The organism is Bacteroides sp. Marseille-P3684, from assembly GCF_900291465.1.
Taxonomy (GTDB): Bacteria; Bacteroidota; Bacteroidia; order Bacteroidales; family Bacteroidaceae; genus Phocaeicola_A.
On record NZ_LT985808.1, the window covers coordinates 1,684,853 to 1,742,523 of the forward strand.

General features: G+C 54.9%; 36 protein-coding genes (2 of these 36 running past the window's edge). 19 read left to right on the top strand and 17 right to left on the bottom strand.

What is annotated here, in order from left to right; translation table 11 throughout:
- Positions 1–154, top strand: partial view of a putative transporter gene (locus tag C8275_RS06510; RefSeq protein WP_106484542.1) — the 3' portion only. The gene continues 1,517 nt to the left of window position 1, outside the view; 154 of the gene's 1,671 nt are visible here — the last part of the coding sequence; the start codon falls outside the window, past its left edge; its stop codon occupies positions 152–154.
- Positions 155–256: 102 nt separating this feature from the next.
- Here the strand turns inward: C8275_RS06510 and C8275_RS06515 are convergent, their stop codons facing one another.
- The 3 genes from C8275_RS06515 to C8275_RS06525 all read right to left on the bottom strand — a co-directional run bounded on the left by C8275_RS06515 (position 257) and on the right by C8275_RS06525 (position 3,822).
- The gene (locus C8275_RS06515) at positions 257–2,878 is read right to left on the bottom strand and encodes a glycoside hydrolase family 2 TIM barrel-domain containing protein (protein ID WP_106484543.1); all 2,622 of its coding nucleotides are present in this window, start codon (positions 2,876–2,878) and stop codon (positions 257–259) included.
- A 280-nt stretch (positions 2,879–3,158) separates the two neighbouring features.
- Entirely contained in the window at positions 3,159–3,524 is a 366-nt protein-coding gene (locus tag C8275_RS06520) for a type II toxin-antitoxin system HigA family antitoxin (RefSeq protein WP_022384681.1), read from the bottom strand.
- 4 nt (positions 3,525–3,528) lie between these two features.
- Positions 3,529–3,822 carry a type II toxin-antitoxin system HigB family toxin gene (locus C8275_RS06525; protein ID WP_106484544.1) on the bottom strand — a complete coding sequence of 98 codons (294 nt, stop codon included), beginning with the start codon at positions 3,820–3,822 and terminating at the stop codon, positions 3,529–3,531.
- A 1,549-nt stretch (positions 3,823–5,371) separates the two neighbouring features.
- On the opposite strand from C8275_RS06525, the gene C8275_RS06530 reads away from it, so the two are divergent.
- The 7 genes from C8275_RS06530 (at position 5,372) to C8275_RS06560 (ending at position 17,991) form a co-directional block, all read left to right on the top strand.
- Positions 5,372–8,527, top strand: coding sequence for a SusC/RagA family TonB-linked outer membrane protein (locus C8275_RS06530; protein WP_106484545.1), 3,156 nt, complete (start codon positions 5,372–5,374; stop codon positions 8,525–8,527).
- 42 nt (positions 8,528–8,569) lie between these two features.
- On the top strand, positions 8,570–10,141 hold the full coding sequence (locus tag C8275_RS06535; protein ID WP_157948196.1) for a RagB/SusD family nutrient uptake outer membrane protein: 1,572 nt from the start codon (positions 8,570–8,572) through the stop codon (positions 10,139–10,141).
- Between the two features lie 40 nt (positions 10,142–10,181).
- Entirely contained in the window at positions 10,182–11,024 is an 843-nt protein-coding gene (locus C8275_RS06540) for a DUF4843 domain-containing protein (protein WP_106484547.1), read from the top strand.
- 39 nt (positions 11,025–11,063) lie between these two features.
- Entirely contained in the window at positions 11,064–12,653 is a 1,590-nt protein-coding gene (locus C8275_RS06545; RefSeq protein WP_157948197.1) for a PKD-like family lipoprotein, read from the top strand.
- Between the two features lie 77 nt (positions 12,654–12,730).
- Complete coding sequence (locus C8275_RS06550; RefSeq protein ID WP_106484549.1) at positions 12,731–14,176, top strand: BACON domain-containing protein; 1,446 nt, start codon at positions 12,731–12,733, stop codon at positions 14,174–14,176.
- A gap of 15 nt (positions 14,177–14,191) precedes the next feature.
- The gene (locus C8275_RS06555; RefSeq protein ID WP_106484550.1) at positions 14,192–17,002 is read left to right on the top strand and encodes a S8 family serine peptidase; all 2,811 of its coding nucleotides are present in this window, start codon (positions 14,192–14,194) and stop codon (positions 17,000–17,002) included.
- 2 nt (positions 17,003–17,004) lie between these two features.
- The gene (locus C8275_RS06560; protein ID WP_022384672.1) at positions 17,005–17,991 is read left to right on the top strand and encodes a PorV/PorQ family protein; all 987 of its coding nucleotides are present in this window, start codon (positions 17,005–17,007) and stop codon (positions 17,989–17,991) included.
- Between the two features lie 186 nt (positions 17,992–18,177).
- Here the strand turns inward: C8275_RS06560 and C8275_RS06565 are convergent, their stop codons facing one another.
- The 7 genes from C8275_RS06565 to C8275_RS06595 all read right to left on the bottom strand — a co-directional run bounded on the left by C8275_RS06565 (position 18,178) and on the right by C8275_RS06595 (position 30,621).
- On the bottom strand, positions 18,178–19,833 hold the full coding sequence (locus tag C8275_RS06565; protein WP_106484551.1) for an IS1182 family transposase: 1,656 nt from the start codon (positions 19,831–19,833) through the stop codon (positions 18,178–18,180).
- A gap of 178 nt (positions 19,834–20,011) precedes the next feature.
- A complete protein-coding gene (gene ltrA / locus C8275_RS06570; protein ID WP_106484112.1) occupies positions 20,012–21,418 on the bottom strand; it encodes a group II intron reverse transcriptase/maturase in 1,407 nt (468 codons plus the stop codon).
- Between the two features lie 626 nt (positions 21,419–22,044).
- On the bottom strand, positions 22,045–23,313 hold the full coding sequence (locus C8275_RS06575; RefSeq protein WP_106484552.1) for a Calx-beta domain-containing protein: 1,269 nt from the start codon (positions 23,311–23,313) through the stop codon (positions 22,045–22,047).
- A gap of 7 nt (positions 23,314–23,320) precedes the next feature.
- The gene (locus tag C8275_RS06580; RefSeq protein WP_106484553.1) at positions 23,321–23,539 is read right to left on the bottom strand and encodes a hypothetical protein; all 219 of its coding nucleotides are present in this window, start codon (positions 23,537–23,539) and stop codon (positions 23,321–23,323) included.
- Positions 23,540–23,580: 41 nt separating this feature from the next.
- Complete coding sequence (locus C8275_RS06585) at positions 23,581–24,990, bottom strand: RagB/SusD family nutrient uptake outer membrane protein (RefSeq protein ID WP_106484554.1); 1,410 nt, start codon at positions 24,988–24,990, stop codon at positions 23,581–23,583.
- Between the two features lie 12 nt (positions 24,991–25,002).
- Positions 25,003–28,323: a SusC/RagA family TonB-linked outer membrane protein gene (locus C8275_RS06590; protein ID WP_106484555.1), complete on the bottom strand. Its 3,321-nt coding sequence runs from the start codon at positions 28,321–28,323 to the stop codon at positions 25,003–25,005.
- Between the two features lie 15 nt (positions 28,324–28,338).
- A complete protein-coding gene (locus C8275_RS06595) occupies positions 28,339–30,621 on the bottom strand; it encodes a prolyl oligopeptidase family serine peptidase (RefSeq protein ID WP_106484556.1) in 2,283 nt (760 codons plus the stop codon).
- A 1,399-nt stretch (positions 30,622–32,020) separates the two neighbouring features.
- Here C8275_RS06595 and C8275_RS06600 point away from each other — a divergent pair.
- From C8275_RS06600 to queF, 10 genes are all read left to right on the top strand, one after another.
- Positions 32,021–34,102, top strand: a complete 2,082-nt coding sequence (locus C8275_RS06600; RefSeq protein WP_106484557.1) for a thioredoxin family protein — start codon at positions 32,021–32,023, stop codon at positions 34,100–34,102.
- Between the two features lie 4 nt (positions 34,103–34,106).
- Positions 34,107–35,270, top strand: a complete 1,164-nt coding sequence (locus tag C8275_RS06605; RefSeq protein ID WP_106484558.1) for a retropepsin-like aspartic protease — start codon at positions 34,107–34,109, stop codon at positions 35,268–35,270.
- A 125-nt stretch (positions 35,271–35,395) separates the two neighbouring features.
- Positions 35,396–36,394, top strand: coding sequence for an aminodeoxychorismate synthase component I (locus C8275_RS06610; RefSeq protein WP_199881881.1), 999 nt, complete (start codon positions 35,396–35,398; stop codon positions 36,392–36,394).
- Positions 36,378–36,983: an aminotransferase class IV gene (locus tag C8275_RS06615; protein ID WP_022385411.1), complete on the top strand. Its 606-nt coding sequence runs from the start codon at positions 36,378–36,380 to the stop codon at positions 36,981–36,983. Before C8275_RS06610 ends, C8275_RS06615 begins: the two co-directional genes overlap by 17 nt.
- Before the next feature lie 56 nt (positions 36,984–37,039).
- A complete protein-coding gene (locus tag C8275_RS06620; RefSeq protein WP_106484559.1) occupies positions 37,040–39,184 on the top strand; it encodes a Tex family protein in 2,145 nt (714 codons plus the stop codon).
- A gap of 74 nt (positions 39,185–39,258) precedes the next feature.
- On the top strand, positions 39,259–40,299 hold the full coding sequence (locus tag C8275_RS06625; protein WP_157948198.1) for a hypothetical protein: 1,041 nt from the start codon (positions 39,259–39,261) through the stop codon (positions 40,297–40,299).
- Positions 40,300–40,314: 15 nt separating this feature from the next.
- Positions 40,315–41,349: a LuxR family transcriptional regulator gene (locus C8275_RS06630; protein ID WP_022385408.1), complete on the top strand. Its 1,035-nt coding sequence runs from the start codon at positions 40,315–40,317 to the stop codon at positions 41,347–41,349.
- A gap of 168 nt (positions 41,350–41,517) precedes the next feature.
- Positions 41,518–42,201 carry a queuosine precursor transporter gene (locus C8275_RS06635; RefSeq protein ID WP_022385407.1) on the top strand — a complete coding sequence of 228 codons (684 nt, stop codon included), beginning with the start codon at positions 41,518–41,520 and terminating at the stop codon, positions 42,199–42,201.
- Between the two features lie 200 nt (positions 42,202–42,401).
- The gene (gene queC, locus C8275_RS06640; RefSeq protein ID WP_022385406.1) at positions 42,402–43,067 is read left to right on the top strand and encodes a 7-cyano-7-deazaguanine synthase QueC; all 666 of its coding nucleotides are present in this window, start codon (positions 42,402–42,404) and stop codon (positions 43,065–43,067) included.
- A 69-nt stretch (positions 43,068–43,136) separates the two neighbouring features.
- Complete coding sequence (queF, locus tag C8275_RS06645) at positions 43,137–43,604, top strand: preQ(1) synthase (RefSeq protein WP_022385405.1); 468 nt, start codon at positions 43,137–43,139, stop codon at positions 43,602–43,604.
- Positions 43,605–43,723: 119 nt separating this feature from the next.
- On the opposite strand, the gene C8275_RS06650 is transcribed toward queF, so the two are convergent.
- Positions 43,724–45,013, bottom strand: coding sequence for a M64 family metallopeptidase (locus C8275_RS06650; protein WP_106484561.1), 1,290 nt, complete (start codon positions 45,011–45,013; stop codon positions 43,724–43,726).
- Positions 45,014–45,205: 192 nt separating this feature from the next.
- On the opposite strand from C8275_RS06650, the gene C8275_RS06655 reads away from it, so the two are divergent.
- The gene (locus C8275_RS06655) at positions 45,206–45,685 is read left to right on the top strand and encodes an Lrp/AsnC family transcriptional regulator (RefSeq protein WP_022385403.1); all 480 of its coding nucleotides are present in this window, start codon (positions 45,206–45,208) and stop codon (positions 45,683–45,685) included.
- Between the two features lie 124 nt (positions 45,686–45,809).
- On the opposite strand, the gene C8275_RS06660 is transcribed toward C8275_RS06655, so the two are convergent.
- From C8275_RS06660 to C8275_RS06685, 6 genes are all read right to left on the bottom strand, one after another.
- Positions 45,810–47,222 (bottom strand): polysaccharide lyase family 1 protein, encoded by a 1,413-nt coding sequence (locus tag C8275_RS06660; protein ID WP_234395718.1) that lies wholly within the window; start codon positions 47,220–47,222, stop codon positions 45,810–45,812.
- 70 nt (positions 47,223–47,292) lie between these two features.
- Positions 47,293–49,023 (bottom strand): DUF5123 domain-containing protein, encoded by a 1,731-nt coding sequence (locus C8275_RS06665; RefSeq protein ID WP_234395719.1) that lies wholly within the window; start codon positions 49,021–49,023, stop codon positions 47,293–47,295.
- Between the two features lie 13 nt (positions 49,024–49,036).
- Positions 49,037–51,031 (bottom strand): RagB/SusD family nutrient uptake outer membrane protein, encoded by a 1,995-nt coding sequence (locus C8275_RS06670; protein WP_234395720.1) that lies wholly within the window; start codon positions 51,029–51,031, stop codon positions 49,037–49,039.
- Between the two features lie 20 nt (positions 51,032–51,051).
- On the bottom strand, positions 51,052–54,552 hold the full coding sequence (locus C8275_RS06675; RefSeq protein ID WP_199881883.1) for a TonB-dependent receptor: 3,501 nt from the start codon (positions 54,550–54,552) through the stop codon (positions 51,052–51,054).
- 131 nt (positions 54,553–54,683) lie between these two features.
- Entirely contained in the window at positions 54,684–55,676 is a 993-nt protein-coding gene (locus C8275_RS06680; protein ID WP_106484564.1) for a FecR family protein, read from the bottom strand.
- Between the two features lie 976 nt (positions 55,677–56,652).
- Positions 56,653–57,671, bottom strand: partial view of an MFS transporter gene (locus tag C8275_RS06685; protein WP_106484565.1) — the 3' portion only. Its footprint extends 340 nt past the window's final position; the window shows 1,019 of its 1,359 coding nt (coding positions 341–1,359); the start codon falls outside the window, past its right edge; the stop codon is at positions 56,653–56,655.

Sequence of the window (57,671 nt, forward strand, 5' to 3'; positions counted from 1 at the left end):
TGCCGGTAGTAACACCGACCCCCCTGCATTGGCTTATGCCAACCAGTCATGCAGCTATGACGCCCCTTCAGTAGGCTATTCCACGGTTTATCCGTTGGCGATGTTCCTGCGTATTCTGACTGCTCAGTTGCTCATTCTGCTGATGGCTGCATAGTTCAAAGCACTATCAGGATATAAATAAAATAAAGCGAGGTCTCTGCCCGAAAGCAGATGCCTCGCTTTATTGTTTGCAGGAGAGATTGGGGATATGCCCCGCTTATTTCTGAATACCGAATTCAGACTGCTGACGGTCTACCTCCTCCAGCATCTTGCGCTTTTCTTCTTCAGTGAACTGCTGTTTGCGGGTTCCGGTTGTGGGTTGTGAAGTCTGGACCTTTGCCGCAGCCTCCTCTTCGCTGTAGCAGAAAGGCATGCGTGCAGGAATGCTCTCAAACTCCAGTTCGGTAGGGGTAGGAGCCTGTGTACCTTCAAACTGTACATGCGCATATACCTTGATTTTCCCGGCTTTACGGGTCGAACGTACCAACAGGGGAGCCGAACCCCATTCCACGGCACGTGGATTGGCATTGATGGAGGCATCGCCCACAATCTCGCCTTCCCCTTCTACACGGAAGACAATGTTGTCCTTGGCAAGGCGGCGTACATGTCCCAGGTCGTCGGTTACTTCGGCAATGACAACCACGAAATCCGAACCGTCGGCTATCAGGTCATGCTGCTTCTCGGCCAGACGCAGACGCAACTTGGTAGAACGGCGTGAAGGCATCTTCTTGGTGCTGCATACCACTCGTCCGTTGATGATTCCCTCGGCATACATGTTCACCATCTGCCAGTTGCGCTCGGTGTAGCTGTGGCTGCGGGCTTCCCAGAAATCCCATACGTTTTTGAATACCACGGGGGCATTGGGCAGGTGTCCCTTCTCGTGTTTGACGGGGAGTATCCATTCCTTCGTCCCGTCGTACATTGACAGGCGGACGGAGTCGCAGTTGCTGAACACCACCACGTCCGGGTCGGAGAAGGGGCCCATCTCATGCATGATGTAGACCATCGGTCCGCTCTCTGCCGTCGGGTGTTTCAGGTCGGCAGGCGACTGGCTGCGGAACATGTAGTAGGCATACTTGGGCTGGCGGAAGCAGTCGAAGATACCTCCCCAGTATGGGTCGGGGTGATAACCGCGCTGGTGGTCGAAGGGATGCCACTGTGCTCCGCCGATGAACTTGCCCGTCGTGCGGAACAGCCCGTCGTAGGTCTGTGCCAGCGACAGTGCCTGTACCTTCTGCGGACGTTCTCCCCAGCTGCGGGAAGCGCGGTTGTTGTTGTTGTGTGCATACCAGTCGTCTACATTCTCGCCCCATTCGCGGGTGAAGATGCATTGCTTGGGTGCATTCGCCTTTTCGTCATCGCCGGGCCAGCCATAGACCACGTCATAGTTGTCTTTCACACCGGCAGAGTGCACGTCGGCAGCAGCCACCGGACGTCCCGGATAGGGATATTCATCCTTGGTAATCTGCAGGGCCTGAAGAGCGAAGTCGAGCGGATAGGAGGTTTCGTTCAGGATGGGTTCCCACATCAGTACCGAGGGATGGTTGCGGTCCCGACGGATGATGTTGCGCGTGTTTTCGTGCACACGTGCAGCAAATTCAGGATTCTTGTTCCAATATTGCCATCCCGGCGTAGCCACGATGACAAACAGTCCCAGCTCATCGCACGCATCCATGAACGAGGGGTCCTGCGGATAGTGTGCCACGCGGATGATGGTGCATCCTGCATCACGCAGCAGACGGGCATCGCGCCATTGCTGGGAGTTCGGCAGGGCATTTCCCACATAGGCAAAGTCCTGATGACGGTTGGCGCCCACCAGTTGTCCGTAAGGTTTCCCGTTGAGGAAGAACCCTTTTTCGCCGTTGAACTCAAACCAGCGGATGCCGATGCGGGTCATGCCGCCGTCGATGGTCCGGCTGCCGTTCTTGATGCGTGACTCCACCCTATATAAATAAGGTGAGTCGGGCGACCACAGACGGGGGTGCTTCACTACGAGCTTCTGCATGGCAGTCTCGTCCTTTCCGGCAGCGAGGGTCAGTTTCTGGCTGACGCGACGTACCAGGCGTCCGTCTGCATCGGTCAGTGTCGTTTCGACGGTCACCCGACGCGAGGTGGCAGCACTGTTCTTCACATGGGTGTTGACGTAGACCTCCGCACTTTCCTCCGACAGGTTGTCAAAGTGGACGAACACTCCGCCTCCTGCCACCTTGCCTGCCTCGATGGCGTCCGTGATGGCTACAGGTGCCTTGCCGATCATCCACACATCCCGGTAGATGCCGCCGTGATAGGCGAAGTCGAGCGTATACTGCGTCTTGCCGGGAGGGTAGGTCTTGTCATTGCTGTTGTCAGCCATCACGGCAATGACACACGAGTCACCCGCCTGCACACCTGCTTCGGTCAGTGAAACGTTGACAGGCAGATAGCCGCCCAGGTGCTCCTTGACCAGCCGGCCGTTGACATAGAACTTCTGCTTGCCCATGATGGCCTCGAAGTGGATGGTCACGTTCATTCCCTTCAGCGAGGCAGGCACGGTGAAGTGCTTGCGGTACCACGCGATGCCCTGATAGTTGCGGCATCCGCTGGCCTCAGCCGGCATCAGCTGGACGGAGTGAGGAGTGGAAACCACCTCCCAGTCGCGGTCGTTGAAATCGGCAGCTTCGGCTCCTTTCACATCTCCACGGTAGAAACGCCATCCGGGATTGAAGTTATACACTTGCCGTCCGCTTCCCTCCAGGGGGAAGAAGCCGGCGACAGAAATCTCTTGGGGAGAAGACACACTCTGTGCCAGTCCCGGCAAAGAGAGTAACAGTAAGATTAAAGTTAACGCAATGTTTTTCATAATGTTCTGCTTAATTCCCGCAGCTGCCCAGCTTATCAGTCCATAGTCTGCCGATTGCGACTGGAGCTTGCGGAAGTTGAGTCATTCTGTAATGGATTGCTTTGTATTTGTCGCAAAAATAGGCATTTTCGTGAGTGATTACAAATCCTGTGTCCGTAAATCAGGGAATGTGTTGAAGTTGGCTTTTTGGGGGGCTGATTGATAGCTTATAATGTTTGCTGCTGAACGAAAAGGCGCGACTACCGGGGTAATCACGCCTGAAAAAGAGTTCGGCAGGAGTTCATACCCCCAGCACGATATTGGCATCAATATTCAGCTTCCGGCTTATCTCTCGGGCAACCTTCAAGGTCGGTTCGCATTTGCCGGACATGTAGTCGCTCAGTCGCGATGGACTGACGCCGACCAGCTTAGCAAGCGATTTTTGATTAAGCCCCATTTCATACATCCGGAGTTTAAGGACATCTACGAGGGTCGGTTCTCCCAGTGCAAAATGTTCTTCCGAATAGTCAGCGACAAGGTTGGAGAGCAACTCCAGCTCGATGCTGTTCGGGTCATTCAGAGGAGTGTCATCCTTCACCAACGGAAGGAGTTCCTCCACTCTTTTCACAGCCCATTCGTACTGAGCTTGATTTTCTATCTTTGTCATAGTACTAAATATTAGCGCAATCTATTTTGTCATATTCCTTATGAGTCCCAATAAATCGAATGTACACAAACTGAATGGTAAGCTTTATCACTGCCACCAGGCGGTAGTTATTACCTTTGATGTTGAATACATAGTGTTGGTTGCCGACATTGTCGACGCTGTTGAACGTTTTCCTGACGTCGGCAAAGCAAGTCCACTTGCTCCTCTTCACAATGGTAGCCCACTCTTGCAGGGCAACCTTTGAATCCGGGTGGTTCTCTACGTATTCCTTCAATGTTTGTTCGGTGAATATTCTCATGGGTCACGCGATTATCATGTGACAAAGATAGGTACATAATTCTATTATTCAAAATTGTATTCCAATATTTGTAACCATGTGTGAGAAAATTGCGATTTGTCAATTTGTCAAATTGTCAAATGAACCGCCCGGAAAATCCCTTCCTCGCACCAAAATACGAGTTGGTGAGTAGAAAGGGCCTTCTCGGGCGATTTACAAAATACAGATTGCTGCGTTTTGTTTCTCAGAATGTGATTCTGTCTGCCGTATACCGCTTCCCGACGGACGGATGAACAGCATATACCCGAAGATGTGTTCAAAATAATAGCTTCCAAAAGTACGCGCTGTCGTACAAACTAGAGGTGAATGAACGCAAAATAACGATTCATAATCCTAAATGAAGTCTTTGAACGTGCTAACAAAATTGTTCGGCGGACGAAACAATATTGTTTGGGTCGTCAAACAATATTGTTTCACGCACCAAACACAAGTGTTTGACATCTCAAACAATATTGTTTGAGTGCATAAACATGCGAACTTGAGGTCCTAAAGGAATATGTATGCACTTAATCCTGCATGAATATTCTTAAAATAGCCTACTTTGGCTGATTTTTCAAAAGTACGAGTTAGCCGGAAAGTTCATTTGGAGAGATTCTGTCAAGGAGAAGAGCCTAAATTGTGGCATTCTGACAGGTCGTGCAGGGTGGGGCGGTTGGGCTTCGTGCCACTCCTCCCCGAAAAAGGACACGGCTTTCTATCCGTTTTTTCAGACGCTGACGAGGCATTTGCCTTTACGTATCCGGGAAGGCAGAATCAACGCGAACCGGTCTGTCGGTCCGCTACAATCGCGGTTTAGACGTAATGGTAATAAATCTGTATAGATAGAGCTGTGTTTATCGAAGTTTGGCCATTTTTAAAGCCTTTTGTTGATTAGCGGTAGTCGTGTAAAATCTCCTTTTACGGAAAATCGGGCAAAGGCAAATGAAATATTTCTTCATGAGAAATTCGTTTTTAACATAAAAACAGATTGATAAACGCTCTTTTCCTTTTAGAACCCCTGAAATGTTGATTATTCAGCTTTGATGCCCCAAAGTTTTCCGGTTTTCTCCTGTTTCGTATTTTTTGTACATGGATATGCACGAGGACTTACGCCCCTTTCTGGCTCGGAAGCTCTTTATATACGGAAGGAATCCCGACTCTTCTTGTCGGAAAAGGAATGGCTGTGTAACTAAATTTATGATACTTTTTTTATTGTCATCCTTGTTCCATGAGGATTCCTTCTTGTATGTATTATTGGAAGAATATACAGAAAATCAAATTGCTGCGATTTGTCATTATGATAAGTTGTGGGGGGAGGTAAATGTTTGTTAATTCGATTACAGCTTACTTTTTGTTATTGTATCCTTGAATATAAGGCACAAATGTCAGTTCAAAAAGCTTTGTTGCCTCGTAGAATTGTGCTAGCTTTCCATTAGAAGATTCTTATGCCGGTCGATGTGTCAGCATTGCGAGCACTCATTTGACTAAGAAAAAAATGAATATACTAATATTAAAATACCTATAAAAGGTTATGAAGAACAAAAACAATTTCATCCCCACTGCCAAGCAGCTGGCCGAACGAAGCCGGCTGTTGGTGAGCCTGTCTTTATGTCTGGCTACACCGTTTTCTGCACTGGTCGCTGCGAATGCCGTAGAGCATGCTTCCTCTATAGAAAAGGTATGGCAAGACGGGCGGAAACAAATCAAGGGTGTCGTAACGGATGAGAATGGCGATCCATTGCCCGGCATCAACGTTTATGTGAAAGGGACAACAATCGGCGTCCGTACTGATCTGGACGGTTCTTATGTACTGAATGTACCATCTAATGCCAAGATTCTGGTGTTCTCCTGTATCGGTATCAAGACCGAGGAAATTCAGATTGGTAAACGGTCAGAGATCAGCGTCGTCATGAAAGAAGACATCAACCAGTTGGGCGATGTGGTGGTAACCGGTATCTTTACCCGTTCCAAAGAGACTTACACCGGTGCCGTGACTTCGGTGACACAGGAACAATTGCAGAATTATCGCGGTCAGAACTTGATTCAGACCTTGAAGAATATCGATGCTTCCCTGAATATCCCGGTGAACAACCTGGCGGGTAGTGACCCGAACCATATCCCGACGATGAACATCCGTGGAGCCTCCACGCTGCCGACCGATATCCGTCGTGTGGCAACGGAGAGTTCCGTGAATAACCCGGTGGTGATGCTCGATGGTTTCGAAGTGCCGTTCTCACGCCTCATGGATATGAACGACAGCGAAATTGAATCCATCAATATCCTGAAGGATGCTTCGGCAACTGCCATCTATGGTTCACGTGGTGCCAACGGTGTCATCGTCATTGTCACCAAGAAACCTGCACCCGGACGCTTGAAGGTACAAGGTACGGCACGCATCAATTTGGAGTTCCCGGATTTGTCTTCCTACCACATGCTGAATGCGAGAGAAAAACTGGAGCTTGAAAAAATTGTCGGCGTCTACAAGTCGTCAAAGGACATGGACCAGCAGAGTCTCTATGACAGCTATTACAATGAACGCCTGAAAGCGGTGCTCGAAGGTACCGATACCGACTGGCTCAGCAAGCCGCTCCGCAACGGTATTGGTCAAGGCTACAATTTGCGTTTGGAAGGCGGTAGCGATGAGTTCCGCTGGAGTATGGACGGCAACTATAACCTTGTGAACGGTGTCATGAAAGGTTCCAAACGTCAGACCATCTCCAATAGCCTTACCTTAATCTATACGGTCAAGAACTTCCGTTTCCAGAACTATTCATACATCACCAACACAAGTTCTGCTGAGAGTAAATATGGAGGATTCAGCACCTTTGTCAGCATGCAGCCGTACAATGCCCCGTATGATAAGGACGGCAAGCTGGTGCGTTATTTCCCCACCACGCTGCACAGTTCTTCGTCGGTAGTGACCAACCCGCTCTATGAAGGCACGCTGAACAACAAGGATACCAGCAACTCGTTTACCTTCACCAACAACTTCTCTGTGGACTGGACCATCCTGCCGGAGCTGATTTTGCGCGGACAGTTGAGCATCTCGAAAGGCTATAACCGGACCGATGTTTTCCTTTCGGCAGAATCGGGTGCTTTTACCGGAACGAATTACCGTTCGGTGGAAGGCATGCGCAAGAAAGGTACCTACGACAATACCCGTCGGGAGAACTATTCGTTTGATGCCAACTTTACGCTCAACTATAACAAGATTCTGGCAGAAAAGCACATGGTTTACGTAGGTTTGAACTACATGGTACGGGATGCCTATGCGGACATCATGGGTGTGAAGGCGGAAGGCTTCAGCAACGAGAACCTGCGTCACATCTCAAACGCTACCCAGTGGTCTTCCTCCGATTATTACAAGAAGCCGACGGGTGGTGAAAGCACGAGCCGTCAGGTGGGCTTTGCCGCCAACTTGAACTACACGTATGACAACCGTTACTATGTGGATGGTTCCTATCGTCTGGATGGTTCGTCCGAGTTTGGTGCCGATAAACGCTTTGCTCCGTTCTGGAGTGTCGGTCTGGGATGGAATATGCACAATGAAAAATTCCTGCGTTCCAATTTCCTCAATACGTTGCGCCTGAGATTTTCTGTAGGAGAGACCGGTACGATGAACTTCTCTACGGCCAGTGTCATCACGACGTATGCCTACAACTCCAGCCGGCAATATCTGAACTGGAACACTGCCAGCCTGATGGGATGGGGTAACCCCTCGCTCACCTGGCAAAAGACCCGGGAATATAACGTCGGGACAGAGTTCGCCTTCTTCCAGAACCTCATCAACGGACGTTTTGATGTCTACAAGAAGACCACGACAAACCTGCTCTCCAAGATGGAATTGCCCAATGCCATGGGTTTCACAAGCTATGACAGCAATGTGGGCTCTATTGAGAATACCGGTTTCGAGTTGTCATTGAACGGTTACATCCTGCGCAACTATGCACGGGACTATCGTTGGAGTGTCGGGGTACAATTGGTATATGATAAAAACAAGATCGGCAAGCTGTCGGAAGCCTTGAAAGAGCAGAACCGGTTGTTGCAGAACTCCAGCCGTGACGTCAGCAACCTGCTGTACGAGGGCTATCCGGTGAATTCTATCTGGGCAGTCCGCTCTCTGGGTATCGACCCCAGTTACGGTAATGAAGTCCTGATAGACAATCATGGCAATGTGACCAGTGTCATGCGTGCCGAGGAAAAAGTCTTTCTGGGTAGCGGTGACCCGCTCTATCGTGGTATTGCCAACTCGCAGTTCTACTGGAAAGGCTTCTATGTGAATATGTCGTTCACCTACCGTTGGGGCGGCTTGGAGATGAACCAGACCCTGCATGACCGTGTGGAGGTGTCTGTCAGCCGTATCATGAACTCCAACGTGGATGAGCGTGTATTGAAGGCCCGCTGGATGAAGCCCGGTGACCTCGTTGAGTTCCGCAACTTTGATGCTTCCGCCAGTTCGGGTGTCTCTTCCCGTTTTGTGCAGAAAGACCGCACATTGGAACTGTCGAGCCTGAATGTGGGCTACCGTTTCGAGTCGGAAGCTTTCCGGAAACGCACGAAGTTGAACTATTTGAATTTCAGTATCAATATGTCGAACGTGGCCTATTGGTCGACCATCAAGCAGGAACGCGGTACGTCCTATCCGTTTGCGCGCAATGTGATCGGAACTGTGACGATTGCCTATTGATACCTGTTGAAACGAGCATTTCAAAACTTTAATATGAGCATTATGAACTACAATAAGATTATAACCGGAGTATTAAGTCTTTGTCTGGCAGCATCCGTGACCGGCTGTTCCGACTGGCTGGATGTGAAACAAGACACGGTGGTGGAGGAGAAGGACCAGTTTGCGACCTACTCGGGCTTCCAGGATGCCTTGACGGACTGCTATGCCAACCTCGCCAGCAGCAGCCTTTATGGCGGCGTGTTGACCATGGGTCTGCCTGATGTGTTGGCGAATATCTACCAGGAGCCGGACAAGGAACGTGCCACCTCAAACTACTACCTGTATCATCACGACTACAGCCAGCAGTCGTTGAAGAACTCCTTCGACAACATCTATACGGAGCTGTATCGCAACATTGTGCAGTGCAACATCATCATACGTCATACCAACGATGTTCCTTCGGTATTGACGGAAGAGCAGCGTGAGCTCATTGCCGGAGAGGCACATGCCGTGAAGGCGTTGTGTCACTTTGAAATCTTGCGCCTGTTCGGTCCTGTTCCGACTGAGGGGGCAACCTCAGACATCAAACTCTACTACACCGACGTGTCCGACATCACAACGCGTCCCGTGGAGTGCGATTATACGATGTTCGTAGACCGCATCCGGGCAGAGTTCAACGAGGCACGTACGCTGTTGGCGGGTGTGGACCCGGTGTTGAAGTACAACTTTGATGAGCTGAATAAATTCGGTACAGATGGATTTGAGTATGTGACCTTGAAAGACGAGAAGTATACCGTTCTCCGTCAGTTCCGCCTGAACTATTGGGCTGTCAGAGCTTTGCAAGCCCGTATGGAGCTTTACGTAGGCAATAAGGCGGAAGCAGGAAAGATTGCCCGTGAAATCCTGGCTGCCAAGACGGCTGAAGGCAAGCCATTGGTGGAACTGAGTACGCTGAAAGACATGTCCGATGCATGCTTGTGCAGTCCTTCTGAGGGCTTGTTCCTGCTGAGTGTTCCGGGAGTCGTGTCGACAGCCGATGGTTATTTTGGCTTCAAATCGACCACGGTGGATGGCGCCTCAATCAATACATTGCCGGAAGAGACTCTGAAAGATGTGATTTTCGACGACAAGCTGGTGGGCGAGGACAAACGCTATCTCGAAGGCTGGAAGGTCGTAGCACAGACCGGTGGCGGTGCCAAGGTACCTGTCCTGCTGAAATATTTCAGTGAGGAAGAGAAGGATGCCGAGGTCACGCTGAAGATGCAGACCAAGCAGCAGGTGGTGCCGGTGATGCGTCTGTCAGAGCTTTACCTGATGCTGATGGAGACATCGACAGACCTGGCTGAAGTCAACAGGCTGTATAAGGAGTACATGCTTGCCCGCAACGTCAACCTGCAGGCGGATGCCTTTACCACCCTGGATGCCGTGGCAGCCGCTTTGCCCCGTGAATACATGCGTGAGTTCTATGGCGAAGGTATCATCTTCTATTTCTACAAGCGCAGAGCGATGGAGAAGGATTTCCTGTATGGCATGAAGGACTTCAAGAAGGAAGCCTATGTATTGCCGTTTGCCGATGCTCAGAAGCGGGCTGAAGAAATCAAGAAAGCGGAAGAGGCCAAGAAAAATGGCAAATGAAAGACTGATTAGAAAGAACCAATAAAAACTGATTGATAATATGAATGCTAGAAAGTTTACATATTCCTTGGTCGCCCTGCTGGCTTTAACCGGAATCTTGGGAAGTTGCTCGGATGAGGGACTGCCGCTTTATAATCAGAAGAAGGGAATGCTCAGTTTCAATGCGTCGGAAACAGCCAATAAAACCTTCTCGTTTATGTCCCGGGGAAGAGCTGTGATGCAGGACACGGTGTGGTTCACACTCGATTTAATAGGTCCATCCGTGGATTATGACCGCTACTATGAATTGGAACAGATTATCCCGAAGGATAGTGTCGCACAGGACAGTGTGCCCAAGCCTACGGATGCTCCGAAAACGATTACCGCAGAAGCAGGTGTGCATTACCTGGCATTTGACAGCCCGGAAGCAAAGAAACTGCAACGCTTCCCTGCCAATGCCATTCGTACCAAGGTGCCCATCGTGCTCTTGCGCGACACGTCCTTGAAGACGAAGGAGGTTACCCTGAACTTCAAGTTGAAGGTTTCGGACGATTTTGATTTGGGTTATAAGGAATATCAGACACGTACCATCAAGTTCAGTGACAAGCTGGTGAAGCCTAACCTGTGGGTTAACTATTTCTTTGGTACATACGGACCGGAGAAGCATATGTTCATGATTGAAGCGACTAAGGATCCTTGGGATGACGATTATCTGAAAAAGTTGGGAGCCATCATTCAATATGGTTCTCCTACGATTGATATAGTTCGTCAAGCCTATGTACAGAATCTGGTGACCCGATTGGCAGGGATGCTGGAAAAGGAGAATGAGGCACGAAAGGCGCGTGGAGAGGATGTACTCCGTGAGAAAGATGGCACTCCTGTGACCTTCAAAACTTGGGGATAATCGCATATCGAGTGAAATGTATTTAACAGAAGAATGATTATGAAACAGACGATTTATATCTTGTTAGGCTTGTTCTTGACCACCTTCTATGCTTGCATCGAGGACAAGTCCACTGTGGCAGAGCTTGACATTGACGACCTGCACATCGCGGGGGTCAAACAGCACTACTCCATCAAGTCCTTGGGGTCTCTGAATGTTGAGCCAACGGTGTATTCCCAATATGCCGACGATAAGTTCCGTTATGAGTGGTACCTGTACGACCAGAAGCAGGACAACACCTTGACGGATGACATGGTGAAAGGCTTTCTGGTCAGCGAGGATTCCGTCCTGAACTATCAGGTGAATGTGAAGAGCGGTAACTATAACCTTCTTTTGAAGGTCTTTTCAGAGAAGACCGGTCTGATGGCACAGGCAAAGGCTTCTGTCGGTGTGGCAGAGACCAACGGATTCTTTATCTTGAAAGAGACCGAAGAGGGAAATACCGACATGGACCTCCTGGCTATCTCGTTCGATAATTCCAGACCGCAGTTTTATGCTGATCGCGTAAAATCCCTGATGGGAGAAAGCTTCAAAGGGAAACCTGTACACTTGGACATCATCTATGAACAGGCATTCCTGGACCCTGATAGTCTGGCTGTCGGTCGCGAGTTCCCTGCCATTGACAACACCTTCTGCGTAACTACCGATGCCGGTGATATGCACTTCGTGCGTTATGCAGACTTCTTGGATATCATGCCTAAGGAATATATGTTCTACACCGAGCAGCCCTCTTTGATTCCTTATCGTGTGATTCGCTCTACGGGATTCTATGTATATCTCTTTGCCAATACGGGCGTGCACTATGTAATGAAGGGAGATCGGCAGTACGTTGACCGGGGAACTTTTTCGGATGCCGTGTCAGGTTGTCCTCCTGCAAGTACGCATGTGATTGCTGAGCGGATGGGGTTGCTATTCATGTATTGGGATCAGGCCTCAAAGTCTTTTGGAGGATACAATAGCTATTTCTATTATCCTACAGAACTGTCATCGGAAGTCAAAGGGTATGATATGACCGATTTGCCTTATGAAATGCAGTTTATGGGACACACTGAAGGGGCGAAGGATGAAATCAATCTTGCAGTCCTTCGTGAAAAGGATAATTCAGCCTCTTACATCTATTTCTTGGATGCACCTTTTTCAGGTTTAACAGTGACTTTGGATTCGGTTGCAAAGTTTGATAAGAGCTCGCTCTTGAATCAGGCAACAGAATTTGCCATCAACTCCGGCGGGACTATTAACAGTGCTCCTTATCTCTATTTCATTGTAGATAATAAGTTCTATGCACACTCCCTGGTGACAGACCGTCCGGCTGAAGAGGTGCGGTTGGAAGGTATTGGTTCCGGTGAGACCATAACCTATGTATCCAATCCGTATTGGAAAGATAAAGATAGACCCGAAAGAGACTTTGACTATGTAATTGTCGGCACTCAGCAAGGGAATACCTATAAGGTATACTTCTACAACATCATTGGTGGTAAGCCTTTTGGAGCTCCCGTTTATACGGTGACAGGCAAAGGCAAGCTGAAGCAGGTGAACTATGTTTCTTCTGTCTACAGTAATCGTATATCGTATCCTTTCTTGGATCATTAATCCTTGCTCTCCAACGCACTACAAGACAAAGTGAAAGAGACAAACAAATAGTAATTATACCTTAAACCAACAAAGAGATGAAAAAGAAAACTTTTTTCTTGAGCCTCCTGGCCGCCTTATTGGTGCTGGCTGGCTGTAAACCGGAGTTAATCACAGAGGAGAACACCCTGCGTCTGTCGCAATACAAGGTGACCTTCGAAGCAGACAAGGGGAGTCAGACTGTGAAAGTGGTCACTTCGTCGGCTGCACCGTGGACAACCATGTCGGCCGAAGAATCCACATGGCTTGCCTTGGAAAAGGGAGAGGACGGCACCACCCTGACCATCACGGCAGAGACGAATACTACTGCTGCTGAACGTCGTGCCAAGGTCATCATTGTCTGCGCCGGACTGACAGAGAGCATCGAGGTAGTGCAGGATGCGGGCAAGGAAAGTCTGACTGTAAATAAAGACGTAGTCAGCTTCGACCGGATGGGTGGCACGCAGAAGCTCACGTATGCTGCCAACACCAGCGATGTGACTTGCGAACTGGATGACGAAACTCCGTGGCTGACCTTCACAACGGACAACATGCTGCACGAGGTGACTCTCCGCGCTGAACCCAACACCGGCAATGTACGCAGTGCCAAGCTGATTCTGCATAATGGAAATGCCGAATTGGAAGTGACGGTGACACAGGCAGGCATGGGACGTGTTTACATCCCCTTCATTCCGAAATCCGGAACCTCGAACTATCTGCGTGCTGCCATTGACTACGAAGCACAGAACGGAAGCAACCAGCTGAACTATACCGAGGAGCAAGGCAAGACATTGATGACATTCATGCCCGCTGCCCCGAGCTTCAGCAAGGTGACGTATGATGTGGCTGAGGATAACACCATCTTCAATACCATCTCGCAAGTATTCACGCCCGAAGATAAGGGACAGGTGAATGAGTTTGTCGAGGCTTTGATTGCATTCGGCTTTGAGAAGAATACGGATAAGAGCACAGAGGAAGTGGCTATCTACGGTTTGAAGTCTAACAAGTCCATCCGCCTGAATATGGTGAAAGAAGGTGCTGCTTACAACCTGACTTATTCCTATACGCTGGGCTTCCCCGAATTCCCCTTCGGTAAGGGATACGGACGTGCTTATGCCGATGTGAAAGGTGAGCTGGAAGCTGCCGGCTTGGCCTTCATCAAGGATCAGGATTGGGGTACGGAAGTCGACCACTATTACAAGACCACGATTTCCGGTATCGAGCACTACTATACCGAGAGCGCAGAAACACATCAGATCATTGAGGAAGGTCTTACCTTCTCAAGTGCCAGCAGAAACAACATGGTGGCCGTAGGAGATACCAATGGTTTTGAATTGAGCGACGAATTTGCCGAAATGTTGAAGACTGAAGGCTTTGAGTATGTGAAAGACAATCCGCGTCCCAATGGCTTGCAAAAGATTTATCAGAATGCGGAGAAGAAGCTGGAAATTCAGGTCGGTTATTATCGTTCAGGTCTGACTATCCGTTATCTTCCCATGAACTAATAAAGTACACAAATCATGAGCAAACATATTCTATATAGTTGCTTGGCTACTACGTTGCTGGCATGTGCTTCATGCACGGATACGTTGCTCAGTGAGCAACCTGTTCCTCAGGGAGAGGAGCAGGTGCTCATCGGAGAGGACGCTATACCGGGTGTGTTGAACATCGAGGTGACAGAAGAGTTAGCCGACCGACTGGAAGCTATGGCCGACCAGCCTGCCACAAGGGCGGCGGCGGTCTTTACACGTGCTGCCGATGCTATCGGTACAGAACGCTTGGAACAGGTCTTCCACATTGGAGGCCGTTTTGAGGCGCGTCAGCGCAAAGCTGGGTTGCACCTGTGTTATCGCATCCGCTTTGACAAGACGGTGCCCGTGGCTGAAGCAGCTGCGCAATTGAAGAAAGAGGACGGCATCAGAATGGTGGAGGCTGTCTATCCTCGGAAGCAGGAAGAGGAGGCTACATGGCCGCAGTCACTCCCCATACAGCCTGCACCTGCTACACGTGCCACGAAGAACCTGCCGTTCAATGACCCCCTGCTGTACCAGCAATGGGCTTTGCATAACGACGGTACGGTGGTGGATTATACTGGTAAGGTACTGAAGGATTTTGAACCGGGAGCCGATGTCAATGCTTTCGAGGCTTGGAAGATTACAACCGGTACACCCAATGTCATTGTCGCAGTACTTGACCACGGGGTCTATTGGAAGCATGAAGACCTGATAGATGCCATGTGGGTCAACGAGGCTGAACTGAACGGACAGCCGGGTGTTGATGATGATGGCAACAGCTATGTGGACGATGTCTATGGCTATAACTTTGCTGAGGACAAGCCGGATGTGGAGTCGGACAGCAATGACCACGGTACCCACTGTGCGGGCATCATCGGTGCGCGTGCAAACAATGGCAAGGGTATTGCCGGTATCGCCGGTGGTAACGGTCAGCCGGGAACCGGTGTGCGCATCATGAGCTGCCAGAATATCGGTGATGAGTGGTCTGACAGTGGTAAGTCCTTTGAATATGCAGCCGATATGGGTGCCGTCATAGCTTCTTGTTCATGGATGGACCCGTTTGATCCCTATGAACGCTTGTCGGCATTCACCAAACGGGCGGTTGACTACTTCATCCAGTATGCCGGTTGTGACGAAAATGGCAATCAGCGTCCTGACTCTCCGATGAAGGGAGGAATCGTGATTGCTGCTGCCGGTAATGACGGCTGGATCACCACGGAGCCGAAAGCATATCTCAAACATTATCCTGCTGGTTATGATCCGGTGGTGGCTGTGTCCTCCTTCGGTCCCAAACGGAAACGGGCCTGGTATAGCTGCTTTGGTGACTGGATTGATATCTGTGCTCCCGGCGGTGATGCCATGTATCAAGGTTCCGGTGGCGATATACTGAGTACGGTGAAACCTACTAAAGACAATGGCAATACTGCATACATGACTAAGTGGGGCACATCACAGGCGACTCCCTACGTGTCGGGTATTGCAGCGCTGATCGTGTCTGCCAAGGGAGGTCCGGGCTTCACCAATGAGGATTGCAAGCACCGGTTGCTGACCGCCTTGCGTCCCTTTGACATTGATGCCGATAATCCGGAGTTTGCCGGGAAGTTGGGTGCAGGCTACATCGATGCAGCACTGGCGTTGGCCGACAACAAGCAGAAAGCACCGGAGAAAACTGCATTGACCGTGGTCGGGACTACTGATCGCGTCACACTGACTTGGAATATTTGCAAGGATGAAGACGACGGCACCGCAGCTTTCTACCGTATTTATTATAGTAAAGAAGCCTTCACTGTTGCTGACTTCAGCAAAGCAAGGAACGTTCACGGTGACGACATCAGTTATGTGGATGTCCGTGCTGTCGGTAAGCCTGCCGGTGAGGAGATGAAGCATGTTGTGACGCAACTCACTTCAAACGTCACCTGGCATTTCGCCATCGTGCCTACTGACCGTTGGGGACTGACAGCCGAGCCTACGTTTGTCGAGACAACCACGACGAACCAGTTGCCGTACATCGAGAACATGCCGACGGATACCGTGAAAGTGAGCAACCTGAAGCCGACCGTGCTCACCCTCCATGTGGTGGAACCGGAAGGACACCGCTGGATCTGTGAGATTGAAGGCGATGACAACGGCTACAGCCTCAAGCGCGACAGCACCACGCTGCGCCTCATCATCCGTGCCGTGCGTCCGTTGGGCAAACATACCGTCGGATTGCACTTCCGCGATGAGCTGGGCGGTGAGGAGACCATCGAAATCCCTTACACCATCGTGCCTGCGGGAGATGAGACCGAGTCGGGGCTGTCGACGACCTTCACCATCCGCACGGTGGATGTGCCGAAGGGCATTCTCCTGCAGCCTTACTTCTCACTGGCGCAGGGACAGCAGATGACCTATACTTGCGAAGTGATGGAGACGGGCGTTGTCAAAGCCGAGGTCTTTACCGACATGCTGAAGGTGACCCCCTTGGGTGCCGGACAGACCCGGGTACGTGTCACGGCAAGGGATGAACGCAACAACCGTCAGGTGCAGGACTTCCTCATCCGCGTGACCGAGGCTGCCACTGCCGAAGAGCCTTTTGTCTACGGCACGTATCCCTCGCTGTTGCATGACCGCCTCTACATCCAGCTCTCCGAGAAGAGCCGTGGGGCGAAAGCCATCATCCGCACAACTTCCGGTCGTGAAGTGATGCGCACCGACTTGCAGCCCAATGACGAGCTGGTGGCTCCCGTCGAGGTCAGCCATCTGGCACCGGGCGTGTACAAACTGGAGGTTGTTTCGCCTGCCGGAACCTATAAACAGACCATCATGAAAGGAGCTTGACTATGAACCATCTTTGGAATATCATCAAACAGACAAAGCTTGTACCTGTGCTGGCAGCCCTTGCGCTGCCGGCCTTGGTGCAGGCACAGAGCGGTCCCGAACTGTTGACGGTGAACCCTGACGCACGCAGTGCTGCCATGGGTGATGCCTCGTTGGGACGCGCCAAACGGATGTACATCTATACCAACCCCTCGGCAATCTTCTCGACCGACTGCCTCGTGGACGCTTCCGTGTCCTTTATGGGCTATTCGAAGTTTGACGGCGTGGACGGACGTCAGTGGGGGACAGCTGTCGGACTGGCAGGCAGACTGGGTGAGCGGCATGCTGTCTTCGGAGGCTTCCGTTACATCGGGGGCTTGAAGTTGGAAGCTTTCAGCGAGCAAGGCATCGACCGCAACTACACCATCAAGCCGGCAGACTACACCATCGACTTGGGCTACGCCTATTCCATCTCCCGCCATTGGGCGGCACACGCCGTGCTGTCCTATGTCAACAGCCAAATCGGGCAGATGGGCGAGACCATGGCGGCAGCTGTCGGCATCAGCCGGATTGACGAACTGCTCTTGGGAAATCGTTTCTATTACTGGCGTACACAGGTACAGGTCTCTAATCTGGGTCCGGAGTTGACCTATGGCAAGGAGGCCAAAGTGAAGCTCCCTACGACCCTGGCACTGGGTACGGAGCTGGCAACCTCGTTTACTCCTTCGTGGAGTGCGGCGTTGGCGGTGGGTGCCCGTCATCAGCTCAAGGCTGGAGAGACCAAGGCGACGACCGACATCAATGTGGGTGCCGAGGCTTCCTTCCGTCAATGGTCTTTGCGTGCCGGTAGCGTGATTCGCACCGACGATTCCCCGTCGATGCTGACGGCAGGCTTGGGCTTTGATGGGTACGGTTTCGAAGTGTCGGCTGCCTATCAGGTAGCTGCCAGCAAGTCCGATGCCGGAGACCGCTTCGGTCGTATGCTGCTGGGACTTCGTTACAATTTCTGACCTGAAGTGGACGTATCGTTGAATAGCCGATACGTATTCAGCTGATAAGGAAACAAGGAGATGGGTGAACTGAGAGGTTCACCGGTCTCCTTGTTTCTTTTGTATGCATAAAAAGAGAGAGGGTGTGTCGCAATGAGCGATGCACCTTCTTTTTTTCGTCAATTACAAAAGAAAAGTTTGATATCTTCAAGCAGCGATATTTTGAAGATTTCTTTGATTTATGTGTTCCCTGCATCTGAAGAAAGCGGCTGTAAGCTCACAAAACAGTTTAATCAGCCAGTCTATGCCTTCTTTTCTCATCCTTGCACATAACTTTTTTATATTGAAGGCAATGGCAAGGAAGGAGAAGTCCATAAAGACCTTGTCCTTTCCAAAATGACGGAAACGTTTGTAGTTCATATTATATTTTATCTGCCCGAACACGGCTTCCGGTTCTATGCATCTTCGTCCCCTGTGTTTCAGCCCTTCCTCGGAGCAGAGCAACTCTTTGGCTTTTTGCTTGTATTTCCTGAGCCTGTGGTTCAGTTCTATCGTCCTGTCCCCTTTTGCTTTAAAACATAGACACCTTAGCGGGCAGCCTTCGCACCTGACGGCCCTGTATCTGGCACTTTCGCTCACATATCCGGATGCGGTTTTCACATGTCTGTTTCCTATCCTCCGCATCTTTTGTCCCATGGGGCATACGCAATAGTCATGTTCTTCATTGTAGTAGAAGTTTTCAGCCTTGAACGGGTCGGGTCTGAATCTCGGCCGTTGCTCCATGTGGAAGTAATTGTATTTGACGTAAGCTTCCATGCCGTTTTCTGCCATGAAGCGGTAATTTTCCTCGGAGCCGTAGCCCGAATCAGCCACTACGGTATGGGCCAGCCTGTCGTATCTGTTTGAGAAGGATTGCAGGAAAGGTATCATGGTCAGCGTGTCCGTAGGGTTGGGAAAAAGTGCAAAATCGGTAATGAACTGGTTCTCGGTGGCAATCTGAAGGTTGTAACCGGGTTTGGTCTGTCCGTTACGCATGGCATCCTCCTTCATCCTCATGAAAGTGGCATCCTTGTCCGTCTTGGAATAGGAGTTGCGCTCCTGCAGCGTGTCCAGATGATTGTCGTATTCCTGCAGCTTGTCCCTGTGCGCTTCCAGTTCTTTCAGCTGCCTGCGTTTCTTTCTTTGTGCGGCCTTCTCCTCTTTTGTGGAAGGCTCGGGAACCTGTTCAAGCGCATTGCGCAGTTCGCCCGCCATTTCGGTCAGCATGGCTGGGGTAAACTCAACTTCCTCATTGTTTTTCGATGATTTCTCCTGGGCGATGGCATCGTCTATCTGACCCAACAGGACATGGATTTTCTTCATCAGGCGTTCACGGTTCCGCTCGACGGTCTTTTTCCACACGAAAGTATACTTGTTGGCCTTGGATTCAATCTTCGTTCCGTCAACATATTCCACGTTCAGGCTGATGAACCCTTTGGCGGAAAGCAGAAGGACGATTTGGGTGAACACTTCGTTGATTTCCTTCTTCACACGGTTGCGGAAGCGGTTGATGGTAATGAAGTCCGGTTTCTCGTACCCGGCCAGCCATATATAATGGATGTCGCGGTGGAGGAGTTTTTCTATCTTGCGGCAGGAGTAGATGTTGTTCATATAGGCGTACAGGATAACCTTGAGCATCATTCGGGGATGGTAAGGGCTACGGCCGCATTCCTTATATAACTTCCTGAAACCTTCCAGATTCAGGCTCTCAACAAGAGCGTCAACCATGCGTACCGGATCGTTCTTTGCAATATCCTCATCGATTCTTTGAGGAAACAGCACTGTTTGGTTGGGAATGTAAGGACGAAAATGTATCTTTGTCATAAGATTATTATTGTTATAATGCTTAAAGATACAAAATCTTTAGGTAATAGCAAAGCCTCGGCTTGTGAAAGTCGGGGCTTTGTGCAATCGAGTAGGAGGAAAACGACGTAGTTTTCTTCCTACTTTCGTTTTCCGTCCTCTCACACCACCGTACATGCGGTTCCGCATACGGCGGTTCCTATTTTGGGTACCATTCGAGATATTCACCCATTAAAGTAGCATACCCTGCTTTGCGCAAGTTCTCATTTGTGATTGCCCTGTGCATTATGTGGCTGTCTGCTATGCGCCAGCAGCCCTTGCGAGTATTACCCCATTCATATGCCTTGTACTTATCGATACCGCATCTAATGAGGTTTGCCACTTTTGTCTTGACTTTCTTCCATGCTTTCCATATACACATACGTATTCTACGCCTTAACCATTCGTCAGTGGTAAGTAGAAGACGTTTCATATTGGCAAGATGATAATAGCCGACCCATCCTCTTATGTATTCTTTGAGCTTTTGCTTTCTCTTGGAATATCCCCATCCATTGCTGCGACTTGTCAGTTCTTTTAGTCTTGACTTCATCTTGGCTTTGGATGTCGGGTGTACCGTAAGTTGGCATTTACCTTTCATTACATTAAAGGAATAGCCGAGATATTTCACTCCGCGCACATACGACACTACGGTCTTCTCCTGGTTGACTTTGAGATATAGATTGTTCTCTATAAATCGGGTTATGCTCTCCTTCACTCGCATTGCTGCCCTTCGGGACCTGCAGAATATCATCGAGTCATCCGCATAGCGCACAAAAGGGAGGCCTCTGAGTTCCAGCTCTTTGTCCAGTTCATTGAGCATAATGTTGCTCAACAAGGGACTTAGCGGACCTCCTTGGGGAGTTCCTTCCTCGCTCGCTTCAAACAAGCCTTTATTCATTACACCGCTACGGAGATACTTATGTATAAGACTGACCACTCTGCCGTCTTTTATGGTACGGCTGAGGATTTCTATGAGCTTGCTGTGGCACACCGTGTCGAAGAAGAGTTCAAGGTCAAGGTCTACAACATATACGTAGCCTTCATTGATTATCCTCTGCGCTTCACGTAGTGCGTCATGGCATCCTCTTCTCGGACGGAAGCCGTAGCTTGTCTTGGAGAATTGGTTCTCATAGATGGGAGTCAACACTTGGTTTATGGCTTGTTGCACCAATCGGTCTATCACGGTGGGGATACCTAAAAGGCGCATCTTGCCATTGTCTTTGGGGATTTCTACCCTTCTTACCGGGTTCGGACGGTAAGAGCCGTCCATCAAGGAACTAAGGAGCATTTCCCTATTGGTCAGGAGCCATGGGAGCAATTGCTCGCACGACATCTTGTCGATACCACCACATCCCTTGTTTCTCACCACTGTTTTGTAGGCTCTGTTGAGATTTGACGGACTGAGAATTTGCTCGAAAAGGTGTTCCTTGTCGAATGGTACTTCCACGATGTTGTCTTCACACATCCACATAAAGGTCTGCACTCCCCCATATCTTTCGGTTTCCGACCTATTCCTTTGAGGGCAGCCATTAAAACGTGATAATGTTTTCTGCATTCTGTCCTTCATATGGTATGTTTCAATTACTATCGTTTAATTGTTAGGTTCTGCCCTTCATGCAACTCTATCGACAGCTGCACTACTATGGCGTCTGCTGACTTCTCACGACAAGCTTTACTCCACTTCTTTCGTAAAAAAAAAAACANTATGGTATGTTTCAATTACTATCGTTTAATTGTTAGGTTCTGCCCTTCATGCAACTCTATCGACAGCTGCACTACTATGGCGTCTGCTGACTTCTCACGACAAGCTTTACTCCACTTCTTTCGTAAAAAAAAAAAACTATTCGAAGTGTCCGTGAGACCTCCTCGGATAAGGGCGTTGTCTTTCCATCTTATACCTACTTCATCTACACCGACCGTTCCGAATAGCTATAGGGCTTCGATTTGTTTAGCAATCTTACCCACGGTCATATGCCTTGTATGAAGTTTCTGTTCGTTAGGCCAGATGTTTGCCGACGGCTTCCTTCAGATTTCACCTCGCGATGAACACCCTTGCCTGGGGCTATGTAATTCCCGCTATTAGGGCTTACTCGGGACTTGCACCCGTTAGACAACACTCATGCCGAGCGTACTAAAAAAAAAGAAGGTGCGCTTTTTGACACACCTTCTCTCTTTTTGGGATTTAAGGAAGGGTTACTTTACCCGGACGAACTGCAGGCGGAGCGGAGCTTCCAGCATGATGGGGTCTGACCCGTAATCCTTGTACATTTCGTAGACGCCGCTCAGGAAGTCCGTGGGTTCATAGTCGTAGATGGTGCATTCCAGCACGTCCGGGCTACCAGTCTCGCGGAGGATGCGGAAGCCTACGACAGCCTTGCGTATCCGGCTCTGCGTCGCGGAGAAGTTGACGTTGATGTGGTCGAACTCCAGCACGGCGATGTTGGCAAGTTCCCGTCCCATGCCGATTTCCTGGAACTGCTCTTCCCGTTCGTTCAGGAAGGTCACGGGGCAGGCTGCCGTGAAGTAGTTCTTCAAGCCGCCGGACAGCTTGGGTGTGAACGTGTAGGAGCGGTAGTCCGTTCCCTCGAATACCAGTTGGTCCTCTTCCGTTCCCGTAGGGAAGTTGGAGGTATCCTCGTACCACATGGTCTCCCACCACTCCTTGTTGGTGATGGACCGGAACGCCCATGTGCCGGAGATGTTGTAGGCTCCCTGTACATTGATTTGTATTGTCGGGTTGCCGCCGTTGCCATAGCCGGGCATCTCTCCCAGGCGGAGTACCAGTCGGTCCTTGCCCGGTTCGTGCTTCAGGAAGCGCAACGCGACGCTGCCTTCATACCGCCCTTTGGGTATCTTGGCGAAGGGACCGTTGACAAACTCGAAATGTACCCCTTCGACAGCCGTTGAAGAGGGGTCGACCTCAATGGGATAGGTGAGGGCGGCAGGCGTCTTGTAGACACCACCGCTCATCTTCTCCAGCTGGATGCTGAAGTTGCCGCTCAGCGTGAGGAGGTCGGTGTTCCTTTTAAAGGAGGCAATGACCGTGTTTTTCCCCATCAGCTCGACGACGGTGTAGTTGAGCAGTCCCAGGACAAAGCCTTGCGGGGCGGCGTGCCGGTCGAGGTTGAGCGTCAGTTCGCTCCCTTCATCGCCGATGCTCTCTTCGATGCGTGTGAAGGTGACCGTTGCTTCCTGTTCGCCGGGCTTGAAGGTGAAGGCATGAGCAGACAGCGTGTAGTCTGTCCCTTCCACTGCCTTGCCGTAGAGGGTGAACGGGATGACCACCTCCGTTGCTGTCGGTTCTTCCGCCACGAGTTTCACCTCGGTGCTTCCTTTCGCCAGTGCATAGTGCATCTTGTCCAGGTTGATTTGCGGGAGGTCTGCCGGACGTTTGTCGTCCGATGAGCATGCCGTGCCCAGCAACAGGCAGAGCAGCCAGACCACGAATGAGAGTTGTTTCATACGCTGTTCAGTTTTGAGGGTTGGAGATGCCGGCCTCGTATTCCGTACGGATGCTGTCGACGATGGCGTTTTCCTCGGCGTTCAGGAGGACCGGGTCGGGAATCTTATAGTTGGTCGATGCCGCTTCATCGCGTGGCGGCAGTTCGTTGATGTCTTCGCAGGCTGACAGCAGCGACATGCCGGCAGACAGGAGGACGATGCAGGACAGTATGACAGATGTTTTCATAAGCTTGTTTTATTAGCGTGTTGATAATCGGGTGGGAGTTCTCAGTAGCTGACTCGCTCGGTGTAGCCGGGGTTCTGCTTCAGCCCGTCTACAATCAGCAGGTCTTTGGCAGGGATGGGGAAGGTGTACATGTGCACCTGTGTGGTGTACTTCCTTCCGTTGTAGGCGGTCCAGTATTCGGGGGTGCCGTTCCGTTTCAGCTCAAAGAAGCGGTCGCTCTCCAGGTAGAGCTCCTTGCGCCGCTCGCTCAGGATGAGACCCAGCAAGGGGGTGACGGCTTTCCCGGTGGCATCCTGCCGTATGATTTCCAGGGAGGGAACGGGAGGCAGACTGTCCATGGTCAGGTCCCGGTAGTCGCTGATGCGGTGTCGGCGGAAGTTGTTGATTGCCTTGAGGGCTTCCGCTTCACGTCCCAGGTGATACTGGCATTCCGCTTCCATCAGGGCAAACTCGGCGGCACGCATGCCACAGAACACCGGCTTTGTGTTGATGCGCTTGGCGGTGAACCAGAGCTTATAGCGTATGTCGCGCTCGCGCTCGTCGGGAGGGAACTGGGAGATGAGCCGCTTGCTCACCGGACGGTACTGCAAGGGGGCGAGCAGGAGCTGTTCGTCGGAAGCGGCATCCTTCGCCATGAGTTGGTATGACTTGATGAGCTGGTTTCCCGTGAGCTCGGTCGAGGTGGCAATCATGTGAGTGTAGGCTTCCCCTTCCACCAGCGGATGGCTGCGCAGTAGCTCTTGGGCGAGAGGCAGTGCCTGTCCCCACTGTTCGCTCCAGAAGTAGAGGCGTGCCAGATAGCCTTTGCAGACATCCTCGGTGAAGCGGAAGAGCGGGTTGCTGATGTGGTAGCCGATGGCCTCCTTCAGGTCGCTCTCAATCTGTCCGATGGTTTCCTGCAGGGTGCTGCGCAACGGCTTTGCCTCCATGTCGAAGCTGGTGACCAGGGGGACTCCCTGCTGGCTGTCGAACTTCCCGGCTTCCGGCGCCTCGCAATACAGACGCATCAGCTGGTAGTAGGCGGTGCCGCGCAGGGCATAGGCGGTGCCACGTGTCAGGTTGGCTTCTTCGGTCCCGTCCTCCTTCATCTCGTGGATGGCCAGGTTACAGTCCCGTATGATGGCATACAGGTCGCGGTAGTCATATCCCCGGCTGACCGAGTAGGCGGCTTCACCCAGATAGATGGGCAGGGTGGAGCCGGCGGCGGAGGTCAGGCAGTTCTCGAAGTCGTCGCCGCATCCCGTGTCCCACATTGCCGTGGATGAGATGTTGCCGATGAGCAGTGCGTCATTGCCGATGTCGATGTTGTTCAGGTGGTTGTGTATCAGGGCGGAGAACTCCTCGGCGGTCTTGGGGATGGTGCGTCCGTAAGGCTTGATGTCGAGGTATCCGCTGCACGAGTAGCAGCTCAGTGCCGCCAGCAGGCAACCGATGTAATGTATGGCTTTCATAAGATGTTCAGTTTAGAATCCGACAGATACTCCCATCGTGTAAGTGCGCGGGATGGGATAGACCGCGCCCGGTGTCTCGGGGTCGATGCCCGAGTAGTTCGTCAGCGTGAAGAGGTTGTTTAGGGTGAACGACACGTTCAGCGAGGTGAGCGGGGTACGCTTCATCCACTTGCCTCCGAAGTTGTAGCTCAGCATCAGGGAGTTCAGCTTGAAGTAGGAGACGCTCTCCATCATCGAGGCACGGGTGATGGAACTCTGGGTAATCATGTAGTTGTCCAGCCCCAGGTCTTCGCCGAAGGCATCGATGATGCGGGGATAACCGTCCGTGACAGGATGGTCCGCAGTCCAACGGTGGACGACATCCGACTTGACATTGAGGAAGTTGCGATACAGGTCGTTCTCGGATGTGGGAGGATACTCCTGGGTACGTCCTGTCAGGAGGCCGTAGTTGGCAGGGCTTTGCACCTCGTTGACCACTTTCCCGTGGATGGAGTATGAGCCGCCCAAGTGGAGGCTGAAGCCTTTGTAGCCTGCCGAGAGCGAGTAGCCGCCATTGACGGGTGCTGTCGACGTGCCCAGGTAGAAGGCATAGTTCTCCGACTTCTTGCGGTCGGCGGCGGTGTTCAGTTCCACATCCGGACGCACCTCGTAGGTATAGATGCCCGTTCGTCGGTCAATGCCTTGGACCTTGCCGCTGACGATGGAGCCGAGCGGATAACCCACGTAGTTGCTCTGGAAGATGCTGGGATTGGGTGTGTCGTACCGCAGTAGCTTGTTGCGGTTGTATGCCAGGTTGGCGGACAGTGACAGGCGCCAGTCCTTGCTCTCGATGAGGCGGGCGTTCAGGCTCACCTCCGCTCCCTGGTTCAGCAGTTCGGAGGTGTTGTAGCTCTGGGAGGAGAAGCCGGTGGTGTAGGGGACATCGACCTGGGAGACGGCGTCGCGTGTACGGCGGTCGTAGATTTCTCCGGAGAGGTGCAGCCGTTCGTTGAAGAGTCCCAGGTCGACCGACAGCTTCATGTCCCGTGTCTTCTCCCAACGCAGGTGCGGGTTGGGGGCGTTCTTGATGTAGCCCAGCCGGTAGGCACCCTCTCCCGTACGGCGGAACTGGTTGAGGTAGTCCATCACCAGCTGCGGGTAGACTGACTTGTTGATGTTGCCGGTGTAGCCGAAGGCGGCACGCAGCGTCAGGCTGCTCACTGTCGGCTTCAATGCCTGCATGAAGGACTCCTGTCCGACGTTCCACCCCAATCCCAGCGAGCCGGTCGGGCTGAACTGTTCGTCCTTGCCGAAGTTGTTCGAGCCGTCCGTACGGGTGGTGAAGCTCAGGATGTAGCGGTTCAGCAGCACGTAGTCCATCGAGAAGTAGAACGAGGCGAAGGCGTCCTCCTGGATGCTCTGTCCCGACAGCCCGTCCATGATGGCGGCATAGGACAGCAGCTGTCCGTAGTCGGTCTTCTGGTCGGGTGGGTAGACCGGCATGGCGGAGTTGCCCGATACGGGGTCATAGCCGTAACGCTTCTCATAGATGGCCTTGGCATACTGTCCGCGTATCTCCGCACCACCCAGCAGGCTGAGGTAATGGGTGTCCCCGATAGTGAGGAAGTAGTGGAGCTGTCCGCGCAGGTTGTAGTTGGTGTTGTAGGCGGCGTTCTGGCGGATGGAGCCGTACCGGCGCTTCGACTGGTCGTTGTGTCCCTCGAAGGGGCGGTCCATCCATGCCGCGTAGGTGTTCTCGCCGATGTAGTTGTCGGCATGATTGGAGACGTAGCCGAAGGAGCCCAGTCCCTCGAACGTCAGGTTCTCCAGCAGCTTCACGCTCAGGCTGGCGATGAGGGAGGAGGTGAAGTTCCTGTCCTTTGCATACGTCTCATCCATCTCGCGCAGGATGTTGAACCCCTCTTCGGGCAGGGGCAGCTCATACTGCCGGTTCGTAATCCTCAGGTGGTGGTAGGTGCGGTCTGCCGCATACGAGCCGTCGTCGTTGTAGGGGCGTTCGTAGGGGTTGGCAAAGTAGGCATACTGGAACGGGTCGATGCCGGCAGCCGAGTCGTTCGCCTTCTGCATGCTCATGTCGAGCGACACGCCCAGCTTCACCCGTTTGTTGGGCTGCATGTCCATCTTGGCGCTGACGTTGTAGCGGTCGTAGCTGGTCTTCTTCACCAGTCCGTTGTTCCGGTCATAGCCGAACGACACGTAGTAGGTACTCTTCTCTGAACCGCCGGAGAGCGAGAGGTAGTGGCTCTGGGACACCGGACTGCGGAAGAGCTCCTTGAACCAGTCGGTGGAGTGTTCGCCCAGGGCGGCGATGGCGGCGTCCTGTTCCTCCCGGCTCATTCCTGCGTAGGTGTCATATCCGGAGCGTATCATGCCCACGATGCCGATGACCGGATAGATGCCGTTGTTGGACTCACGGTTGGCATAGCGTTCGGCGGAGAACTCGTCCCACAGCTCCTGTTCCCAGGCGAGCTTCTGTCGGGAGTTCATCAGTCCGGCATCGCGCGACGGCGCAGTGACCACCGACACGTTGGCGGAGTAGTTCACCTGCATCTTGCCTTCCTGACCGCGCTTGGTCGTTACCACGATGACGCCGCCTGCAGCCCGGGAGCCGTAGATGGCGGCAGCCGACGCATCCTTCAGTACGGTCACCGAAGCGATGTCGTTCGGGTTGATGCCCGCGATGCCGTTGCTGAAGATGTCGCTGAAGTCCTCTGCCCGCAGCTGGCTGCTGGCTATCTTGGGCAGGTCATGTTGCAGGGGGACTCCGTCGACCACCCACAGCGGGTCGGCGTTGCCCGTGATGGTGTTGGTTCCGCGGATGCGGATGCGGGCGGTCTGTCCCGGACGTCCCGAGACAGCCTTCACGTCGACGCCGGCAATCTTGCCTTGCAGCAGCATGTCGAGGTTGGCGGTCGGTGCGCCTTTCAGGTCCTCGGCGGTGAGTGTCTTCAGTGAGCCGGTCGTGCGGTTCTTGGTCGTCCGCGAATAGCCCGTGATGACCACCTGGTCAAGCTCCGATGACTCCTCGGTGAGCATGATGTGTCCGGTCAGTGCCCGGGTCACACGCATCGAGTACGGCTTCATGCCGATGTACTGGATTTCGAGCAGTGCGTTGTACCGGACCTGGATGTGTACCAGCCCTTGTCCGTCGGCGATGGCTGCCGGTGTCCCTTCCACTTTGACGGTGGCTCCGGGCAGGGGTGTGTTGTCGGCGCTCACGATGACGATTCGCACGGGAATCATTTGCTGCGTGTCCGGTGTCTGGGCATACAGTCCGGCGGCTGCCAGGTTGCAGCAAAGGAGCGTCAGTGTGGGTAGATGGTTGATTCTCATAAGCCCTCTCTATGGTTAGTGGTGATTAATTATGTCGATGTCTCGTCGCGCGGGGTGCAACAGGTGCTCCACGAAGTAGTAGCGTATCAGGTTCAGGTAGTAGTCGTCCATCACGCCGTGGTCCTTTCCCGGCAGGATGAAGAAGTCGAACCGCTTGTGTGCCTGTATCAGGGCGTGTGCCATCCGGTAGGTCGACGAGGGAGGCACGTTCCGGTCCATGTCGCCGGTGATGAGCAGCAGGTCGCCTTGCAGCCGGTCGGCAAGCTCCATGTTCGTGGGGATGTGCGTGTGGAACCGGGTGCGGTGGTCCACGCTGTCGGTCTCTGCGGTGACGCCGTGGAAGGTCTCTCCCCACCACTGGATGTAGATGTTGTTGTCGTGGTTGCCCGAGGCGGCGACGCCGACCTTGAAGAAGTGCGGGTAGGTGAGCATGGCGGCTACGGTCTGGAAAGCACCTCCCGAGTGTCCGTAGATGCCTATCCGGTCGAGGTCGATGAACGGGTAACGGGATGCCAGTTCCTCCACCACATGACGGGTGTCCGGGAGCGGATAGTCGCGCAGGTTGCCGTAGCCGTAACAGTAGAAGTCACGTCCACGCAGTGGGGAACTGCCGCGGACCGACACGTTGATGACCACGAACCCGAGTTCGGCAAGCGACTGGTTCCCGTTGTCGTCGACAACGAACGACAAGGGCAGCTGGTCGTCCTGCGGACCGGGATAGACATTGGTGATGAGGGGATACTTGCGTGCCGGGTCCAGTGTGGAGGGCACGTACATCACCCCGTACAGGTCCGTCACCCCGTCGGCAGCTTTTACCTTCACGAGGGTAGGCGGTTGCCAGCCGGCTGCCCGCAGGGCGGATTCGTCCATGCGGTCCACCTCGAAGCTCCGTGACGGATGGTCGATGGAGAGGACACGCACCGTCGGCGGACAGTCCACCCGCGAACAACGGTCGATGGCATAGCGTCCGTCGTGGGACAGTGACAGCTCGTGGTTGCCGTTGCCGGGGGTGAGCAATACCTGACGCGTGCCGTCCAGGCTTGCCTTATAATAATAGGTATAGCACGGGTTCACCTGCGTGTCCTCACCGTAGCCGGCAAAGAGCAGTTCGTTCCGTACCGTGTCCACGCGGACGATACGTCCTGCCACCAGTCGGTCACCCCGGGTGACACGGTGCAGCAGACGACCTTCGCCGTCGTAAAGGTAGTAGTTCCCCCGTCCGGTACGTTCCGACCACCAGAGGATGTTCCGTCCCTGGCGGAAGACCAGGTGGTTCATCAGCGTGAGGTTGATATGCGGACGGGTGGTTTCGGAAATCAGTTCGTCGACCGTGCCGTCGGCGAGGTTGACCCGGCACAGGTCAATGCAGTCGGCTGTCCGGCTGCAGCGGGTGAAGTAGAGCGCCTCTCCGGTGCTGAAGTGGTCCAGCTCCACGGTCTGGTCGGGATACTTGTCGATGGGGAGGAGGCGTGCCTCGTCCGTGTCGGCGTTGTACCAGAACAGGCGGTAGCGGCGTACCCCCTCATCGCCCGGCATGGGCATCTGGAAGGTGAGGGTCTGCGGACGTCCCTTGCCCAGGGAGTTGATGAGGCTGATGTCCTGTACCTCGCTCATGTCCTGCAACAGGCACACGTAGCGGTGCCCCATCCAGCTGCCTCGGGTGTTCGACGGCACGGTGTCCACACAGGCACGGTAGGTGTAGGAGGCTCCCTCCCTGCCGTCGGTTGTGAGGCGTCGTACTGTCCCGGTCCGGTTGTTACACACGTAGAGGTCATGCCCGCTCCCCAGCATGGTGAAGGCGGAGTCCGCCGAATGGCAGGTCTGTCTGAAACGGGGAGGCACTCCTTCGGTGTCGGGCTGTTCGTCAGTGAAGGCAAGCGTGCCCCGGCGGAGGTCATAGACGAGCGTTCCCTTCCGGTGACGGAGGAAGAAGCGGCGGACATCGCCCCGGTTGAAAGTCAGTCCGTGAAGGCGGAAGTCGTTGCGGTCGAGGCTGTCACCCGTCAGGGAGACATAGCGGGCGGTAAAGGCAGTGACATCCTTCACCATCGGAATCTTGCGCCCGTTGCGTGCATCCACGAGATAGTAGCGCGTGGAGTCGCCTTTCCGCACGTTGTAGTAGAAAAAGGGACAGCCGTTCATCCACGTCGGGTAGATGCAACGCCCTGCTATGCAAGGTTCCCAGGCGGAAGCGGAATGCTGCTCCACCCTGTCCCAGTCAATGGTCTGCCCATGGAGGCCGGGCAGGCAGGCCGTCATCACAAACAGGACGATGGCACGGATTACTCCTCTATACATATATGGGTGTTATTAGTTGTCGGTAGACAAGTGGGCGAGGGGAGTGGCAACTCGTTTTCCCTCATCCGCTAATAAAACTGCTCAAAGATAAATTTATGTTTTAATACTACTTATGTTTATACGTTATTTAACTAAATATTCCTTCCGGTTTCCTAAAATGGATTGCTAGTTGCTTGTTGTTTAGCGGAAGTTTCTTTGTGTTGGTGTCGCATTTGCTGTTTTCGTTTCTATTATACGGATGTTTTTGTCAGGAAAACGGAATAGTCAGAAAGCCGTTTGACTGTCCGGGTATCAATTTGTCAACTTGTCAAACGAAGGCGCTGAGAAGGCCCTTCGTTGCACCCGACGACGGGAGAGTGCGCAGAAAGGATATTCTCAGGCGATTCGCAAAATGCAGATGGATGCAATTTGCACCGGAAAGAGATGCTTTTGTTGCCGCCAGAGCGGATTGGATATCCGCAGGAAGGGTGAAGGTGGAAAATACCGCTCAAAAGAATAGTTTGCAAAAGTGTGTCCCGGCATACAAACTGGAGGTGAATGAAGATAAATAAATGTATCCAAATCGTAAAACAAGCGTTTCGCCTTCCGATAATTGGACTTCGACGGATGAAACAATATTGTTTGGGTCGTCAAACAATATTGTTTCACGTGCCAAACACAAGTGTTTGCCGAGTCAAACAATATTGTTTCGTGGTATAAATATTCGTCTTTGCCCTTGTTTTGGAATAAGTATGCGGTTTGGCTTGCATGAATATTCTTAAAAAAGCCTGCTTTGACCATTTTTGCAGAAATGTGCGTTAGCCGGAAAGGTCCTTTTCTCGGATTCTGTCAAGGAAATCGGGAAAAGAGTGTGCAGAATGACAGATTATGGGGTAGGCTCTGCTGGGCAGGCGATGAACCGGATCTGTTTCGTCGACGACGTGGGGACGCTTTGTTTTTTATCGGAAGTCCGGTGGGCATGACAATAAGTTCGTAGTAATAAATTTGTATAGAAATGGGTAGAGCGCAAGAACTTCGATAGTTTTTGGTGGTTTTTCCGTCTTAATGGTAATCAGGAAATGGCTATTTGAAAGAGAAGGCAAAGGAAGAGAAAATGCACCTTTTTTCAGGAAAAATTCGACTTTAACATTAAAATCAGATTGTTATCTCTTTCTTTTTCCCCTTCGGCGGTTGTATGTCCATATTTTTTGTTCGTTGGTTGGGCAGGGAGCCTGTCAATCTTGCCCGGTTGGCGATGTCCTAAAATTACGTATCCTTTCAATTTGTTTGTTTACAGTGGGTTGATACAGTTCTGAATAGATGTCTGACGAGCCGGATGTGAACGAATATCGTCACCAGCCCCTGTCAGCTTGCCAATTGGATGCATGTCAGTGGCATCTTGGGGGGATAAAGGTGAAGAATGTATCACCGGATTTATGGCGATGCCGTGAAGGCAGATGTGAAGATGAACTATGTATATTCCTTCGAAGAGGCGTTGAAGCGTTCGAAGCAGGAAGGGAAGCCGATCTTCTTCAATTGTTTTGCCGATTGGGCAGTTCCCTGCCACACGATGAATCAGGTGGTGTTCAGCGACGCGAAGTTCTGCGATTACATGAACAAGCATTTCGTGAACCTCTTCCTGGATGTGACGAGAAGCGAAGAAGGCAAGGCGCTGGCACAACAATATAAGGTGGAGACTTTCGCCCAATACCTGGTCCTGAATGAGAAGGGAGAGGTGCTGTTGCGTATCCTGGGAGGCAAGAAGCTGCCCGAGTTCCAGGAAGCCGTAGCGCTGGCTCTGAGCGACAAGACCTCGTTGCTGGGAACGGAAGCGAAATACAACACGGGTAAGTATAACAAGAAGGACTTGCTGAACTACCTCAATGCGCTGAGCCTGGCTCAGGACGAACGTTACGCTTCCGTGGCAAAGGTCTACCTGGGTATGCTCCCTGAGAAAGAGTATGCCAGGAAGGAGAACTGGGACGTCATCAGACAGTCGGTGGTGGACCGTTACTCGGACCTGTACAGCTACCTGGTGGCACACCGCAGCGACTTCGTGAAGAGCGTGGGCGAGAGAACAGTGAACACGTTGCTGGAGCGTTTGTACATCCCCGACCTGATGGACTACGCTTGCGGCAAGAAGGAATACGATGCCGGTCAGCTGCTGGCGTTGTCTACTGACATGCAGAAGGCGGAGATACCCGACGCGTCGATGTGCTACTTGCTGTACGACATCGCCAAGTTGCGCGGCACCAGGAAGTATCCGGAGCTGATAGAGCTGATGAAGACCCGCGGACGTGAGCTGGAGGGAAGACGACTGCCTGTCGAACTTTCCTTCGAATTCCCGGAGTTGTCGAAGAGCGAACGGGAGCTCATCGGTGGTTTCCTGAAGGAAGAGGCAGGACGTGAGAGCGAAGGCAGCAACTCGAAGAAGTACCTTTCCGCCCTTGCCCAGCACATCCTCGTCGGTCAGGAGGCGGGCATCTCCTTCGATGTCCATACGTTTGCCGAGGCGATGGAGAAGGCAAAGGCTGAAAACAAGCTGGTGTTCATGGATTGCTACACGACGTGGTGTGGTCCTTGCCGCATGATGGCAGCCCAGGTCTTCACGCAGCAGAAGGTAGGAGACTACTTCAACGAGCACTTTGTAAGCCTCAAGATGGACATGGAGAAAGGGGAAGGCATCACACTGGGCAAGAAGTACGGAGTGACAGCTTATCCGACCATGCTGATTCTGGACACGCAGGGAAATGTCATGCATACCATGGTGGGCTCCCGCAGTGCCGAAGAGCTGATTAAGGAAGCCCGTGAGCACTCGGACCCCACCAAGGGATACGCCGTGAGCAAGGCTGCCTATGAAGCCGGAGAGCGTACACCGGATGCGATAGCCAACTATATCACGGCGTTGGTTTCCGCGAAGGAACTCACTGCCCTGCAGGGAGACAGCCTGGCAACAACCTACCTGGACGGTTGGGACGATGCGAAGTTCTGCGATGCTTCCTCCTGGCCTCTGTTGGAGGCGGCTGTTGTCAATCCGCAGGGGAAGGCTTTCAGCCGGTTGCTGAAGCTGCACGACGGACTGACCAAGGCGGTGCCCGCAGAGAAGGTGAACAAGAAGATCGAACGTGTCTGCTTCCCCGTCGTCCTGGACTACCTGCAGCACAAGACGGAGAAGGATGCCGTGCTCCGACTCCTGGAGCCGTTGAAGCAGGGCATCTATCCTGCCGAATATACGTTGGTGCTGATTGAGGACCTGTTGCAACGGGAGAATGTGGACGATGTGCTGGCATTCTACCGTCAACGGGTACAGGGCATGCAGAACCCGCAGGACCAGCTGAACATGGACTCCCTGCTTCCCTACTTCCTGGAGAAGGCAACGGAGGCCCAGAAGGCGAAGTTTGTGGAGTACATGACAGACCGGGCAAAGAACTGCGACAAGCGGGCTGCCAGGAAGTATGCCGTGCTGCTCGAAGTAATCAAACAAGGTGGTTACAAAGGATAACGGGATGAAACGTTTCTGGCTGTTGTTCTTACTGCCTTTGTGCATTTGGTGCAGCCCTTCCAAGGGGCTTACACAGGAATCCGGACGCTTCCGCATCCGGATTCCTTATTTGGAAGAGAATGGGAAGTTGATTGTCACAGCCTTTGTCAATGGCGTACCGGGACGCTTCATCGTGGACACCGGAGCTCCCTGCTGCGTCTCTCACTCCTTTGCGGAGAAGGCGGGCATACGTGATGAAGGCAGGACGGCACAGGGCGTGGACTCCAATGGAGCCGCGGTCTCGACTTCTGTGGTCAACATTCCTTCGCTCAAGCTGGACTCTGTCTTCACCTTTACCCGTCTGCAGGCGATGAAGTGGGCGGAAGGGGACATGCTGGAGAACCTGCATATCGACGGAGTTATCGGCTACAACCTGCTGAAGCAGGGTATTCTCAAACTGGATGCCCGGACAGGCTCGATGACGTTTACCAACTATGACGGCGGCTTGGGAATAGATTACACCCGGGCAATCCCCATGTTGCCGGATTCCTACCTGACCCTGCTGCGTGTACAGCTGAAGGACGGTGCCTGCGACACGGTGATGTTTGACTCCGGTGCCAAGTCGTTCTACGAACTCTCCATGAAGAGCTTCTCCAACCTGCGGACGGCGGGTAAGGCGCTGGAGGTGAAGGGAGCGGGACAGGGAGTCCTGTCGTTGGGAGCTGCGGGGCTGGAAGGCAAATCGCAGAAGTACCGGGTGGTCATCCCTCAATTCAGGTTGGGCAACTTCCTCTTTGAGGAGGTGACGTCCGTCACGACGGATGCTGTCGACTCGCGCATAGGCTCTGACCTCCTGCGCTATGGTACGGTTATCGCGGATTACAGGAGCAATGTCTTCTACTTCATCCCTTACGACAACAGGAAGAAGCTCAACCTGTATGAGAAGGATTGGGATGTCGTCATCACCGTGATGGACGACCATCTCTGTGCCGGACTGGTCTGGGACTATGCCGGGCTGCCGTTGCACGGCGGTGAACGGATTGTGGCGGTGAACGGAGTCCGTTATGACAAGGTGGACTTGTACGAGGCAATAACCAAGGGACTGATTCACCTGCCGGGGGACAAGGCGCGTATTGTCTATATCGGTGAGGACGGGAAGGAGCATGAAGTGACTATCCGCAAACGTTGACTTCGCTGCCTGTATGCATCGTGTTCCGGACAGGTTGCGCTGAAATAAGTCGCGCATTCATGGCCTGTCGTCGCTGGAAAAGGGCTATCTTTGCCCCTTCGTGAACCAGAAAACTCTTGGGAGATATGAAGAAACAGTTGACGTTTTGTTCGAAGGATGAGGCTGTCCGGCGAATGAATGAATGGGGTGCGGTCCGGCGACCCTTCCTCTTTGTGGTTGACTATAAGCAGGAAAGGGTGTTGCTCGAAGAGCTGGGGACGGTCGATCCCTCCCTTTGCCGGTACAACTTCAACGGAGTGACGAATGTCGATGCTTCGGTGTCCGTTCCCGTGACGGAGACGGTCCGCTGGCAGACGTTCCCCGAGACCGAGGCGGAATATGCTGCCGCTTTCGAGGTCGTACACCGCCATCTGCTGGCAGGGAACAGCTTCCTGACGAACCTGACGCGGCGCGTCCCCGTCGAGACCAACCTTTCGCTGGAGGAGCTTTTCCACCGTTCGCGGGCACCCTACCGGCTGTGGCTGCGTGACCGCTTCACCTGTTTCTCCCCGGAGATTTTCGTACGCATCCGTCAGGGGCACATCTATGCCTACCCCATGAAGGGGACCATCGACGCTGAGCTGCCCGATGCACGTCGTCGGCTGTTCGAGGACGGGAAGGAGGCTGCCGAACATGCCACCATCGTGGACCTGCTGCGCAATGACCTGAGCATGCATGCCATCGGGGTGACCGTCTGTCGCTACCGCTATTTTGACCTTCTGCAGACCAACCGCGGGGCACTCTGGCAGACCAGCTCGGAGATTGGCGGACGGTTGCCCGACGACTACCGTTCCCAGCTGGGGACGCTGCTCTTCGACCTGCTTCCGGCAGGTTCCATCACGGGAGCGCCCAAGCCGAAGACCTGCGCCATCATTGCCGAGGCGGAAGGATACGAACGGGGGTTCTATACGGGCGTTGCCGGCGTGTTCGACGGCGACAACCTGGACAGCTGTGTGCTCATCCGCTTTGTGGAGCAGGAGGGCGGACGGCTGTGGTTCAAGGCGGGAGGCGGCATCACCTACCGCAGCGACGTACACAGTGAATACGAAGAAGTAATACAGAAAGTATATGTGCCAATTTATTGAATCCATACGGGTGGAGGGCGGACTCCCCCGTCTGCTCTTCTACCACGAAGAGCGCATGAACCGCACGCGTTCCCTCTTCTTTCCCGGAGCACCTGCCTTGCGCCTGGCAGACTATCTGCCCGAGGACATCGACGGACCGGGCGTGATGAAGTGGCGGCTGGTCTACGGACGTGACGGGGTGACGGAGTGCACCTGCACGCCCTATCGCCTGCGCCCCGTCTCCTCGCTCCGCCTTGTCGAGGCGGACAAGGTGGACTACGCCTATAAGTTCCTCGACCGTTCGGCACTGGAGCGATGCTTCGCCCGGCGTGGTGACGCCGACGATGTGCTCCTGGTGCGCGACGGACTGCTCACCGACACCTCAATCGCCAACATCGCCCTGTATGACGGACGGCAATGGTGCACGCCCGCCCATCCGTTGCTCTGCGGCGTGAAGCGGCGGTCGCTGCTGGAAAGCCGCATCATCACCGAGCGCGACATCCGGGCAGAGGAGCTGGGCAGGTATTCCCTCGTGCGGGTCTTCAATGCCCTCATCGACTGGGGCGAAGTGGAACTGCCCGTCTCTGCCATCCGCATGCCGGCATCCTGAGACACACGAACCCCGACACACAAACACCATCATCCGACTACTATCAACCGATTCACATGCAAGAACCATTCATACCTATTATAGAGAAGGCACTCGGGCTGGCAGCCTGGCAGGTGCGTGGTACGTTGAAGCTCCTCGACGAGGGAGCAACCATCCCTTTTATCAGCCGTTACCGGAAGGAGGCGACCGGCACACTCGACGAAGTGAAGGTGGGCGAGGTGGCAGACTGGAACGAGCGTCTCAAGGAGATTGCCCGGCGGAAGACGACCATCCTCAACACCATCGGCGAGCAGGGCAAGCTGACCGACGAACTGCGCGCACGCATTGAGGGCAGCTGGGACGCGACGGAGCTGGAGGACCTCTATCTGCCCTATAAGCCCAAGCGCAAGACACGTGCCGAGGCGGCGCGTCAGAAAGGACTGGAACCGCTCGCCGTCCTGCTGATGATGCAGCGCGAGCCTCACCTGGACCAGCGTCTGCGGACGTTCGTGAAGGGAGAGGTGAAGGATGCCGACGAGGCGTTGAAGGGCGCACGGGACATCCTTGCCGAACAGGTGAGCGAGGACGAGCAGGCACGCGCCATCGTGCGTTCGCAGTTTGCCCGTCGTGCCCTGATAACCGCAAAGGTCGTCAAGGGCAAGGAGGCGGAGGCGGTGAAGTACCGCGACTACTTCGAGTTCAGTGAACCATTGAAACGTTGCTCCTCACACCGGTTGCTTGCCATCCGTCGGGGAGAGGCGGAAGGCTTCCTGCGGGTCAGCATCGTGCCGGGGGATATCGACGACGAGGCTTCCGTCCTGCAACGGCTCGACCGACGCTTCGTCCGGGCACGCAACGCCTGTGGCGAGCAGGTGGCGGAGGCGGTGGCGGATGCCTACAAACGGCTGTTGAGGCCTTCCATCGAGACCGAGTTTGCCGCCGACAGCAAGCAGCGTGCCGATGCCGAAGCCATCCGTGTGTTTGCCACGAACCTGCGCCAGCTGTTGCTCGCTCCGCCCTTGGGGCAGAAGCGCGTGATGGGTATCGACCCCGGCTACCGGACGGGTTGTAAGGTCGTGTGCCTGGACGCACAGGGCAACCTGCTGCACAACGAGACCATCTATCCGCATCCGCCGCGCAACGAGCGTTCACAGGCGGCACGCAAGCTGACGGCGCTGGTGGAGCAGTACGGTGTCGAGGCGATTGCCGTCGGCAACGGGACAGCCAGCCGCGAGACGGAGGACTTCGTGACCAACCTGTCCTATCCTCACGCCGTGCAGGCATTCGTGGTGAGCGAGGACGGGGCGTCGGTCTATTCGGCTTCGAAGACGGCGCGGGAGGAGTTCCCCGACTATGACGTCACCGTCCGTGGGGCGGTCTCCATCGGACGTCGGCTGATGGACCCCCTGGCAGAGCTGGTGAAGATTGACCCCAAGTCCATCGGGGTGGGACAGTACCAGCATGATGTCGACCAGACGGCACTGAAAAAGGCGCTCGACCAGACGGTGGAGAACTGCGTCAACCTCGTGGGTGTGAATGTGAACACGGCGAGCAGGCACCTGCTGACCTATGTCTCCGGACTGGGACCGCAGCTGGCGCAGAACATCGTGGACTATCGTGCCGAGCACGGGGCGTTCGCTTCCCGGCGCGACCTGATGAAAGTGCCCCGCATGGGAGCGAAGGCATTCGAGCAGTGCGCGGGCTTCCTGCGCATCGCCGGAGGGACGAACCCGCTCGATAACACGGCGGTCCATCCGGAGAGCTATCCGCTGGTGGAGAAGATGGCGGCAGACCTGCACTGCACCGTCGGCGAACTGATTGCCAGCAAGGAGCTGCGTGCCCGCATCCGTCCGGAAGACTATGTGACCGGGACCGTCGGACTGCCCACGCTGACCGACATCCTGCAGGAGCTGGACAAACCCGGACGTGACCTGCGACAGACCATCCGGGTCTTCTCCTTCGACCCGAACGTGCGGACGCTGGCAGACCTGCATGAGGGCATGGAGCTGCCCGGCATCGTGACGAACATCACCAACTTCGGCTGTTTCGTCAACATCGGCATCAAGGAGAACGGGCTGGTGCACCTCTCCCAGCTGGCCGATCGCTATGTGGCTGACCCGAACGAAGTGGTGCATCTCCACCAGCACGTGCGTGTCAAGGTCCTCTCGATTGATGCAGAGCGTAAACGTTTATCGCTGACGATGGCGGGCGTGGAGCAATAAAGGACGATAAACTTGCTTGACACTCCGTAAAAGTATCTATCTTTGCACATCCTATCTTAGAGAGGTGTGTAATTATGAAAATACGTGCTTACATACGAGTCGTGCACAATTGGCTTTGGAAAGTATTTTCCGGTTACGTGGAGGACACGTTCATGGACAGGCAGCGTCTGTTGGTGCTCATCTATCTGATGATTATCAACACCCTCGTCATGGTGTTGAGGCAGCTGGGGCTGACTGGAATGGAAGGAGGATACTTCGACTGGGGCAACAACCTGTACTACGTGCTGTGTTGCGGTGCCTGTGTCCTGTTCCTGCTACGGCTCCTGTCGCTGACGCCCACGCTGGTCATCGTGCTGCTGGGCTGTCTCATGTTCAATATCTTCCACATGTTCTACATTGCCCTGTTCGGCATAGGCTATGCCTACCCGGCGCTTGTCGGCAGTGTCATGATGATGATGGTGACGCTCTTCCTTGCCATTCTCTCCTACCTGAAGAGGCTCACCCTTGTCATCGCCGCCCTGTCCGTGACTGCCTATGCCGTCTGTTGCCTGTTGACGCAGGACGAGCACATCACGGGCATCTTTGCCGGGGTGGTCGGCGTGTTCGTGCTGGTGTGGCTCATGGGCACCCGGCTCATCGAGCTGCTGACGGAGCTGTCGAAGACGAACGACGAGATGAAGGTCACGCAGCGCGAGATATTCTCCCTGTTCCGGATGGACAAGGCTGCCTTGCTGAGTGTGGCGCACCTGGCAGGGAAGCAGGACCTCTCTCCCCAGCAGACCGGGAAGCTCCTGGAGCGCATTGCCGACCCGGAAGACGAAGAGCAGGTGGACCGCGACCTCGCCGGCTGGTATGAGCAGCACCGCACCGACGCGTCCCTCCTGGAGCAGGTCTTCCCCATGCTGTCCCCCTCGCAACGGGAAATCTGCAAGCTCATCGTGGAGGGCTACAAGCTGCGCGAGATTTGCGAGGTGCTGGGCAAGACCGAGTCCAACGTCACCTGCCAGCGCTCGAACATCCGCGCCCGCCTGCAGCTGGACAAGGCGGACAACCTGCGCGAGGTCCTGCAAGCCCGTCTGGACGCCTATGTCCGTTCCCATTACCCAAAGTCTTAATACCTATTGTCGCTTATGAACTGTTATACCAAGTTCTTCCGTCCTCATGCCCTGGTGAGGCGGTGTTTCTCTGCCCACATATCCGATTCGTTCGTTGACCGCCAACGGCTGTTTGTCTACGTCTATGCGACCCTGGCAGCCTGGGTGCTCATCACGCTCAATCTGTTGGGCATCTCCGGTTACCAGGGTCCGTACTACTTTGCCACCAATGCCCTGCAGTTCGTACTGGTGACGGTGCTGTTTGTCCTGTTCTGCCGACGGAAGCTGTCGTTGCACAAGGCATTCAACCTGCTGGTGGTGGTGACGCAGGGCTTCTGCCTGACGGAGATGCTCTACAACGCCTGCATCGCTCACCAGACGGACGTGATGATGGTGGTGAGCAACCTCATCCTGCTGATGATTATCCTGCTGATGACCATCGTCGCCTACCTCCACTATGCGCCTTACTGGTGCGTGGGGACGGCACTGGCAACGTATGCCGTGTGCTGCTGGGTGATGGAGGAACCGATTCTCTACCGACTCTTCGGCGTGTTCGTCTTTGTGTTCCTGCTGATTGCCGTCCTGGGCAGCCACCTGGCGTACCAGCTGGAGGTGCTTACGCTGGAACACCGCAGCCTGGAGCGCACGGAGAAGGAAATCATCTCCCTGCTCCACACCGACAAGGAGAACCTGCGCGACTACATCAGCCAGGCGAAGCAGCAGGGACTGACCGCCGAACAGACCGAGCGTCTGCTGGGCATCCTGCTGAGCGGCGACGGCAAGGAGGCACAACGCAACCTGCAGAACAACATTGCCTACTGGTACGAGCAGTCGCAGATTGACTACGAACACCTCGACGAGCTGTTCCCCTCCCTCTCGGCGTCCGAGCTTTCCATCTGCAAGCTTGTGCTCCAGGGGTACAAGCTGAAGGAGATGTGCGAACTGCTGGGCAAGACGGAGTCGAACGTCACCTGCCAGCGCTCGAACATCCGTGCCAAGCTGGGGCTGAAACGAGGCGATGACCTGCGTGCCTGTCTGTTGGAAATGAGCAAGATAAGTGGGGGAGGGTAGACCCCACCTTACTCGTGGCAGACGTGTGGGACCCTGACGGCGGAGGCGCTTGAGCCGAGAAAGCCTGCGCCCGGTCTTGGCGCTTTCACAATTTCGTCTTACCTTTGCCGCGCGAAAAACGATTAGTATTAATCCGAGTGCTTGAACACCTCGTAAAAAACAAGAATCATGAAGAATCAATCCGTTTCGGTGTCCTTTATGCTGTTAGGGATACTGTTCTGCGTCTGCCTCATCGCAGCCAATCTCCTGGAGGCAAAAGTCGTGCAGGTAGGGTCCATCTCCATCACCGCCGGCTTCATCGTCTTTCCCATCTCTTACATTCTCAATGATTGCATTGCCGAAGTCTGGGGCTTCCGCAAGGCGCGACTCATCATCTGGTCCGGCTTTGCAATGAACTTCTTCGTCATCCTGCTGGCGAAGGCCGCCGTGGCACTGCCCGCAGCCCCCTTCTGGCAGGGCGAGGAACATTTCGACTTCGTCTTCGGACTGGCGCCGCGCATTGCCTTTGCCAGCCTCATGGCGTTCCTTGCCGGCTCGTTCATCAATGCCTACGTGATGAGCCGCATGAAGATAGCCTCGCAGGGGCGCCACTTCTCCCTGCGTGCCGTCGTGTCGACCCTGTTCGGCGAAAGCGCCGACTCCCTCATCTTCTTCCCCATTGCCTTCGGCGGGTTGATGCCCGTGTCGGAGCTGCTGAAGATGATGGTCGTCCAGGCGTTGGCAAAGACGCTCTACGAAATCATCGTCCTGCCGGTGACCATCCGCGTGGTGAACTACGTGAAGAAGCTCGACGGCAGCGATGTCTACGACACCGACGTCTCCTACAACATTCTCAAGGTAAAACAGCTGTAAGAGCCTGTGCGGACCTCGGTCAAGGTACGTCCCCAGTCTGACAGGACCCGGGGACAGACCTCGTAATCCCCCGGCATGTACGGACCAAAGTATAATACTTAGGCACCCTAAGTATAATACTTAGGCAGGCTAAGTATAATACTTTGCTTCGTCTGTACCGGGCTTCAACAACATGGAAACCTATCATCACTTACTTAGTTATGGACAATGAGAAAGCTTTGGTGGTATTCAGCGGAGGGCAGGATTCCACCACTTGCCTGTTTTGGGCAAAGAAACAGTTCCGTGAGGTGCATGCCCTGAGCTTCATCTACGGGCAGAAGCACGTGAAGGAAGTCGAGCTGGCACGGGCGATTGCCGCCAAGGCGGGCGTGCACTTCGACGTGATGGACGTGTCGTTCATCGGGAAGCTGGGACACAATTCGCTCACCGACACCACGATGACGATGGATGCCGAAAAACCGGCGGACGGTGTGCCCAACACCTTCGTGCCGGGGCGCAACCTCTTTTTCCTGAGCATTGCCGCCGTCTATGCCCGTGAACGGGGCATCCGTCACCTCGTGACAGGTGTGTCGCAGACGGACTTCAGCGGTTATCCCGACTGCCGCGACAACTTCATCCGCTCGCTTAACGTGACGCTCAACCTGGCTATGGAGGAGCAGTTTGTCATACACACACCGTTGATGTGGATTGACAAGGCTGCCACCTGGGCGTTGGCGGACGAGCTGGGAGTACTGGACCTCGTGCGGAACGAGACCCTGACCTGCTACAACGGCATCCCCGGTGACGGGTGCGGACACTGTCCCGCCTGCAAGTTGCGCCGGGAAGGGCTGGAGAAATACCTGCAGACCCGGAACACTCACGTATAGAATCAAGAACGCCCGGCGTGCGGTCGGCTGACTGACGGCATGCCCGGGCATAACCCGGAAAAAGTATCAATGAAGAACGAAGAATTGAGAGCGCAGCTGTCTGCGCTCGGACGCAAGACGGAGTACCGTCAGGACTATGCACCCGAGGTGCTGGAGACCTTTGTCAACAAGCACCCCGACAACGACTATTGGGTACGTTTCAACTGTCCCGAGTTCACCAGCCTGTGCCCCATCACCGGCCAGCCGGACTTTGCGGAGATACGCATCAGTTACCTCCCCGACGTGAAGATGGTGGAGAGCAAGAGCCTGAAGCTGTATCTCTTCAGCTTCCGCAACCACGGCGACTTCCACGAGGACTGCGTGAACATCATCATGAAGGACCTCATCCGCCTGATGGACCCCAAGTACATCGAGGTCACGGGCATCTTCACGCCGCGCGGCGGCATCTCCATCTATCCGTATGCGAACTACGGACGCCCCGGAACCAAGTACGAGGAGCTTGCCAACTACCGGCTGATGAATCACGACCTCAAGTGAACGGCGGGCAAAAGAAGAACCAGCAGTGGGTGGGTCTGTCAAGGGCTCACCCATTGCTGGTTCTATGAGGGTCGGATGTCGGGACATCCGTCGGTCTGCTTCCTTTGGAACGGATTGCCTTACCAGCTCTGGAAGCGGATGATGCGCTCCAGTGCCCGCTGGCAGACGGGGCAGAACGCCGGAGCCTCGTTGATTTTCATGCGGCACTCCATGGCGGGACGGTACACTCCCTTCGAACTGTAACCTCCGCCTTCATAGACTCCCACCTGCGTGTAGACCTTCTCCGGGTCCGTCACCGGAGGGGTGGGGACGGGGGTGCCTGCGGGCAGCAGGTCGCTCCACTTGGACTGGAAGTCCTTCAGGGTTGTGAGGTTCGGTTCCCACGGCTCGGTGTCCGACGGATACATCTCCGTGTACTGGTCGTCGTAGTAATACTCGTCCGCCAGTCCGCCGAAGCTGTGCCCGAACTCATGGACCACGACGGGTCGGAAGTCAGCATGGTGTGCCGTGGTGAGGGTGTAGAAGTTGTAGATGCCCCCTCCGCCGTAGGTCTCGGTGTTGGCAAGTACGATGATGTGTTCGTAGGGCAGACCGGCGAGCACGTTGTGGAGGTCGCGCACATGTCCTGTCGTCAGGTAACGGTCGGAGTAGAACGTGTTGAAGTGGGAGCTGAGTGCCGTGCGTTTCCAGGTTCCGGTCCCGGGGACACTGACGCCGCTGTCCGCTGACGGGACGCCGACGGCAATGAAGTTGAAACGGTCCTTCAGCCTGTCAAACGGGGCATGGGCGAGGATGGCGTCGCAGGCGGTACGGGCATCCCGGTAGAAGGTCTCCATCTCTTGGGCGGTATAGCCTTCCGCCACGATGGCAACGTCGATGCACCGCTCGCTTTCCCCTCCCTGATGGAGGACGCGGACGGGCGCTTCACTCCGGGCCAACCGTCGGATGAGGATGTCGTCCGGGTCAATCGTGTGCGTCAGCGTTGCCGTGGGACGGTGATGGTAGTCGCGCAGCTCGATGGTCACTTCGGCCTCCGCCTTCGGGTAGGGGAGCAGGAAGGTGTTCTCGAACGCCTTGTCCGTGCGGGTTGCCTCCTCCTGTCCCTGCCACTCCTGGAACAGGGTGGAGAACGACGTGCGGTAGATGACGGTTCCCGTCGCCTTGTCGCGCATTGTGATGTCGCCATTGCCCGCCAGAGGCAGCTCGTTCAGGTGGTGGCGGCGTCCGCTCCAGCCGGGGAACTGCAGCAGTTCGCTCACATGGATGTGTTGTTCGCGGGCGTTCCCCGCAAAGGTGTAGTCGACGCGCAGGGTGCGGTTGTCGAAAAACCGGTCGAAGTCCTGCGCCCGGGCGCTTCCGCTGAACACAGCCAGCCATAGCGCCAGAAGGAGAAAAGTGAAATGCTTCATATCAAGGTTCATTTGTAAGTGCAACAGTAGCAGTTGGCATCCCCGCGTCACATCGGGGGAGTCCGTCGCAAAGATACGAATACTGTTTAAAATGCGGATAAATATTAAATTTTATCATCAATGGGAACATGTACTTTAAGGATTCGTTTTTTTGTCTTAGTTTTGCACTACAAAATAATAGGAGAAACATAAATGGGACATCATCAAATTGATTCTTTGGACGAGCAGATATTGCGCCTCATAGCCGGCAACGCTCGCATTCCGTTCCTGGAAGTCGCCCGTGCCTGCAATGTCTCGGGCGCAGCCATTCACCAACGCATTCAGAAACTGACGAACCTGGGTATCCTGAAAGGCTCAGAGTACATCATCGACCCCGAGAAGATCGGCTACGAGACGTGCGCCTACATTGGCCTTTTCCTGAAAGATCCCGGGGACTTTGATGAGGTGGTTGCGGCCTTGCAGCGCATCCCCGAGGTGGTCGAGTGCCACTTCACGACCGGGCAGTATGACCTCTTCATCAAAATCTATGCCCGCAACAACCATCATCTGATGAGCATCATCCACGACAAGCTCCAGCCCCTGGGACTGTCGCGTTCGGAAACCATCATCTCTTTCAGCGAAGTCATCAAGCGCCAGATGCCCATCGAGCACCTGAGCGACGATGAGGAATAAGACGGACCACGGGATGCCGCGTTGCAAGGACGCGCAGCAAGAAGTAATAACCAATCGCATAAACGGCACGAAGACACAGAGAGTCTGTTCCCTCTGTGTCTTCGTGCCGTTTTGTTGGGGGAGGTCAGTCGGTCGCCTTGCCCTGCTCCAGCAGGAAGAGGTAGTTCTCCAGGTTGGTGTAGCCGTTGGAGGCGAGCTGCATGGCATCGGAAGCGTCCTCCTTGTCCAGCCCGTAGCAGTCTTCAAAGGCGTCGGGCATGCCGTCGCCGTCAGTGTCCCGGGGCAGGGTGCCTCCCCGGAGTTCGCCGACACCTCCCGTCGGCAGTTCACGCTCCGAGCTGAGAATCGTCCCTTTCCTGCCCAGCGACTGCAGCTCTTCCACCAGGTAGGTGTCCACCTGGTCGCGCTGCGGGAGCGAGGCTCCTCCGTGTGCCACAATCCAGGCGTATGCCTCGTCGGCGGTCTGCAACCCCTCGATGGTGGGGTGGACGACTGACGGACGGTCGAGGAACGTCGGGCGGTAGACCGTCTCCACCCCGTCCTTCTTCACCCGCTCGACACATTCCCCGCGCGTCAGGCCGCGTCCGTCGAGTCTGCCGTTCAGGTTGTCGTCCAGCAGGTTGCCCTCCATGTACACGCGGAAGTTCTCGTTGTAGCGCGAGAAGGGGACCGTGAAGCCCAGCGTCTTCCCGTCGTAGTTGAGCGTCGGTCCCGCAATGAAGTAGTTGTTCCGGATGTCGGCGTCGCACGTCTGCTGCGTCCGTCCGCCCATGATGTAGGCGCCCCCGTTGCCCCAGTTGTAGACCACGTTGTTGACGAACTGGTTGACGCCCTTCACTTTCGGATTGCGGGTCTTGTTGTCGATGTAGAGGTTGCGGTAGAGCGTGATGCCCCGGTCGGCGTCGGTCTGCATGAGTCCGCCACAGGAGTGGGGCTGCAGTCCCTGCCCGATGAACGAGTTCTGGATGGTGATGTTGCGCGGTGCTCCCTCCTTCCTGGCGGACGAGCCGTTGATGGAGAAGCACTCGTCGCGTCCCCAGGTGACGGAGAGGTGGTCGAATATCATGTTCTCCCCGTAGGCGATGCCTGCTGCGTCCTTGCCGCGCGGTCCGTTCTCGCCCATGCGGATACGCAGGTAGCGGCAGATGAGGTTGTCCGCTCCGGAGAAGGACACGTTGTTGCCGTAAATCACGATGCCGTCACCCGGGGCGGTGTGTCCTGCCACGGTCAGGTCGGAAGCGAAGCGGAGCGGGGAGAGCAGGCGGATGACGCCCGAGACGTCGAACACCACGATGCGTCCCGGCCGACTGACGGCGTCGCGCAGGGAGCCTGTGCCCGAGTCGGCAAGTGTCGTCACGTGATAGACTTCGCCCTGTCGTCCGCCGGTGGCATGTCTGCCGAAGCCCTCGGCACCGGGGAAGGCGAGCACCTCGCCGTAGTCGGGGAAGCGGTCGGTCAGTTCCCGGGCTTCCCCCTCAGTGGCGCACGCGGCGAGGCATGCGCCGATGAAACAATTCAGGATGGTCTGTAGATGCATGGTTGGATGGTTTTGTGGGGAGCCGGAGCTCCCCTTTAGTTTTTGAATGAACTGGAAGGTCGCGGGCAGGTCACTTCACGTCGGCATCCACCGGAATCCAGCGCGGGTCACCGTACTCCTGCTGGTAAACGACCGACGAGCCGTCGATGAGGGTGAAGTCGCCGGCGGCAGCATCGAGGAACAGCGCTTCGTCCGTCGTGTCGAGCGACACCAGGGTGAGGCCCGGCGACGAGAGCTGTTCGAAGTCCGTCGTGCAATAGTTGTTGCGGACGGTGGTGTTGCAGACGCCCGCATCGAGAATCTTGCCCGCGCTGTAGCCGAAGAGGCATCCGCTGACGGAGAGGTTCAGGGGGACGGCGAGCTCCGAGAAGTCGCCCACGGCGGTATAGGAAGTCTTCTTCGTCGCCCAGTTGTAGAAGGTACAGTTGCTGATGCTGACGTTGCCTCCTTCCGTCACGGTAGCGTCGGCGGTCAGGCTTCCGAAGACACCCGGCGAGATGTAGAACTCATGGAAGGTGGAGTTAGTCACCCGGACGTCGTTCCACACGTTGCCTCCCTTCTTTGGGGCATGGATGAAGCCGAACTGCTTCGTCACGAGCTTGGTGTCGTTGATACCCGTCACGCGGCAGTTGTCGATGCGGATGTGGTTGATGGTCGTGATCCCGTCGTTTGCCTCGTTCATCATGATGACGCCCGTAGGCAGCATGACGGCGGAGTTGACCAGTTCGAAGCGGTCGATGGTACAGTCGTTGCCTGCCGAGCGCTTGCCCACGCCGAAGAGGTAGGTCTTGCTGCCACGGCTGTTGTCCGGGACGTTCTCCTCCACGTCGACATTCTCCACGGTGAAGTAGTCGATGTGCGGGTCGGTGCCCACCTGGAAGCCTCCCTCACGGACGTAGAGTGTCGGGTGCTCGCCCGGTTCGGCAAGCAGGGCGATGCTCTTGGTCAGGGCGATGGTGCCGGTCTTGCCGTCGGCAGCCCCTTCCTCGTTCAGGTAGTAGTCCACTCCGTTTTGCAGGCAGAAGACCAGTTCGCTCAGCGAAGCGTCCTCCATGCCTGCCTTGATGCGCGCATAGAGGTCGGCACCGTCGGTCACACTGACGGCACCTGCGGGCATGCCTCCGGTGCGGAACCGGCGGACGTTGTAGTCTTCAGCCCCTTCGGGAGCTTGGCTGTTGGTCAGTGCCACGTAGTAGACCGTGCGGGGCGACAGTCCGCTGAGGCGGTAGCTGCCGGCAGCGACATCGGTGGCTGACAGGGACACCGCGCTGCCTTCCGTTCCGGCTTCCATCTCCTCCTCCGTCCAGACACAGAGACCGTCGACAGGGTTTGTCTCGTCTACGCCGGTCCATTGCAGCAGGACAGAGCCGTCGGTGATGTTCCTCTCGTCGACCGGATAGAGCAGCTTCGGCACGATGCGCGAGAGGGTGCTGACGGTCGACTCGTAGACCGTCCAGTTGGAGACGAGCTGCATCGCCTCGTTGTTGGCACGCACACGGACGTAGTAGGCGGTCTCATACTTCAGGTTGTCGAAGGTGCACTTCCCGCCCTCGACAGTCTGGCTGAGTGTGGCGGATGCGGCAAAGGTGGAGTCTTCCGAGAGCTCAGCCGTGTAGGAGGTCGGCTCACCCGAGGTGCGCCATGCCAGCGAGATGCTGTTCCCGTCCGCCACGCAGGACGAGGCGATGAATGAAGGACGGAACAGGCGGGGCATTGCCTCCTTGTCGTCGCTGCACGACAGGAAGCACAGGGAGGACACGAGGAGTGTCAGGTATAGTGTCAGGTGTAGTGTTGTTTTCATACGATGCATGTGTTTAATATCCGTAGTAGTTCTTCAGCAGTCCCTGGTGGCTCGACAGCGCGTCGGGCGGGATGGGGCAGAGGTAGCGCACGGGGTCGGTCTGCGGGTTCACCGAAGAGGCATTCGACTCGTTGATGTAGCCGTAGAACGAATAGAGGATGGCGGCAGCCGGTTCCCACTGTGCCGGGTTGGAGTTCTTCACCTGCGCACAGTACTGGTTGCACATGTTGAACTTGGTGTAGCCCGCGGGTGCCGATGACGGATAGGACTCCAGCGCCTGGTCGTAGGAGCTGATGCCGTTCTCGCTGTACCAGCCGATGGTCTGTGCCACGTAGTGGTTGACCGGATTGACGGCATCCTCCATCTTGTAGTAGGCGACGGCAGGATAGTCGTCAAAACGTTCGTCGTACGTCGGGTCGGCAAACGGCTTGGTCGTGTTGGCAAGCTCCTTGGTACGTGACACCTTGCCGAGCTGTATCCAGTCGTGATAGAGGTTGTAGAGCGTTTCCCCGTAGAGGTTCCAGCGTGCAAGGTCATAGCGGCGTATCTTCTCGCCTCCCAGCTCCCATGCCCGTTCCTGCACGATGGCATCAAAGAACGCTTCCTTGGTGGTGAGGGCGCTCACGTAGGCATCCACCTTCTCCGCCCAGTCTTCCGAGCTGAACGCCCGGCGGCGTACGGTGCGTAAGGCTTCGCGTGCCTCTTCGGTCGGTCCGTTATGGTTCTCGTTGACGGCTTCGGCGTACATCAGGAGCACGTCGGCATAGCGCATGTAGGGCCAGTTGATGCCCGTACCCTTGTTGGACGTGCTGCCCAGAGGATTCTCCATGAAGAGTCGGTTGAACTTGCCGCAGAACACCGTCAGTCCGGCAATGGGTTTCTGGGTGAGGCTCATGGTGCCGTAGTTCTCGTAGCGGAAGAGTTCGCAGGTGATGTCGCGGCGCAGGTCTTTCCGGTCGAAGGAGAGCATGTAGGTCAGGGCGAGCTTGTCACCACCCGAGGAGTAGCCGTAGGGAGCGTTGGAGGCGTTCTGTCCCTCGTCGTTCTTCTGTGAGACGATGTACGTGCCGAGCGAATAGCCGATTTCTCCCGAGCCGCCTACCTTGGCAGGCACGTCGAAGATGTTGTCGTCGTTCACCGGGACAATCCAGTTGCACTCGTCGACCCACACCTGACGGAACGTGCGGCTGAGGCTGTGCTTCCCCTCCTTGACCACCTTTCCCGCATACTCTTCGGCGATGCGGTAGTACTCCTGCCAGTCGTCGCTGCGCTTCATCGTGCCGATGGCGGAAGGGTCGTCGTAGTCCGGTCGCAGGCTCCATCCGCCACGGCACAGCGCCATGCGGGCAATGAGTGCCTGGCAGAACTCGCGCGATGCCGCCTCACAGCCGCGGTCGGACGACTCGGCATAGAGCATGGTCGGCTCTGCCTCGATGAGGTCGTTGATCATGTCGGTCAGGATGGTGTCCCGGTCGGTCGTCCCGATGAAAAGCTCATCCTTGTTGCCGGCAGGCTTGCGGCGGTAGGGGACGTCGCCCCAGTTGCGCACCAGCTCGAAGTAGTACATGGCGCGGAGCACCTTCGCCTCGCCGTAGTAGTGCATCAGCTTGGAGGGCTGTGTCTTGTCGGCTGACGCGAACAGGGCACTCTGCTCGATGCCTTCGATGACATCATTGGCGCGGTTGATGCCGTCGTACATGCCAGCCCAGATGTCGTCGTACGAGCTGATGTCTCCCGTGCTGGGGACGAAGGCACACTCCTTGAGATTCGAGGAGGTCGTGCAGGTGGTGAACTCCACGTCGGTGTTGAACAGCATCTTCTTGGCGAGTACGCCCACCCAGCCCTTTCCGCTGACCATCGGGACGTAGATGCCGTTGACGGCAGTTCCGATTTCCGATTCACTTTCAAAGATGTAGTTGCGGTCGAAGGTCGAGGGCGACTCCACGTCGAGGAAGTCATTGCACGACGCCAGGGCGACCGTCAGTAGTAGAAGTATCAGTTTTTTCATAATTCGTTCGAAGCAGTGTGTTAGAAATTAAGGTTGATGCCCACGGTATAGGTGCGGCTGCGTGGGGTCTGGTTGTTGTCGATGCCCGGGGTCAGTCCTTTCTGGATGTTCACTTCGGGGTCGTAGCCGCTGTATCCGGTCAGTGTGAAGAGGTTGCTGCCGGAGAAGTAGAGTCGCAGGCTCTTGACGCCGACGCCGCTCAGCCAACGTTCCGGCAGGGTGTAGCCGACGGTCAGTGTGCTCAGGCGGAGGAAGGAGCCGTCCTCGATGTAGTCGCTCATGGTGATGCCCTGTGTCACCGACATCCACGAGTAGGTCTTGGCGTTCCGGTTCAGCTCGGCGAGGGCGACAGGGTCTGAGGAGACGTTCACTCCGTTGTCGTCGACATAGCGCCAGCGGTTTGCCAGATTCATGTCGGTGGAGAGGTTGGAGTAGTTGCGCCGTATGGCGGAGTTCAGGTACGCCTTGTTGACGTTGAAGATGTCGAAGTCATACATGAAGTTGAAGAAGGCGGCGAAGTCCAGGTTGCCCCAGTTTCCCGTCAGTCCGAAGCCTCCGGTGAACATCGGGTTGGTGTCGCCTATCTGTGTCATGTCGTCTTCCGTGATGAGGTCGGAGCCGTTGTCCGAGAGGTCCTTCAGTTTCATGGCACCCGGCTTCATGCTGAAGTTGCCCGAGCTGAACGAGGAGTTGTCCGCCACGCCCGGCTTCAAGGTCCACTTCCGGGTGGTCTCGTCGAAGTTGAAGTCGTCGACGGTGTAGAAGCCGTCGTTGACAAAGCTGTAAATCAGTCCCATGCTCTTGCCCACCTCCATCTTGTAGTTGTAGGAGCCGTACCAGTTGGACAGGGACGCCTTGGTCTTCCATTCCGTCTCCCCGTTCGAGAGCTTCTCCACCTTATTCTTATTGAAGGCGATGTTGAAGTTGGCAGAGAGGTTGAAGTTCTTCGACTTGACGAGTTGTCCCTCCAGGGTGATTTCCACACCCCGGTTGGAGGTCTCGCCGACGTTGGTCATCTGACGTCCGTAGCCCGAGGAGTTGGGGATGATGGTCGGGACGAGCAGGTCCTTGGTCGTATTCCAGTACACGTCGAACGTACCGGAGAGCCTTCCCTTGAAGAAGCCGAAGTCCACGCCGAGGTTGCGGGTGATGGTGGTCTCCCACTTCAGGTCCGGGTCATAGAGGTAGGTCTGGTCGGCAAACTGGTAGTAGTTGTACTCCTCGTTGTTGAACTCCGGTGCCGTGCTGCCGCTCTTGACGGCATAGACACTGTGCCACAGGTCGTCGTTGATGCGGTTGTTTCCCGCCAGACCGTAGCTGGCACGCAGCTTCAGTTCGGAGATGAAGCGCACGTTCTTCATCCACGGCTCGTTGGACAGACGCCAGGCGATGGACCCTGCCGGGAAGACGCCCCACTGGTTTCCCGGTGCGAACTTGGTCGACCCGTCGGCACGCATGGTGAACGTGGCATAGTAGCGATTGCGGAAGTTGTAGAGTGCACGTCCGAAGTAGGAGGCAGTGCGGGTCGGGGCTTCCTTGGAACTGGTGCTCTGGTTGGGTGTACCCAGGGCGAAGTTCTCCAGTGCCGCTTCCGCCGTGATGGTGGCGGGGAAGTAGCGGGCGCTCATGAAGGTCTGTTCGCTCTGCGAGTGGTTGATTTCCTGACCCACCATCAGGTTGACGTTGTGCCGCTTGTTGAAGGAGTTGCGGTAGGTCAGCGTGTTGGCGAGGCGGTAAGTCTCCTTGTATCCCTTCGTCCGTTCAGCCGACGGCAGGTTGTTCATTCCCGAGCCGGATGCCTTGCTCGACAAGGCACCGTAGAACTTGTTGTCATTGGAATACTTGGTGCTGATGCCGTACTCCGAGCGGAACTGCAGCCCCTTCACGATGTCCCACACGAGGGCGGCTTTCAGGTCGACGAGCTGTTCGGTACGTTTGCGGTAGTTCTGCTCATTCTCTTCCAGCGGCGTGTAGCGCTTGTTCAGGGTGTTGCCTTCTTCGTCGAGGTTCTCCTCGTCGCTCTCCGCATCCTCTATCACGTCGCTGCTCAGTCCGTTGGTCGGACGGTAGCGCAGGGCTGTCAGGACGCTTGTGCCGGCTGTGCCCGCTCCGTCGATGGTCCGTGTGCGGTAGGTCGCGTTGGTTTCCAGACGGAGGTTTTTCACCAGTTCCTGATTCAGCTTCAGGTTGATGTTATGGCGCGACATGCCCGAGCCGATGAGCTGTCCCTCGTCGTCGTTGAACGTATAGCTCAGGTTGAACTTGGTCTTCTCCGTGCCTCCGTTGATGGTCACGTTGTAGTATTGCGAGATGGGGTTGCCTCCGAGAATTTCGTCCTGCCAGTCGGTGGAGTCGGTGTACTTGTACAGTTCGATGTCGTCGTAGTAGCCGAAGTTCTTGATGAATGACTCGTCCGAGCCCTTGCGTATCATCTCGTACTCATAGTCCGCCATGACGAACTCGTAGTTGTCCATCACGGGCAACTTCTTTGCCAGCGTACGCGTCTGCACGTAGCTGTTGAACTGGATGGAGGTTTTCCCGATCTTCGGGTTCTTGGTCGTGATGATGACCACACCGTTGGCACCCCGTGCACCGTAGATGGCGGTCATGGAGGCTTCCTTCAGGACGTCGATGGACTCGATGTCCGTCAGGGGAATGCCGCTCAGGTCGTCCACCGGAAAGCCGTCGACGAGGTAGAGCGGGGAGTTGTCCTGTGTGATGGAGCCTCCGCCACGTACCCGGACGCTGATTTCCGCGTCCAGCGCACCGTCGGCTGTGGTCACTTGCACACCGGCCATCTTACCGGCAATGGCGTCGGCGATGGAGCTGGAAGCTACCTTCGAGAGCGTTTCGGCTGAGACCGACGCGATGGAACCCGTGACGTCGCTGCGGCGGATGTTGCCGTAACCCAGGACAACCACTTCGTCGAGCAGCTCGGCATCTTCTTTCAACTCGACCCGTGCCAGTGCCCGGGTATCACTGGCCCGGATATCCTGCGACTGGAAACCGATGTAGGAGAATGAGAGGGCTGCCCCGTCGGGGACGTTCCTCAGGGTGTAGCGTCCCTCCATGTCGGTGATGGCACCCAGCTGCGTCCCTTTCACTTGTACGGTGGCTCCGATGATGGGTTCGCCCGACGCGTCAATGACCGTTCCCTGGATGGTCTTTCCCTTCCGGTCGGTCGTGTTCTCCTTCTTCCCCACCGTGATGGTCTTGTTGTTGCGGATGAACGACAGTCCCGTCTGTCGGGAGAGTTCCCTGAGGATGTCTTCCAGCGAAGCGTCCCTGAACTTCAGGGTCACCTCGTAGGTGGAGTTGACCAGCTCTTCGTCGTAGAAGAACTTGTAGCCGGACTGCCGGGTTATCTGATTGAATACATTTGTGATGCGCTCATTGCGCACGTTCAGTGTGACAGCGGTCTTCTCCTGCGCCATCAGCGAAGGGGCAGGGACGGTACATAGCAGTGACAGTCCCAACAGACAGGTACAGGTCTTCCGCTTGAATGGATGTGTGTGTTTCATTGGTTAATGTGTATTTGGCAATAGGGTATGATAAATGCGAGGTTGTTCTTCCGGGGGGGCGCTCCTGTCGGAGCCGTGTTTTCAGGTAGGTGCTTTGCGGTTCATGAGGTTGTGGGTTTTTGATGGATGTTTCAGTCTTTGTAGAGGAGGATGTCGTTCCCTTCCTTCCGGTAGTGTATGCCACTGGTGAACTCGATGGACTGGAGCACGGATTCGAGGTTGGGGTTGTCATGCTCTCCGGAGATAAGGTTGTCGAAGGTCTGACCGGGTGCCAGACGGATGCGGCAACCGTAGAGACGTTCCAAGGTCTTCACCACATCGCTCATGGGTGTCCGGTCAAAGTAGAGGAACCCTTTCCGCCAGGTCGCGGCTTCGTGCTCCATCCGCTGCTTGTTGAATACGTCGGACGAGGTGTTGCACACCATCTGCTCGTTCGCCTTCAGGCGCATCATGGCTTCCGGAAGGTCGACCTGCACCTTGCCCTCTTCCACTTCCACCGCGATAATCTCGTCGGTGGAGTAGGACTTGACATTGAAGCGTGTTCCCAGTACCCGGACATCCATGCGGCTGGTCTTTACCACGAAGGGGTGCGCTGCGTCATGTGTCACACTGAAGAAACCTTCCCCCTCCAGTTCCACTTCACGGGTTTCGGCAAGGAACTGTTCCGGATAGCGTACCCGTGAACAGGCATTCAGGGTGAGCCGTGTCCCGTCGGGCAGCATGATGTCGCGGTGTTCGTTGACAGCCGTGGCTACCTCCAGGTAGTCGACCGTTGCCTTCCGCCAGTAGTCCCACAGGTAGACACTGCCCAGTACGAAGCAGACCACTGCCGCCACTTGGAGCAGGCGACGCACGAACCGTGTCTTGCTGCGTTCGGGTTGCGGGGCAGGTGCTTGCAGCTGTTGCAGCAGACGGCGTGCCTCCGCACGGTATTGTTCCTTCTTCTGTTCGTCAGGAGTCAGGGCGGGAGAGGAGGACTCTTCCCACAGTCCGGAGTCGTCCGCTTCCGTGATGTCGGATGCGTCCTTGTCCTTGCTAAGGTCAAACAGCCGTTGGGCATCCTCTGTCGTATAGAGGTTGTCCCAGTAACGTTGCAGCCAGTCAGGTGTCTTTCTTGTTTTCATCGTTGCAGGTGAATGAAGGGGAGTGAATCTTCATTACATCAATTAATACACATAAGAGAAGCCTACCTGGGGTATGATTTGCTTTTATTAACAAAAAATGTAGGGGCGACCGGTCTGGTCGCCCGGTCCAATCAATCCTTATTGGTCCGTTATTCTAGGGGCAATTACAATTGTATATTGGGTGTTTGTGGATGGCTGTTGTTGAATCGGGTGTTGTTGGATCATTTATTATTGGACCAACCATTATTGGACCGGGCGACCAGACCGGTCGCCCCTACATTGGGATTGGTGGACGTTCCTGAATTGTGATTTGACAAAATGTCAAACGAAGGGGGCTACAATGTCTTTCCTCGCACCAAAATATGGTTTGGTGGATTCGGAGGCCCTTCTCGGGCGATTTGCAAAATACAGATTGATGCAGACAGGGGTGTTAGAACGACATTATGGGCGGGGTTAGAAACGGATGGGTGTCCTTTTTCTGTTTTCGGTTCCTAATGGTTCCCTATTTATTACCTTCCGATTTGTTGACAGCACCTTTCTTCTGGAGAGTGAAACTCACTTCTTTTTACTTCCGTTTTCCAAAGATTTGACTTCCGGGCACGAAACAATCGTGTTTGGCAGGTGAAACTATATTGTTTGACGCCTCAAACTATATTGTTTGGCTCGCGAAACAATATAGTTCCGGGCACGTTTTGTCTGTTTTCCGAAAATGAAATGTATAGTTTTCTAAAATCAAACCCTTTTTTCGCCGTTTTTGTTTGCATTCATTCACGGTTGACTCCTGATTGGACTGCTTATTGAAAAAGATGCGTTAGCAGGAAACAGGGATTCCGCTGAATCTGTCAAGCAGAATTGCCGAAGTAGTTTCTTTTTGATGTCTCCGCTTGGGGAGGGATGAAATGACGCGGAGGATGCGTGCGTCCGTTGGAACACGCATCCTCCGCGTTTCGTTGGCTATATCACCTGATATTATATATTACTGTTTGATATTTGCTTCTTCCAGTCCATAGCCTTTCTTCTTGTCTTCAGCTTTCAACATCAGGGCAATGATGAGAGCCAGCACACCGAAGCAGGCAAAAATGGTCATCGGGAGCGTGTAATCGTAGGCAGGTTGTCCCTCGCCGCTAAGTTTGCAATAGCGGTCGAGCACCCATCCGATGAGTGCAGGTACACCCATCAATCCCCAGTTCTGTACCCAGAAGATAAGGGCGTATGCCGTTCCCAACTGTTTCTCCGGGATAATCTTGGGAACCGACGGCCACATGGCAGACGGAACCAGTGAGAACGCAATACCCAGCACAATCATGATGATGGTTGCGAACCACCAGTAGTTGAGCAGCGGAAGGGCGAACAACGCATGTACGCCGATGAGCATCACGGCACCAATCAGCATGATGGTGGCTCCCTTTCCGTGACGGTCATAGAGGTTGCCGAAGAACGGAGTGAGGAAGAGGGTACCCAACGGAAGAAGGCTCGGGATGATGCCTGCCAGCTCGGGGTCTACCTCATATTTGTTCACCATCAGGTCGGTGGCATATTTCAGGAAGGGGAATACGGCAGAGTAGAACAACACGCAGAGCAGGGCGATGAGCCAGAAACCCTTGTTGCGTACAATCAGCATGATGTCACTCAGGCGGAAGGCGTCGTCGGCAGAAGCCTCGTCCTTGCCGATGGAAGCCTCCAGCTTGCGATCCATCAGGGTATAGATGAAGAAGGCAATCAGACCGATGCACAGCATGACAAGACACAGCAGGATGGGGGCTGAGATGCTTCCGCAGAAATTGGCAAAAGGCACGGTGACGGACATGGCAAGCATCGTTCCCAGACGGGCGGTAGCCATCTCCAGCCCCATGGCAAGTGCCATCTCATATCCCTTGAACCACTTGACGATGATTTTCGACACCGTGATGCCGGCAATTTCCACACCGACACCGAAGATGGCATATCCCAACGCTGCGATGGCAACCTGTCCTTTCATGCCGGCAATGACTGTTC

Bases quoted from the DNA above. Each gene is read 5' to 3' on its own strand.
- C8275_RS06515 (WP_106484543.1), bottom strand. From the start codon at position 2,878: ATGAAAAACATTGCGTTAACTTTAATCTTACTGTTACTCTCTTTGCCG.
- C8275_RS06520 (WP_022384681.1), bottom strand. From the start codon at position 3,524: ATGACAAAGATAGAAAATCAAGCTCAGTACGAATGGGCTGTGAAAAGA.
- C8275_RS06525 (WP_106484544.1), bottom strand. From the start codon at position 3,822: ATGAGAATATTCACCGAACAAACATTGAAGGAATACGTAGAGAACCAC.
- C8275_RS06530 (WP_106484545.1), top strand. From the start codon at position 5,372: ATGAAGAACAAAAACAATTTCATCCCCACTGCCAAGCAGCTGGCCGAA.
- C8275_RS06535 (WP_157948196.1), top strand. From the start codon at position 8,570: ATGAACTACAATAAGATTATAACCGGAGTATTAAGTCTTTGTCTGGCA.
- C8275_RS06540 (WP_106484547.1), top strand. From the start codon at position 10,182: ATGAATGCTAGAAAGTTTACATATTCCTTGGTCGCCCTGCTGGCTTTA.
- C8275_RS06545 (WP_157948197.1), top strand. From the start codon at position 11,064: ATGAAACAGACGATTTATATCTTGTTAGGCTTGTTCTTGACCACCTTC.
- C8275_RS06550 (WP_106484549.1), top strand. From the start codon at position 12,731: ATGAAAAAGAAAACTTTTTTCTTGAGCCTCCTGGCCGCCTTATTGGTG.
- C8275_RS06555 (WP_106484550.1), top strand. From the start codon at position 14,192: ATGAGCAAACATATTCTATATAGTTGCTTGGCTACTACGTTGCTGGCA.
- C8275_RS06560 (WP_022384672.1), top strand. From the start codon at position 17,005: ATGAACCATCTTTGGAATATCATCAAACAGACAAAGCTTGTACCTGTG.
- C8275_RS06565 (WP_106484551.1), bottom strand. From the start codon at position 19,833: ATGACAAAGATACATTTTCGTCCTTACATTCCCAACCAAACAGTGCTG.
- ltrA (WP_106484112.1), bottom strand. From the start codon at position 21,418: ATGAAGGACAGAATGCAGAAAACATTATCACGTTTTAATGGCTGCCCT.
- C8275_RS06575 (WP_106484552.1), bottom strand. From the start codon at position 23,313: ATGAAACAACTCTCATTCGTGGTCTGGCTGCTCTGCCTGTTGCTGGGC.
- C8275_RS06580 (WP_106484553.1), bottom strand. From the start codon at position 23,539: ATGAAAACATCTGTCATACTGTCCTGCATCGTCCTCCTGTCTGCCGGC.
- C8275_RS06585 (WP_106484554.1), bottom strand. From the start codon at position 24,990: ATGAAAGCCATACATTACATCGGTTGCCTGCTGGCGGCACTGAGCTGC.
- C8275_RS06590 (WP_106484555.1), bottom strand. From the start codon at position 28,323: ATGAGAATCAACCATCTACCCACACTGACGCTCCTTTGCTGCAACCTG.
- C8275_RS06595 (WP_106484556.1), bottom strand. From the start codon at position 30,621: ATGTATAGAGGAGTAATCCGTGCCATCGTCCTGTTTGTGATGACGGCC.
- C8275_RS06600 (WP_106484557.1), top strand. From the start codon at position 32,021: ATGTATCACCGGATTTATGGCGATGCCGTGAAGGCAGATGTGAAGATG.
- C8275_RS06605 (WP_106484558.1), top strand. From the start codon at position 34,107: ATGAAACGTTTCTGGCTGTTGTTCTTACTGCCTTTGTGCATTTGGTGC.
- C8275_RS06610 (WP_199881881.1), top strand. From the start codon at position 35,396: ATGAAGAAACAGTTGACGTTTTGTTCGAAGGATGAGGCTGTCCGGCGA.
- C8275_RS06615 (WP_022385411.1), top strand. From the start codon at position 36,378: ATGTGCCAATTTATTGAATCCATACGGGTGGAGGGCGGACTCCCCCGT.
- C8275_RS06620 (WP_106484559.1), top strand. From the start codon at position 37,040: ATGCAAGAACCATTCATACCTATTATAGAGAAGGCACTCGGGCTGGCA.
- C8275_RS06625 (WP_157948198.1), top strand. From the start codon at position 39,259: ATGAAAATACGTGCTTACATACGAGTCGTGCACAATTGGCTTTGGAAA.
- C8275_RS06630 (WP_022385408.1), top strand. From the start codon at position 40,315: ATGAACTGTTATACCAAGTTCTTCCGTCCTCATGCCCTGGTGAGGCGG.
- C8275_RS06635 (WP_022385407.1), top strand. From the start codon at position 41,518: ATGAAGAATCAATCCGTTTCGGTGTCCTTTATGCTGTTAGGGATACTG.
- queC (WP_022385406.1), top strand. From the start codon at position 42,402: ATGGACAATGAGAAAGCTTTGGTGGTATTCAGCGGAGGGCAGGATTCC.
- queF (WP_022385405.1), top strand. From the start codon at position 43,137: ATGAAGAACGAAGAATTGAGAGCGCAGCTGTCTGCGCTCGGACGCAAG.
- C8275_RS06650 (WP_106484561.1), bottom strand. From the start codon at position 45,013: ATGAAGCATTTCACTTTTCTCCTTCTGGCGCTATGGCTGGCTGTGTTC.
- C8275_RS06655 (WP_022385403.1), top strand. From the start codon at position 45,206: ATGGGACATCATCAAATTGATTCTTTGGACGAGCAGATATTGCGCCTC.
- C8275_RS06660 (WP_234395718.1), bottom strand. From the start codon at position 47,222: ATGCATCTACAGACCATCCTGAATTGTTTCATCGGCGCATGCCTCGCC.
- C8275_RS06665 (WP_234395719.1), bottom strand. From the start codon at position 49,023: ATGAAAACAACACTACACCTGACACTATACCTGACACTCCTCGTGTCC.
- C8275_RS06670 (WP_234395720.1), bottom strand. From the start codon at position 51,031: ATGAAAAAACTGATACTTCTACTACTGACGGTCGCCCTGGCGTCGTGC.
- C8275_RS06675 (WP_199881883.1), bottom strand. From the start codon at position 54,552: ATGAAACACACACATCCATTCAAGCGGAAGACCTGTACCTGTCTGTTG.
- C8275_RS06680 (WP_106484564.1), bottom strand. From the start codon at position 55,676: ATGAAAACAAGAAAGACACCTGACTGGCTGCAACGTTACTGGGACAAC.